At 39.9% G+C, this 57,671-nt stretch carries 52 protein-coding genes and 1 other annotated feature (2 of these 53 cut by a window edge); of the genes, 39 read left to right on the plus strand and 13 right to left on the minus strand.

Translation table 11 applies throughout. From position 1 onward, the window contains the following. A protein-coding gene (locus AC1F25_RS11095) for a hypothetical protein (RefSeq protein ID WP_025478031.1) crosses the window boundary here: on the plus strand, positions 1 to 758 show its 3' portion. The gene continues 616 nt to the left of window position 1, outside the view; only the last 758 of its 1,374 coding nucleotides appear in the window; its start codon lies beyond the left edge, outside the window; its stop codon occupies positions 756 to 758. Then, positions 742 to 1,209 (plus strand): YaiI/YqxD family protein, encoded by a 468-nt coding sequence (locus AC1F25_RS11100; protein WP_002312437.1) that lies wholly within the window; start codon positions 742 to 744, stop codon positions 1,207 to 1,209. The genes AC1F25_RS11095 and AC1F25_RS11100 overlap by 17 nt, the downstream gene beginning before the upstream one ends. A 181-nt stretch (positions 1,210 to 1,390) precedes the next feature. Here AC1F25_RS11100 and AC1F25_RS11105 read toward each other — a convergent pair whose 3' ends face one another. Continuing rightward, a complete protein-coding gene (locus AC1F25_RS11105) occupies positions 1,391 to 3,136 on the minus strand; it encodes an ABC1 kinase family protein (RefSeq protein WP_479994110.1) in 1,746 nt (581 codons plus the stop codon). A 195-nt stretch (positions 3,137 to 3,331) separates the two neighbouring features. Between AC1F25_RS11105 and AC1F25_RS11110 the strand changes: the two genes are divergently transcribed. From AC1F25_RS11110 to AC1F25_RS11135, 6 genes are all read left to right on the plus strand, one after another. Beyond that, entirely contained in the window at positions 3,332 to 4,408 is a 1,077-nt protein-coding gene (locus AC1F25_RS11110) for a D-alanine--D-alanine ligase (protein WP_002309755.1), read from the plus strand. Positions 4,409 to 4,560: 152 nt separating this feature from the next. Beyond that, positions 4,561 to 5,913: a UDP-N-acetylmuramoyl-tripeptide--D-alanyl-D-alanine ligase gene (locus AC1F25_RS11115; RefSeq protein ID WP_002312441.1), complete on the plus strand. Its 1,353-nt coding sequence runs from the start codon at positions 4,561 to 4,563 to the stop codon at positions 5,911 to 5,913. 321 nt (positions 5,914 to 6,234) lie between these two features. After that, complete coding sequence (gene cshA / locus AC1F25_RS11120; RefSeq protein ID WP_002309752.1) at positions 6,235 to 7,746, plus strand: degradosome RNA helicase CshA; 1,512 nt, start codon at positions 6,235 to 6,237, stop codon at positions 7,744 to 7,746. A gap of 129 nt (positions 7,747 to 7,875) precedes the next feature. Further along, positions 7,876 to 8,226 (plus strand): holo-ACP synthase, encoded by a 351-nt coding sequence (gene acpS, locus AC1F25_RS11125; protein WP_002293418.1) that lies wholly within the window; start codon positions 7,876 to 7,878, stop codon positions 8,224 to 8,226. 15 nt (positions 8,227 to 8,241) lie between these two features. Next, positions 8,242 to 9,363, plus strand: a complete 1,122-nt coding sequence (alr, locus tag AC1F25_RS11130) for an alanine racemase (RefSeq protein ID WP_002313979.1) — start codon at positions 8,242 to 8,244, stop codon at positions 9,361 to 9,363. Positions 9,364 to 9,373: 10 nt separating this feature from the next. Further along, complete coding sequence (locus tag AC1F25_RS11135) at positions 9,374 to 9,736, plus strand: type II toxin-antitoxin system PemK/MazF family toxin (protein WP_002289874.1); 363 nt, start codon at positions 9,374 to 9,376, stop codon at positions 9,734 to 9,736. Positions 9,737 to 9,907: 171 nt separating this feature from the next. Here AC1F25_RS11135 and rpsN read toward each other — a convergent pair whose 3' ends face one another. After that, positions 9,908 to 10,177: a 30S ribosomal protein S14 gene (gene rpsN, locus AC1F25_RS11140; protein ID WP_002293413.1), complete on the minus strand. Its 270-nt coding sequence runs from the start codon at positions 10,175 to 10,177 to the stop codon at positions 9,908 to 9,910. A 186-nt stretch (positions 10,178 to 10,363) separates the two neighbouring features. Here rpsN and AC1F25_RS11145 point away from each other — a divergent pair, with 186 nt between their 5' ends. From AC1F25_RS11145 to AC1F25_RS11155, 3 genes are all read left to right on the plus strand, one after another. Next, positions 10,364 to 11,311 carry an NADP-dependent oxidoreductase gene (locus AC1F25_RS11145; protein ID WP_002313980.1) on the plus strand — a complete coding sequence of 316 codons (948 nt, stop codon included), beginning with the start codon at positions 10,364 to 10,366 and terminating at the stop codon, positions 11,309 to 11,311. Positions 11,312 to 11,618: 307 nt separating this feature from the next. Then, positions 11,619 to 14,324 (plus strand): YhgE/Pip domain-containing protein, encoded by a 2,706-nt coding sequence (locus AC1F25_RS11150; RefSeq protein WP_104841458.1) that lies wholly within the window; start codon positions 11,619 to 11,621, stop codon positions 14,322 to 14,324. 351 nt (positions 14,325 to 14,675) lie between these two features. Beyond that, positions 14,676 to 16,499, plus strand: coding sequence for an APC family permease (locus AC1F25_RS11155; RefSeq protein WP_002309748.1), 1,824 nt, complete (start codon positions 14,676 to 14,678; stop codon positions 16,497 to 16,499). 97 nt (positions 16,500 to 16,596) lie between these two features. Here the strand turns inward: AC1F25_RS11155 and AC1F25_RS11160 are convergent, their stop codons facing one another. From AC1F25_RS11160 to AC1F25_RS11175, 4 genes are read right to left on the minus strand one after another with little or no spacing between them, the layout of a single operon-like run. Continuing rightward, entirely contained in the window at positions 16,597 to 17,274 is a 678-nt protein-coding gene (locus AC1F25_RS11160) for an ABC transporter permease (protein WP_002316601.1), read from the minus strand. Then, positions 17,271 to 18,188, minus strand: a complete 918-nt coding sequence (locus AC1F25_RS11165; RefSeq protein ID WP_479994111.1) for an osmoprotectant ABC transporter substrate-binding protein — start codon at positions 18,186 to 18,188, stop codon at positions 17,271 to 17,273. Before AC1F25_RS11165 ends, AC1F25_RS11160 begins: the two co-directional genes overlap by 4 nt. Continuing rightward, the gene (locus AC1F25_RS11170; RefSeq protein ID WP_002313982.1) at positions 18,185 to 18,826 is read right to left on the minus strand and encodes an ABC transporter permease; all 642 of its coding nucleotides are present in this window, start codon (positions 18,824 to 18,826) and stop codon (positions 18,185 to 18,187) included. Before AC1F25_RS11170 ends, AC1F25_RS11165 begins: the two co-directional genes overlap by 4 nt. Positions 18,827 to 18,829: 3 nt before the next feature. Beyond that, entirely contained in the window at positions 18,830 to 20,005 is a 1,176-nt protein-coding gene (locus AC1F25_RS11175; RefSeq protein WP_002309744.1) for a betaine/proline/choline family ABC transporter ATP-binding protein, read from the minus strand. A 192-nt stretch (positions 20,006 to 20,197) separates the two neighbouring features. Between AC1F25_RS11175 and queA the strand changes: the two genes are divergently transcribed. Together queA and AC1F25_RS11185 are read left to right on the plus strand one after the other, a co-directional pair. Further along, the gene (gene queA, locus AC1F25_RS11180; protein ID WP_002293403.1) at positions 20,198 to 21,229 is read left to right on the plus strand and encodes a tRNA preQ1(34) S-adenosylmethionine ribosyltransferase-isomerase QueA; all 1,032 of its coding nucleotides are present in this window, start codon (positions 20,198 to 20,200) and stop codon (positions 21,227 to 21,229) included. A gap of 864 nt (positions 21,230 to 22,093) precedes the next feature. After that, positions 22,094 to 24,733, plus strand: a complete 2,640-nt coding sequence (locus tag AC1F25_RS11185; protein WP_002309742.1) for a cation-translocating P-type ATPase — start codon at positions 22,094 to 22,096, stop codon at positions 24,731 to 24,733. Between the two features lie 228 nt (positions 24,734 to 24,961). On the opposite strand, the gene AC1F25_RS11190 is transcribed toward AC1F25_RS11185, so the two are convergent. Then, on the minus strand, positions 24,962 to 25,660 hold the full coding sequence (locus tag AC1F25_RS11190; protein WP_002293400.1) for a DUF975 family protein: 699 nt from the start codon (positions 25,658 to 25,660) through the stop codon (positions 24,962 to 24,964). A 216-nt stretch (positions 25,661 to 25,876) separates the two neighbouring features. Between AC1F25_RS11190 and tgt the strand changes: the two genes are divergently transcribed. The 9 genes from tgt to AC1F25_RS11235 all read left to right on the plus strand — a co-directional run bounded on the left by tgt (position 25,877) and on the right by AC1F25_RS11235 (position 36,475). Continuing rightward, entirely contained in the window at positions 25,877 to 27,022 is a 1,146-nt protein-coding gene (tgt, locus tag AC1F25_RS11195) for a tRNA guanosine(34) transglycosylase Tgt (protein ID WP_002294183.1), read from the plus strand. Between the two features lie 96 nt (positions 27,023 to 27,118). Then, complete coding sequence (yajC, locus tag AC1F25_RS11200; RefSeq protein WP_002320627.1) at positions 27,119 to 27,499, plus strand: preprotein translocase subunit YajC; 381 nt, start codon at positions 27,119 to 27,121, stop codon at positions 27,497 to 27,499. A gap of 304 nt (positions 27,500 to 27,803) precedes the next feature. Continuing rightward, complete coding sequence (gene adhE, locus AC1F25_RS11205; protein ID WP_002344714.1) at positions 27,804 to 30,401, plus strand: bifunctional acetaldehyde-CoA/alcohol dehydrogenase; 2,598 nt, start codon at positions 27,804 to 27,806, stop codon at positions 30,399 to 30,401. A gap of 228 nt (positions 30,402 to 30,629) precedes the next feature. Further along, entirely contained in the window at positions 30,630 to 31,736 is a 1,107-nt protein-coding gene (bglB, locus tag AC1F25_RS11210; protein ID WP_002309738.1) for a beta-galactosidase BglB, read from the plus strand. A gap of 16 nt (positions 31,737 to 31,752) precedes the next feature. After that, positions 31,753 to 32,781 carry a TRAP transporter substrate-binding protein gene (locus AC1F25_RS11215; protein WP_151668852.1) on the plus strand — a complete coding sequence of 343 codons (1,029 nt, stop codon included), beginning with the start codon at positions 31,753 to 31,755 and terminating at the stop codon, positions 32,779 to 32,781. Between the two features lie 5 nt (positions 32,782 to 32,786). Beyond that, positions 32,787 to 33,266 carry a TRAP transporter small permease gene (locus AC1F25_RS11220; RefSeq protein ID WP_151668851.1) on the plus strand — a complete coding sequence of 160 codons (480 nt, stop codon included), beginning with the start codon at positions 32,787 to 32,789 and terminating at the stop codon, positions 33,264 to 33,266. Between the two features lie 15 nt (positions 33,267 to 33,281). Continuing rightward, positions 33,282 to 34,577: a TRAP transporter large permease gene (locus tag AC1F25_RS11225; RefSeq protein WP_002313984.1), complete on the plus strand. Its 1,296-nt coding sequence runs from the start codon at positions 33,282 to 33,284 to the stop codon at positions 34,575 to 34,577. A 10-nt stretch (positions 34,578 to 34,587) separates the two neighbouring features. Continuing rightward, complete coding sequence (locus AC1F25_RS11230) at positions 34,588 to 35,412, plus strand: sugar phosphate isomerase/epimerase family protein (RefSeq protein ID WP_151668849.1); 825 nt, start codon at positions 34,588 to 34,590, stop codon at positions 35,410 to 35,412. Between the two features lie 163 nt (positions 35,413 to 35,575). Next, positions 35,576 to 36,475, plus strand: a complete 900-nt coding sequence (locus tag AC1F25_RS11235) for an AraC family transcriptional regulator (protein WP_002309733.1) — start codon at positions 35,576 to 35,578, stop codon at positions 36,473 to 36,475. A gap of 115 nt (positions 36,476 to 36,590) precedes the next feature. Here AC1F25_RS11235 and AC1F25_RS11240 read toward each other — a convergent pair whose 3' ends face one another. Beyond that, positions 36,591 to 37,460 carry an AraC family transcriptional regulator gene (locus AC1F25_RS11240; RefSeq protein WP_002309732.1) on the minus strand — a complete coding sequence of 290 codons (870 nt, stop codon included), beginning with the start codon at positions 37,458 to 37,460 and terminating at the stop codon, positions 36,591 to 36,593. A gap of 152 nt (positions 37,461 to 37,612) precedes the next feature. On the opposite strand from AC1F25_RS11240, the gene rhaB reads away from it, so the two are divergent. From rhaB to AC1F25_RS11290, 10 genes are all read left to right on the plus strand, one after another. Continuing rightward, positions 37,613 to 39,073: a rhamnulokinase gene (rhaB, locus tag AC1F25_RS11245; protein WP_151668847.1), complete on the plus strand. Its 1,461-nt coding sequence runs from the start codon at positions 37,613 to 37,615 to the stop codon at positions 39,071 to 39,073. Next, positions 39,070 to 40,326 (plus strand): L-rhamnose isomerase, encoded by a 1,257-nt coding sequence (rhaA, locus tag AC1F25_RS11250; protein WP_479994112.1) that lies wholly within the window; start codon positions 39,070 to 39,072, stop codon positions 40,324 to 40,326. The genes rhaB and rhaA overlap by 4 nt, the downstream gene beginning before the upstream one ends. 13 nt (positions 40,327 to 40,339) lie before the next feature. Then, positions 40,340 to 41,185 carry a rhamnulose-1-phosphate aldolase gene (gene rhaD / locus AC1F25_RS11255; RefSeq protein WP_002309729.1) on the plus strand — a complete coding sequence of 282 codons (846 nt, stop codon included), beginning with the start codon at positions 40,340 to 40,342 and terminating at the stop codon, positions 41,183 to 41,185. Between the two features lies 1 nt (position 41,186). Next, positions 41,187 to 41,498: an L-rhamnose mutarotase gene (gene rhaM / locus AC1F25_RS11260; protein WP_002293379.1), complete on the plus strand. Its 312-nt coding sequence runs from the start codon at positions 41,187 to 41,189 to the stop codon at positions 41,496 to 41,498. Positions 41,499 to 41,579: 81 nt separating this feature from the next. Then, positions 41,580 to 42,731, plus strand: coding sequence for a lactaldehyde reductase (fucO, locus tag AC1F25_RS11265; protein ID WP_002312462.1), 1,152 nt, complete (start codon positions 41,580 to 41,582; stop codon positions 42,729 to 42,731). Between the two features lie 126 nt (positions 42,732 to 42,857). After that, on the plus strand, positions 42,858 to 43,616 hold the full coding sequence (locus tag AC1F25_RS11270) for an IclR family transcriptional regulator (protein WP_002293373.1): 759 nt from the start codon (positions 42,858 to 42,860) through the stop codon (positions 43,614 to 43,616). Between the two features lie 99 nt (positions 43,617 to 43,715). Then, positions 43,716 to 44,360 carry a bifunctional 4-hydroxy-2-oxoglutarate aldolase/2-dehydro-3-deoxy-phosphogluconate aldolase gene (locus tag AC1F25_RS11275; RefSeq protein WP_151668846.1) on the plus strand — a complete coding sequence of 215 codons (645 nt, stop codon included), beginning with the start codon at positions 43,716 to 43,718 and terminating at the stop codon, positions 44,358 to 44,360. A 6-nt stretch (positions 44,361 to 44,366) separates the two neighbouring features. After that, positions 44,367 to 45,374, plus strand: coding sequence for a sugar kinase (locus AC1F25_RS11280; RefSeq protein WP_002309726.1), 1,008 nt, complete (start codon positions 44,367 to 44,369; stop codon positions 45,372 to 45,374). 15 nt (positions 45,375 to 45,389) lie between these two features. Further along, entirely contained in the window at positions 45,390 to 46,232 is an 843-nt protein-coding gene (gene kduI, locus AC1F25_RS11285) for a 5-dehydro-4-deoxy-D-glucuronate isomerase (RefSeq protein ID WP_002288239.1), read from the plus strand. Positions 46,233 to 46,251: 19 nt separating this feature from the next. Beyond that, the gene (locus AC1F25_RS11290) at positions 46,252 to 47,055 is read left to right on the plus strand and encodes a gluconate 5-dehydrogenase (protein ID WP_002320630.1); all 804 of its coding nucleotides are present in this window, start codon (positions 46,252 to 46,254) and stop codon (positions 47,053 to 47,055) included. A 116-nt stretch (positions 47,056 to 47,171) separates the two neighbouring features. On the opposite strand, the gene fni is transcribed toward AC1F25_RS11290, so the two are convergent. Genes fni through mvk form a run of 4 tightly spaced genes read right to left on the minus strand, consistent with a single transcriptional unit; the run spans position 47,172 to position 51,236 of the window. Further along, positions 47,172 to 48,227 carry a type 2 isopentenyl-diphosphate Delta-isomerase gene (fni, locus tag AC1F25_RS11295; RefSeq protein ID WP_002313987.1) on the minus strand — a complete coding sequence of 352 codons (1,056 nt, stop codon included), beginning with the start codon at positions 48,225 to 48,227 and terminating at the stop codon, positions 47,172 to 47,174. After that, on the minus strand, positions 48,224 to 49,309 hold the full coding sequence (locus AC1F25_RS11300; protein WP_002309723.1) for a phosphomevalonate kinase: 1,086 nt from the start codon (positions 49,307 to 49,309) through the stop codon (positions 48,224 to 48,226). Before AC1F25_RS11300 ends, fni begins: the two co-directional genes overlap by 4 nt. 12 nt (positions 49,310 to 49,321) lie before the next feature. Further along, positions 49,322 to 50,299 carry a diphosphomevalonate decarboxylase gene (mvaD, locus tag AC1F25_RS11305; RefSeq protein ID WP_104832714.1) on the minus strand — a complete coding sequence of 326 codons (978 nt, stop codon included), beginning with the start codon at positions 50,297 to 50,299 and terminating at the stop codon, positions 49,322 to 49,324. Further along, complete coding sequence (gene mvk, locus AC1F25_RS11310) at positions 50,292 to 51,236, minus strand: mevalonate kinase (RefSeq protein WP_002309722.1); 945 nt, start codon at positions 51,234 to 51,236, stop codon at positions 50,292 to 50,294. The genes mvaD and mvk overlap by 8 nt, the downstream gene beginning before the upstream one ends. A gap of 315 nt (positions 51,237 to 51,551) precedes the next feature. On the opposite strand from mvk, the gene AC1F25_RS11315 reads away from it, so the two are divergent. Both AC1F25_RS11315 and AC1F25_RS11320 read left to right on the plus strand, forming a co-directional pair. Beyond that, positions 51,552 to 52,211, plus strand: coding sequence for a deoxynucleoside kinase (locus tag AC1F25_RS11315; protein WP_002316609.1), 660 nt, complete (start codon positions 51,552 to 51,554; stop codon positions 52,209 to 52,211). 83 nt (positions 52,212 to 52,294) lie between these two features. Next, entirely contained in the window at positions 52,295 to 53,200 is a 906-nt protein-coding gene (locus AC1F25_RS11320; RefSeq protein ID WP_002313988.1) for a magnesium transporter CorA family protein, read from the plus strand. A gap of 1 nt (position 53,201) precedes the next feature. Here the strand turns inward: AC1F25_RS11320 and AC1F25_RS11325 are convergent, their stop codons facing one another. Continuing rightward, entirely contained in the window at positions 53,202 to 53,834 is a 633-nt protein-coding gene (locus AC1F25_RS11325; RefSeq protein ID WP_151668844.1) for a pentapeptide repeat-containing protein, read from the minus strand. A 150-nt stretch (positions 53,835 to 53,984) separates the two neighbouring features. After that, positions 53,985 to 54,110 (plus strand) — a sequence feature (ribosomal protein L20 leader region). A 43-nt stretch (positions 54,111 to 54,153) separates the two neighbouring features. Here AC1F25_RS11325 and infC point away from each other — a divergent pair. From infC to AC1F25_RS11350, 5 genes are all read left to right on the plus strand, one after another. Then, the gene (gene infC, locus AC1F25_RS11330) at positions 54,154 to 54,678 is read left to right on the plus strand and encodes a translation initiation factor IF-3 (protein ID WP_002293357.1); all 525 of its coding nucleotides are present in this window, start codon (positions 54,154 to 54,156) and stop codon (positions 54,676 to 54,678) included. A gap of 71 nt (positions 54,679 to 54,749) precedes the next feature. After that, on the plus strand, positions 54,750 to 54,950 hold the full coding sequence (gene rpmI, locus AC1F25_RS11335) for a 50S ribosomal protein L35 (protein ID WP_002289309.1): 201 nt from the start codon (positions 54,750 to 54,752) through the stop codon (positions 54,948 to 54,950). Between the two features lie 52 nt (positions 54,951 to 55,002). Beyond that, positions 55,003 to 55,362, plus strand: coding sequence for a 50S ribosomal protein L20 (rplT, locus tag AC1F25_RS11340; protein WP_002293355.1), 360 nt, complete (start codon positions 55,003 to 55,005; stop codon positions 55,360 to 55,362). 251 nt (positions 55,363 to 55,613) lie between these two features. Continuing rightward, positions 55,614 to 56,951 carry a citrate transporter gene (locus AC1F25_RS11345; RefSeq protein WP_479994113.1) on the plus strand — a complete coding sequence of 446 codons (1,338 nt, stop codon included), beginning with the start codon at positions 55,614 to 55,616 and terminating at the stop codon, positions 56,949 to 56,951. A 47-nt stretch (positions 56,952 to 56,998) separates the two neighbouring features. After that, positions 56,999 to 57,671: the 5' portion of a hydantoinase/oxoprolinase family protein gene (locus tag AC1F25_RS11350; protein WP_479994114.1), read on the plus strand. 1,457 nt of this gene lie beyond the right edge of the window; only the first 673 of its 2,130 coding nucleotides appear in the window; its start codon is at positions 56,999 to 57,001; its stop codon lies beyond the right edge, outside the window.

Raw genomic sequence — 57,671 nt, forward strand, 5'->3', positions numbered from 1 at the left:
TTGGCTTATTGTTTCTTTTGAGAAATGCCCGATTGTTATTCGATGAAAGGCTTTTTGATCTTGCTGTTTATGGTTTCTTGGTGTTGTTCATTGTGTTCGTGTTCGTCTTAGGCCACCAGAAGAAGGAATGGAAGTTGCCAAGTTGGCTGAATCTGTTTACTTTTCTAAATGGAATGTTAGGGAATTTTCTTTTTTTGTTTAGCAGTTTTTATGTTGGCATACTGTACGGATTAGAGAAACTTCCGTTTTATATGTATTTTCCTTATGCTGCCGGTTTGATTGCAGCAAAAATAGTCGGACCATTGATTTTGAAACGTTTATCATGGTCTCCATTGGCTACGCAATTGCTTGGACTGAGTTCTTCTTTGTTGGTCCTCTTGATTCCAAATGGTTTTGCGATAGGTGTCTTTTTGCTTAGTTTCTGGCACGTAGTAACAGGCAGTTGGCTAAATAAGGAATACTATCAAACCGATGTAGCTATTCCAATGGATCGTCGGATTATTGCCAAGTACACTACTCAAAATAAAGGAAGTGTGATCCACCAGTTTTTATTGATGACGCTTTTGTTTATTTTATCAAAAGAAATGGGAGAGCCAATCCATCTACTACTGATCATGCTGAACCATGGAGCAGTGCCGATAGCAAGTGCGCAACTGCTTATTTTAGCCAAATGGATCAATGTCGGTCTCTTAATGAGCGGATTGGTGACTGTATATCATTTATGGAAGAAGGCGAAAAAGAATGAGGCTATTCATTGATGGGGATGGTTCTCCAGTAAAAGACGATGTCATAAAGTTAGGAGAATCTTATGGTCTCGACGTGATTATCGTAACCAGTGTAGATCATTATACGACCAAAGAATACGCTAATCATGTCCAAATCGTCTACGTAGACCGTGGAGCTGATAGTGCAGATTATAAAATCGTCGGTATGGTTAAGAAGAATGACTTTTTGATCACGCAAGATTATGGTTTAGCTTCACTTGTATTGCCGAAGGGTGTGCGAGTGTTCCATCACTCTGGAAAAGAATTTGATGAAGCGAATATCGGCACGCTTCTCGAACAACGTTACCATAGTGGGAAGTTAAGAAAAGCTGGCATAAGGACAAAGGGTCCAAAACCCTTTACAGATAAAGATCATACGGCTTTTCGTCAAGCGTTGAAAAAGGCAATTGACCAAGGTTTACCAAGTACAGAAGATAGTAGGTAACGAAGGTAGTTTACTTGTGCGCGAATACACCAAAAAAGGAACAGGGAAACAGGATAAATGGATTCCTTGTTCCTTTTTTTGTTGTTCGGTACTAGCTCAAAAACCGGTAAAATAGGAGGAGTTATTTTTATTTGGTCATTCTTATTGCTTAAGACAGAACAGCTTTCTCCCAACTTTTTTTCTACTTTTTCCTCTTCTTATACATTTGGATCAATGCATCGATTGCTAAAAAAATAATGACAAATGCTGCAATAGCATACGTAAATATCCCTAATAAGGAAACGACCTCTGCGTTTTCTACAGGTGCAGCTTGGACAAGCAGGGAAGATCCTACGATCAATGCAGCTAAAATCATACCGAAAACAAGTCGATTGATCATACTTTCGATCCTGTTCAATAATTTGTCTTGCTTTTTTAATTCCAAATTGACTTTTCCTTGTCCCGAAGTCCACATTTCTAATAGATGATGAAGTTGTTGTGGAATCTTAGGCACAGCCTTCATTCCTTCTAATAGGTCTAATCCACTTTGTTTCAATGTATCTTCTACATCCAAATGGGTGAGAAAGTAATGTTGGGCAAAAGGCGAAGCAATTTCCATGAGGGAAACTTCAGGGTCAAGGACACGGATCACCCCTTCTAATGTCCCGAATGCTTTCAGCAAAAGCGTGATATCACGGTCGAACTGCAGATTATTTTGATGACAGATCATCACGACTTGTGCGAATACTTCTTGCAAGTTGATTTCATCAATAGGGGAATCATAATATTGTTCAAGAAAACTTGTCAGTTCTTGGTGAAACCGACTTTCATCAAATAAGCCTTCTTGCTGACAAAGTCGAAGGACCGCTTTTTCGATTCGATAAGCATCTTTCGTATACAGCTCTAAAACGGCTTGTGTGAGCTTTTGCCTAAGACCTGCAGAAAGATGCCCCATCATGCCAAAATCAATGTAGTTGACTGTATATGGCGCAACAGGGTTTTCTATAGAAGTAGAGGCTCGAAAAGCAAAGGGACCGAACTCTTTTTCATGAACTGTTTCAGTTGTTCGGCGAGCTCGTGTCTGTTCTTCTTTTGTTAGCACATGGAACAGCAAATTCCCCGGATGAGGATCAGCATGGAAAAAACCATCATCAAACACCTGCTTCATAAAGTTCTCAACTAAAAGCTTTGCAACTTCTTGTTTCAGCTGCTTGTTTTGAATACCGGTGATAAAAGTTTCTGTTCCGTTTTCGGCATTCATCAAATGATTCAAGTTTTTACCAGACATTTCTTCCATCACGATCACTTTTTTCGAACAAAAAGCGTCATAAATTTTGGGGCTGCGGATCTCTTTCCAGCCATTGTTCTTTTGATAGAATTGTTCGCCATTTTGACTTTCTTTTAAGAAGTCCATTTCATTGATCAAGGAACGTTTTACTTCTTGGAGTACCCCTTTTAGATCAACTACGCTAGTTTCAGGAATGTATTTGATCAAAGGGATTGCACGTTCAAATAGTTGAAGATCAAGGCGAATCTCTTCGGCAATGTTAGGGTGTTGGATCTTAACAACTACCGCGTCACCGCTTTTCAGCTTGGCACGGTGAGCCTGTCCCATAGAAGCGGAGGCAAAAGGCGATTTGGAAAAATCATCGAATATATCTGATACCGAAAGAGAAAGTTCCGTTTCGATCGTCTTTTTGACCGTTGAAAATGTGTCGCTAGGTACACTGTCTTGTAATGTTTTAAATGTCTGAGTGAAGGCAGAGGAAAGCAAGTCCTCTCGAACAGAAAGCATCTGTCCTATCTTGATGAAGGTGGGGCCTAATTCTTCAAAGGCTTTTTTTACCTGTTCGGGATTTTTTTGCTGTACAAAGTTTGGCACTACATTGTAGTTGATGAACACTCGAATGATTTCTGCCAAGCGGCTGCGTGGATTTGTTTGCGCCATCATCATCCCTCCTTTTCTTTATCATAACTTTTTATAAAAAATGGGACAAATAATCTAGCTGGCAAAAAATAAATGACGTTTGTTCTTTTAGAAACCAACTCGTTTTTTTATAAATAAGTTATTCGTTTATTTTTGTTTTGTGCTAAAATATGAGAGTAAATCACTGAACGATTTAGAATACAGGAGGACAATCTTTTGAAGATTACTTTACTATATGGCGGACGCAGCGCAGAGCATGAAGTGTCCATTCTTTCCGCATTTTCAGTTTTAAATGCCATTTATTATAATTATTACCAAGTTCAACTCGTATTTATTACCAAAGAAGGACAATGGGTCAAAGGTCCATTACTAACAGAAAAACCTGCAAGCAAAGATGTCTTGCACCTTTCATGGGACCCAAGTGGACAGACAGAGGAAGGCTTTACAGGAAAAGTGATCAATCCGGGCGAAATCAAAGAAGAAGGAGCCATCGTTTTTCCAGTTTTACATGGGCCAAACGGGGAAGATGGAACGATCCAAGGCTTCTTAGAGACATTGAATATGCCTTATGTCGGCGCAGGCGTATTGACCAGTGCATGTGCCATGGATAAAATCATGACCAAATATATTTTACAAGCTGCTGGTGTGCCACAAGTTCCTTATGTACCAGTACTTAAGAATCAATGGAAAGAAAATCCTAAAAAAGTATTTGATCAATGTGAAGGTTCTTTGCTTTATCCGATGTTTGTCAAACCGGCGAATATGGGTTCTAGTGTCGGCATTACAAAAGCAGAAAACCGAGAAGAATTGCAAAATGCTTTAGCAACAGCCTATCAGTATGATTCTCGAGCAATCGTTGAACAAGGAATTGAAGCTCGCGAAATCGAAGTTGCTGTATTAGGAAATGAAGATGTTCGGACGACTTTGCCTGGCGAAGTCGTAAAAGACGTAGCATTCTATGACTATGAAGCCAAATATATCAATAATAAAATCGAAATGCAGATTCCAGCCGAAGTGCCGGAAGAAGTTTATCAAAAAGCGCAAGAGTACGCGAAGTTAGCTTACACGATGTTAGGCGGAAGCGGATTGAGCCGGTGTGATTTCTTTTTGACAAATAAAAATGAATTATTCCTGAATGAATTAAACTCTATGCCAGGATTTACGGAGTTCAGTATGTACCCGCTCTTATGGGAAAACATGGGCTTGAAATACGGTGATTTGATTGAAGAACTGATTCAATTAGGAATGAATCGATACCGTCAGCGTCAATCTTTTTTTGAAAAAAATGAATAAAGAGAAATAAAGAAGAAGCTGGAGTGATTGCGTAACCGCGTTCATTCTAGCTTCTAAATACGAATAGAGAAATTTACTTGGAAGTGAGAGTCATGCGAACCCGCCGTTTAGGCCAAACGCTTTTTTCACAACCTTTTTTAGGAGAGATCTCAATGAATCTAACAATACAAGAAATTGCACAAGCCGTGGGCAGCGAATGCTCTGAACTGACAAAGATTACCAATGTCGAATTTGACAGCCGGAAGATAACCGAAGGAAGTTTATTCGTTCCTCTTGCTGGTACGCGAGATGGACATGAATTTATCCAGCAAGCAATCACAAACGGCGCATCTGCTTCATTTTGGAGCTTGCCTGTTGAACAAGCACCAAAAGATTTTCCAGTTATCCCTGTAGCAGATCCTTTGAAAGCCATGCAGCAATTGGCAACCTATTACTTGGAAAAAGTAGGTGCAGAAGTCGTTGCAATTACAGGAAGCAATGGTAAAACCACCACGAAAGATCTAACCGCGTCTGTCTTGTCTGAAAAATACAAAACATATAAGACGCAAGGAAATTACAACAATAATATTGGTCTTCCTTACACGATTTTGCACATGCCGCAAGATACAGAAAAGATCGTCTTGGAAATGGGCATGGATCACGCCAATGAAATCACGGAACTTTCACTTATGGCTCAACCAAAAGCTGCAGCAATCACAATGATCGGTGAAGCACACATAGAAAATCTTGGGTCGCGAGAAGGAATCGCTAAAGCCAAAATGGAAATCACTGACGGACTTGTACCAGACGGATTACTCGTTGTGCCCGCAGATGAACCGTTGTTGACACCTTTAACGGCAACATTAGTACAAACAGTCACAACATTCGGTATTGGAAATGGCGATGTTCATGCGGAAGTGACAGCAGAAGGAAAAGCACAAACCGATTTTGTAGTAGAAGGAGAAACATTTACGATCCCGCTGCCTGGAAGTTATAATGTAACGAATGCTTTGATTGCGTATACGATTGGGCGCTTCTTTGGACTGTCTATACCTGAGATACGCCAAGGGCTCGCTCATGTTTCTATCACACAAAACAGAACTGAATGGCTAACGGCAGGAAATGGTGCAGCTATTTTGAGCGATGTCTACAATGCAAATCCAACAGCCATGGGACTGGTATTAGATACTTTTAAAAATCTGCCAACAAAAGGGCGTAGAATCGCTGTGTTAGCAGATATGCTGGAATTAGGGAAAGATTCTTTAAACATGCATGCGCAAATGAGTGAACATATCGATCCTGAGAAATTTGCCATGATTTTCTTGTACGGGGAACAAATGCATGCATTAAAAGAAGACTTGAATCAAAAATATCCGCAACTACCTGTGTTCTATTTTGAAAAAGAAAAGAATAAATTGATTGAGGCTGTCAAACAAAATCTTGAATCAACAGATAGTATTATGCTGAAAGGCAGCAACAGCATGGGCTTATTCGAAGTAGTAGAACAGCTTCAGCAAATGAAATGAAAATCTGTAAACTTGCAGAAAATGAAAAGCTATGTTAGAATAACCTATTGCCGAAAGATGAAGAGAAATTGGACTGGTTTTGCCATGGAAGCAACTTGTCGAAACCAGATGTCATAATCATGATAAAGCTGAACGCGACCCGTTTGGCTTTTCTAATGCCTAAACTTCGCAAAGTGATTTTTCGGTGGTGCCACAGGGGCTAAGAATGGGTAAAAACGTGCGTGGCCACTGTCAAAAAGAAACAATACACTTTGACCGAACAAATCGACGGGGTAGCAAAAAAGCTACATCCTCAGTTAACAACCATATAGGAGGATTCATTTGAAATTTAAAGAACTAGAATTATCACCAGAATTGTTGAAATCAGTCGAACGCGCTGGTTTTGAAGAAGCAACACCTATCCAAGCAGAAACGATTCCGCTAGCATTAGTTGGAAAAGACGTTATTGGACAAGCACAGACAGGTACAGGGAAAACAGCTGCATTTGGATTACCAATGTTAGAAAAAATCGATCCAGATCGTCACGAATTACAAGGTCTGGTTATCGCACCAACACGTGAATTAGCTATCCAAACACAAGAAGAACTATATCGTTTAGGGCGCGACAAAAAAGTGCGTGTACAAGCTGTCTACGGTGGAGCAGATATTGGCCGTCAGATCCGTGGCTTGAAAGATCGTCCACATATCGTTGTGGGTACACCAGGACGTATGCTTGACCACATCAACCGCCATACATTGAAACTTGGAACTGTTCAAACATTAGTCTTGGATGAAGCAGATGAAATGTTGAATATGGGCTTCTTGGAAGATATCGAAAAAATTATTTCCCAAGTTCCTGATCAAAGACAAACATTACTTTTCTCAGCAACAATGCCGCCAGCCATCAAGAACATCGGCGTTAAATTCATGAAAAGTCCACATCATGTGAAGATCAAAGCGAAAGAAATGACAGCTGACTTGATCGATCAATACTATGTCCGCGCAAAAGAATACGAAAAATTTGATATCATGACTCGCTTGTTTGATGTTCAAACACCGGAACTAACAATCGTCTTCGGACGTACAAAACGCCGTGTAGATGAATTAGCACGCGGATTGGAAGCACGTGGTTATCGTGCAGAAGGAATCCATGGCGATTTGTCTCAACAAAAACGGATGAGCGTATTGCGTTCATTCAAGAGCGGTCACTTAGATATCCTTGTAGCGACAGACGTTGCCGCACGTGGATTAGATATCTCAGGTGTCACTCATGTGTACAACTATGATATCCCTCAAGATCCAGAAAGCTACGTTCACCGTATCGGACGTACAGGCCGTGCCGGAAAAGGCGGTATGTCTGTGACTTTCGTTACACCAAATGAAATGGACTACTTGCATGTGATCGAAAACTTGACGAAAAAACGGATGACGACTTTACGTCCGCCAACCGAAAAAGAAGCATTCAAAGGTCAATTAGGTGCTGCAGTTGAACAAATCGAAACAAAACTTGCAGAAAACGGTCTAGATAAATATCTGCAAACAGCAGATAAATTATTAGAAGAATATTCTGCACAAGATTTGGTTGCATTACTGCTGAAAACGACAGCAAAAGATCCAGCTGATGCAGTACCAGTGAAGATCACACCAGAACGCCCATTGCCAATGCAGAAAAAAGGATACAACAAAAATGGCAAACGTGGCGGCGGAAACAACCGTAATCGTCGTGACGGCGGGAATTATCGTGGAAACAAATCAAAAGGCGGTTATAGCAAAAACAATAACAGCCAAAAAGATGGCGGTAAACGTCACAATGATAAAAAACGCGGATTTGTGATCCGTTCAAATAACGATTAAACCTAAAATGAAAGTTTCTCTGTTTTAAGAGAAACTTTCATTTTTGTTATTTGTGGACTTATTTGTGGCAAAATGGTTATAATTTGGTAGAATGAGAGTGTTCTAAATTTATTGAAAAGAGAAAAGCATATGATAAAAGGAATTGGGATCGATGCAGTCGAATTGTCTAGGATCACTCGGCTGATCGAAGAAAAACCAAAATTCATTGCACGAATCTTGACCTCTGAAGAAACGAAACTGTTCCAATCCTTGCCTTTTCATCGCCAAGTAGAATTTTTAGGCGGACGTTACGCTTGTAAAGAAGCTTTCTCTAAAGCTTGGGGAACGGGAATCGGGAAAGTTACCTTTCAAGATATCGAGATTTTAAAAAATGAAAACGGTCAGCCCGTTGTTACGCGCTCACCCCATGAAGGCAATGTATGGGTCAGTATTACTCACACAAATGAAACAGCTTTTGCACAAATTATTTTGGAAGACTAGAAAGAAGGAAAAATGATGGTTGTCGCTTGGCACCGCCCAACGAAAGCAGTGATACATAAAAAAGCTATAACTGAAAATGTAGCAAATGAAGTGGCAAGACTTCCGCAAGGGAAAGAATTGTTTGCAGTAGTAAAAGCAAACGGATACGGTCATGGAGCTGTAGAGACAGCTGAAGCAGCAGTTGCTGGTGGAGCTTCGGGCTTTTGTGTTTCAAATTTAGATGAAGGAGTCGAGTTGAGAGAAGCTGGATTTACTCAGCCTATCCTTATCTTGAACATGGTTCCTTACGACGCACTGGCTTTAGCTGTTGCTCATGATTTGTCAGTAACTGCAGGTACACGGGAATGGTTGCAGGTAGCAGCTGCTATTTTAGAGGAAGGTAAGCTAGAAATGCCTCTTTCGATCCATTTAAAAGCAGATACTGGGATGGGACGTATCGGTTTTTGTACACCTGAAGAAGTAAAAGAGGCAGCTGCATTCATCAGAGAAAGTCGTGTATTAGAATGGGAAGGATTATTTACCCATTTTTCTACAGCAGATCAACCAGATGATACGTATTGGAACCTGCAAAAAGAACGCTTTATGGAAGTGCTAAAAAAACTTCCTGAACTTCCTCGATATGTACATGTCAGTAACAGTGCAACGGCTTTATGGCATGATGAAACAATCGGCAATATGATTCGTTATGGTGTAGCAATGTATGGACTGAACCCATCTGGACATGCACTTCCGGAAGTTTATCCGTTACAGCCAGCACTTGAACTGGTTTCTGAATTGATCCAAGTCAAAAAACTCCCAGCAGGTGAAGGAATCGGCTATGGGGAAACATATATCACTCCTGAAGCAGAATGGATCGGAACGATACCGATCGGTTATGCAGATGGCTGGTTACGAAAGATGCAAGGTTTTTCTTTATTGGTAGAAGGAAACTATTGTGAAACGATTGGACGTGTATGTATGGATCAACTGATGATCCGATTGCCTCAAGAATTTCCGGTCGGAACAAAAGTGACGCTTATCGGCAAAAATGCAGACAAAGAAATCACTATGCAAGACGTAGCAGATCAATTAGGTACGATCCACTATGAAGTGGCATGCGGATTAGGACAGCGGATACCAAGAGAATATCAAGAATAAGGAGGATCCTATGGTAAAAAGAGGAGATATTTATTTTGCTGATCTTTCTCCAGTCGTGGGATCGGAGCAAGGCGGAACACGCCCAGTTTTGGTTATTCAAAATAATCTAGGTAACCATTTCAGCCCGACGATCATTGTTGCGGCCATAACGGCAAAAATGGCTAAGCCTAAGCTTCCGACTCACATTGGGATCAAAGCTACTGGAACAGGAATAGAAAGAGACTCCGTTATCCTGTTGGAGCAGATCAGAACGATCGATAAATCAAGATTGAAAGAAAAAGTCTGTCATTTGGATCGACCAATTATGGCAGAAGTTGACCGAGCATTAAAAATTAGTGTGGGCATTGAGGCACTGACTCCTGTTACTAAATAAGTATAGCGAAGTAACCATGCAGCCTTTACATATAAAAAAAGGACCAACTGTGCGTAAAAAAAGATACGTCCGCTTCTAGTACCAGCATTTCTGCTAGAAGAAGCGAACGTATCTTTTTTGATGATCCAAGGAGTGGTCCATGCGCCCTCCTCCTTTACAGCCAGACTTGGACTACCAGCTGGCTTTTTTTACTCCTGGAATCAAACCTTTATGTGCTAACTCACGGAATTTTATACGGGACATCCCGAATTTACGCATGTATCCGCGAGGTCGTCCATCGATTAGATCGCGATTTTTCAACCGTTCTGGACGAGCATCTAAAGGAAGTTTACGCAAGCCTTCATAATCTTTTTGCGCTTTTAATTCCTGACGTAAAGCAGCATAGCGTTCAATCGTTTCTTGCTGTTTTTTTGCTTTGGCAATCTTTGATTTTTTAGCCATCAACAAATTCCTCCAATTTTTTTATTAGCGTAAATCGTAATCTTTACGCTTTTAGATGAATAATTTAACACGATACGCGAAAAAAACAACTATTTTGTTTTGGATTATGTTCCAAATTGAAAAGACATTTTTTTTGTCAAAATAAAGGCATAAACGTAAACTTAAAGAAAAAGGGAGATGGTAACTATGCGAAGATTTGCAATTAATGGTTACGGAGAAGCGCAAGATGTTTTTGAAGAAATCAATGCTCATCCCAGAGAAGTCGATTCTGGACATATTCGTGTAGAAATAAAAACATTCAGCGTGAATCCGTATGATGTTGCCTTGCGTTCAGGAGAGATGAAAGAGATACGAACATTGAAATTCCCTTATGTACTAGGTAATGATGGCGCTGGTATCGTGACAGAGATTGGTTCAGATGTCACAACTGTTCATGTAGGTGATCGAGTAGCTGTCCATGCAGTCGGCGGAACTTACGGAGAAGAAGTCGTACTGCCATCAACAAAAGCAGCAAAAATTCCAGATGAAATGAGTTGGGAAGAAGCAGCCGGAATGGTCACACCAGGGATTACGGCGTATAATCTAATCAATCATTTGACGGAAATCCAGCCGACAGATACAGTGATGATTCTAGGTGCATCAGGTGCGGTCGGGTCTAGTCTGATCCAGCTTCTCCACGAAAAGGGTATCCGAGTCTTAACCAGTGCCTCTAGTAAAAACGAAGAAAAAGTAAGGAAACTAGGAGTTTCAGCATTTGCTGCTTATGATAAAACAGACCCAGGTATGCAATTTGCTGATCAAGCAGACCTTGTGATTGATGCCACGAAAGGAAGCATCAAAGGAGAAACCGGCATCCAGATCCTGAAACCAGGTGGGAGATATGTTGCATTAAATGACCTCCCAGACCTAAATTTGCGGCAAAAAAAGGAAGGCTTTTATGAATCATTTGTTCCAAGAAAGGAATATCAAGATGCAGAAGCCTTTGCTGGCATAATCAAATCCTATCAAAAAGGTGCCTTTCATATTTTTATTTCAATGAATCTGTCTGCTTCACTTGCACATGTTATCCAAGCACATCAGCAAGTTGAAGGGCATCCTCCTGCCGGGAAAATCATTTTGTCATTCGAAAAGTAAGAAACATAGGAATAAAAAATGAAAAAAGCTGAAACATTTTTGTAGGGGCAAAGACCAAAAAAGTGTTTTAGCTTTTTTGCGTATACGTATAATAGATAAAAACTTTGGCATAAAATTATCTTTCCCTTTTATTTCATGATAAAGTAAAGGCTGTAATCCTTAATTATTTCTCAATATGTAAGAGATTACAATGAGACAATTGCCGTGATATGTCCAAAAATTCGACTTTTTTGAAAAAAGCCGATTGAAAAAAGTATGAAATACATGGTAAAGTAATTCAGCTGAAAAAAGAAGAAGGGGGAGAACTATGCAGTCAATCAAAAATACACTTCGTTTATATTTGCTTGACTGGAAACGGATTTTCAAAAACCCGATTGCTACACTTTTGATCATTGCGATCATGATCATCCCTTCGCTATATGCGTGGTTTAACATTAAAGCACTATGGGATCCATATGGAAATACTGGAGAGCTGCCAATTGCTGTTTACAGTGCAGACAAGCCAGCAGAGTTTCAAGGTAAAGAAGTGGCCATTGGGAAGCAAGTCATCGAATCGCTTCATAAAAATAAACAATTAGGATGGCAATTCGTTGATTCAAAAGAGCAATTAGAAGACGGAGTCCGTTCCGGAAAGTATTACGCAGGTATTTACCTGCCAAAGGATTTCTCAGAAGATCTGCTGAGTTTTACTAGTGGTGACATCAAGAAACCGAAAATCGAATATACGGTAAATGAAAAAATCAATGCGATTGCACCGAAAATCACCGATAAAGGAGCAAGTTCGATCCAATCGCAAATCACAAATGAATTTATCAAAACAGCCAGTTCGACTTTATTGAAAGTATTCAATGAAATAGGTTACGACATCGATACGAACCTAGTAAGTATCAATAAAGTCAAAGAGATGATTTTATCAACAGATGAAAATCTGGACACGATCGACGGCTACACAAAGCAAGTCCTCGAATTACAAAGTCAATTACCTGACATCAAGGAAAAATTGAATAAAGCAAATGAATTCGTGGATTACATCCCTAAAGTAGATGAGATGGGCGAAAAAGTCGTTGCATTGAATGACAAAATGCCTGAATTGAAAGACCAAGCAAAAATCATCCTTGATTTGCAAGAAAAAATCCCAGAGATCCAAAATGCTGGTAAACAACTAGCAGAGATCGACGGCGATTTTGCTTCGATCCAAGAGACAATGAATCAAGGAATCGATGAAGCAAAACAAGGCTTGACGATCATCCAACAAGTACAAGATATCTTGCCAGATGTGAAAAATTTAGAAAACCAGGCAAGTGATCTAGCAAACCAAACAAAATCAGGTGCCTCTCAGCTGAAAGATGCGATACCAAGCATCACAAACAGTGTAGATGTTACATTGAAGTCAATTGGACAAGTGGCAACAACGACTAGTTCGTTAATAGATACTGTAAGAATAGCTATTGAAGATGGTAAGCTGACTGATGATGAAAAGAAAAACATCAGCAATGTATTGAACGGCTTTATTGACGGAATATCTCAACAACAAAATGCAATCGATAAACTGGTCGAGTTCCTGACTAAATTGCAAACAAGTGCTGGAAATACGAAATTGCAGCCAATCATTGATCAGCTAAATCAATTAAAACCCTTGCTAAGCAATCTGCAAAACCGCCTATCTGCTTTGAACACAGCTGTTCAAAATGAAGACACGAAGGCTATTGATGAATTGCTAGATCAAATTGATGCCGTTGCTAATAATATCAATGGCATCATTGCTGGTATCAATACAGGTCAAATCAGCTCAACCGTCACTTCTCTACTAGACCAAGTCATCGATACGATTGGGACTGCACAAGGCGCACTGAGCAAAGCGGACCAGATCGACTTTGATTCGCTTCTCAGCTCAACGAAAGCAACTGTAACAAATGCAGTGGCAATCTTAGAAAAATATCAAAAAGAAATGCCTGCAATTGGACAAGAAATCCACGATGCCAATACAATGTTGAATGGCAATATGGAGACCATCGTCAATGGCATCAATGAAGGGGCAGACCTATACAACAATGAATTACCGATCCTTCAGCAAAAATTAGGGTTGGCCGCTGATTTTATCCAAAATGATTGGCCCACACTAAAAAATGAAATCACCGGTACATTGACAACAGTAAATGAAAAAATGCCAGAAGTCGAAACAGCTGTGAACGCTGCTGCGGACTTGATCAACAATGACTGGCCAAATATCAAAGCTGGTATCCAAAAAGCAGCAGATGCGATCCGAAAAGGCGAACAGGAAGTCGATCTAGGAGAAGTCATCAAATTATTGAAACTAGATGCAACAAAAGAAAGTGACTTCTTTACACAACCTGTTGAGCTGCAAACCAATGCGCTTTATCCAATCGCAAATAACGGTTCAGCTAGCACTCCATTTTATACTGCACTATGTCTGTGGGTCGGCGCTGTTCTTCTTTCAAGTGTTGCTACGACAGAATACTATTTAGGAAAGAAAGACCGAAACAATTTTACGAAACGAGAACAATTCGTTGCTCGTATGCTGACATTCTTGACAATGGCAATCGCGCAAAGCTTGATTGTTACATTAGGGAATATTTTCTTACTAGGAGTAGATGTCCAAAATCCAGTCTACAGCGTGTCATTTGCTGTCTTGATTGCCTTAGCATTTATGATGATCGTTTACGTCCTGGCTGCATTATTCGATAATGTCGGTAAAGGGATCGCTATCATCATTTTAGTACTGTCAATCTCTGGTGGAGGCGGGAACTATCCGATCCAAGTCTCAGGGAAATTCTTCCAAATGATCAATCCGTTCTTGCCATTTACTCATGCGGTAAACTTGTTACGGGAATCTGCAGGAGGAATTTATTGGCCAAATGCTACGAAAGCAATCTGGATCATGATCGGTTTGTTTGTTGTCTTTGGAGTCGTAGGAACGGCAGTCTATCCGTTCATCGAAGAAAAAATGACGAAATTCAAAGAAGCGGCGCATGAGAGCCATATTTTTCATTAAAGAAAAGAGGTTGTGAAAAAGCTGTTCTGCAGTAATAAGAATGACCAAACAAAAAAACAGCTTCACATTTCTCTTTTAAAAGTTAAGATATAAAAAAGGATAGAACCTGATTTTCTAAGTCAAGTTCTATCCTTTTATTATAGAATTCAAAGAAAAAGCCCATAAAAAAATGTTAGATTTTTGCTGTATTAAAGCGTTTGAAAAAGCGCTTGATATTTTTCTGTTTTTTTTCAATTATTTTCTTAAAGTTTATTGACTTTTAAGGTCAGTGAGCGTACTATAACATCTTGTTTACTATAAATTTTCGACTATCATACTTGAAGTAAAATTGCGTGTAAAGGAGTTTAAAAATTGGATTACTTAAAAAGGTTGTTAGTAGGTAAGCCTTTAAAATCTGCTGAAAATGATGAGCACAAATTAACCCGTTTTGCTGCTTTGGCATTATTGTCGTCTGATGCGTTATCATCTATTGCATATGGTACGGAACAAATCGTTGTTGTTTTAGTCGCTTTGTCTGCTGCAGCTATCTGGTATTCGCTGCCCATTGCCGCTTTTGTTATTATTTTATTGATTTCCTTAACGCTATCATATCGTCAAATCATCCATGCTTATCCTCATGGCGGTGGAGCATATGTCGTCAGCAGTGAGAATCTTGGGAAGAATGCGGGCTTGATTTCCGGTGGCTCTTTATTGATCGACTACATGTTGACGGTAGCAGTATCTGTCTCAGCAGGTGCTGAAGCAATCACATCAGCGGTCCCAGCATTATACGGGCATCAAGTTGCTATTTCTGTGACAATCGTTTTACTACTGATGATGCTGAATCTTCGTGGTCTGAGAGAATCTGCATCGTTCCTGTTATTTCCGGTGTACACATTTATCCTTGTAATCTCGTTGCTAATCGTTGTTGGGTTATATAATATCGTGACAGGTGCTGTGCCATTGCAAGCTACTGCGTTGCCAGGGGCGGTTGTTCCAGGGGTTTCTATCGCCTTGATTTTACGAGCATTTTCTTCTGGTTCCTCCTCTTTGACTGGGGTTGAGGCTATCAGTAATGCCGTACCATTCTTCAAAAAGCCAAGAGCCAAAAATGCCGCTGCTACATTGACGATGATGGCCTTGATCTTAGGTTTCTTCTTCGTTGGAATCACATTTATCAATTATTGGTATGGAATCGTTCCAGAAAAAGAAGTCACTGTTTTGTCTCAAATCGGTAAAGCTGTCTTTGGACATGGTATTTTGTATTACGTCCTTCAATTTGCTACAGCGCTGATTTTAGCCGTTGCTGCCAATACCGGTTTTTCTGCTTTTCCAGTTCTTGCATACAATTTGGCAAAAGATAAATTCATGCCCCACATGTATCAAGATCGTGGGGATCGACTAGGCTATTCCAATGGGATTATCACACTAGCGCTAGGTTCAATCGTGTTGCTGTTTATTTTCCATGGCTCAACAGAACGCTTGATTCCGTTATACTCTATCGGCGTGTTCATTCCATTTGCTTTATCTCAAACAGGGATGGTCGTCAAATGGAAAAAAGAAGGAAAAAGATGGTTAAGCAAATCGATTGCCAATATTACAGGTGCGTTCATCTCATATGCAATCATTGCGATTTTGTTCGTCTATCGGTTAGGGGACATTTGGCCTTTCTTCATCATCATGCCAATCGTTATGTTCATTTTTTATAAGATCCATGATCATTATAAAAAAGTGGCAGAACAGCTTCGTTTAGAAAATGATGCAAAACTACATGACTATGACGGAAATACCGTTCTTGTATTAGTTGGGAATGTGACACGGGTGAATATCGGTGCGTTGAATTACGCACGTTCGATCGGTGATTATGTCGTTGCAATGCATGTTTCGCTAGACGAAGATGTCGAAAAAGAAAAAGAAATCGAAGCAGAATTTAAAAAGCATTTCCCAGATGTCCGTTTCTCAATCGTCCATTCTTCTTATCGCTCGATTGAAAATCCGATTATCCGGTATGTAGATATCGTAAGTAAAAATGCAGCGAAACAAAACTATACAACTACTGTGCTGATTCCTCAATTTGTACCAAACAGACGTTGGCAGAATATTCTCCATAACCAAACAAGTTTGCGGTTAAGATTGCGGTTGTCTTGGCGTGAAAATATCGTTATCAGCACCTATAGTTACCATTTGAAGAAATAAGTCCATCAAGAATCTGGGACACAAAGTAGTTTATTGAATATCATTTAAATAAAAAAGGTCGTAGCGCTCAAGCGCTACGACCTTTTTTTGTCTTGATTCATTCTGTCTGCGATTTTTTTGAAGCAGGATCTAGCCGTTTTTCCAAAATGCCTAAAAGCCAGTCTGTGATGATCGCCATTAATGCAGTTGGCAATGCACCGGCTAAAATAATCGATGTGCCATCTGTTGCATTGGTTCCTCGGATAATGATATCTCCAAGACCACCAGCACCGACGAATGCACCAATCGCGGTTATCCCGATGGCAACAACTAGCGCGTTTCTTATGCCTGCCATGATAACAGAAACAGAGAGTGGTAACTCTACCATGAACAGCCGTTGTCTAGCAGTCATCCCCATGCCTTTGCCGACATCCAGGATATTTTTGTCTACTTGGATCATCCCGGTGTACGTATTCTTGATAATGGGTAATAGGGAATATAAAAATACAGTAACAATCACGACATTGACTCCTAGACCTAATCCAATAATCAGAATGGAGATCATGGCTAAGGAAGGAATCGTCTGGATGATATTCGCCAAACGAATCACCCAGTTTGCTAATTTACGTCTCCTAGAAATCATGATCCCGACCGGAATCCCGACAACTGCTGCAAAGAGGACACCATAGATAGAAATCAGGAAGTGACGGATAAATTGTGCAAAGATATAGGAGCCATTTTCCTGGAAATAATAGAAAAATTGTTGAAAGACATTCATTTTATCCAATTGCTTCACTTCCCTTCAAAATAGTGGTTTTCTTGTAAGAAACGTTGTGCTACTACTGATGGTTCCACTAGATTATTATCTGCTTCGTAGTTCAATTCCTGCATTTTTTCCGTACTGATGGTATGACCTAACTTATTTAAGGCTTCTTTTAAATGAGGCGTATCAGCTAATACCTTGTTGTCTACAACTGGAGCAGCATCATATGGTGGGAAGAATTGACGATCATCTTCCAACATGACTAGATCATAACTGGCGATCCGTCCATCCGTAGAGTAGCCAAGAACAATATCCATTTTACCTGCTTCGACTGCATCGTAAACAAGTCCAATCTGCATAGGTAAGATCGAATTAAAAGAGAAACCATAAGTTTCCTGGAAGCCGTCGTAACCGTCTCCTTTACGATTGATCCAAGAAGTATCTACACCAGTTACTAATTCATCCGCTACATTTTTCAGATCGCTGACTTTAGATAGATGGTATTTTTGTGCGGTGTCTTTTCGAACAAGAAAGACATACGTATTTTCAAAACCATAGGATGGGAACCACGTTTGGTTATATCTTTTCTCAAATTCATCTTTCACGATTTCAAAAGCTTTTTTCGGATCTTTTTCAGGAGGAAGATTCAATGTAGTGGTTAAATCTGTTCCTGTGTAGCGAGCTGCTGAAATCGAAGCATCTCCGTTCATCATCGCTTGGTGGTTGATAGTTGTAGTAGCGAGATTGTTGATGATCGCTGTGTTTTTATCTGTATAGTGTTCAACCATCCCGGCAACTAGGCTTGCTAAGATCTGAGATTCAGAAGTGATCCCACCTGTGATCGAGATGGTGTCTTCATCTGTATTGCTGGCAAGTCCAGGGAAGGAACAACTTGCAAGTATAAGAAGAGAGAAAAGAACCATAGTCATTTTTAGTATACGTTTCATTCGTCATTCTCCTCTCTAAGTGCAATCGGTGTCAGCCGGTGTTCCAAGAGACCTAGAAGCCAATCAGCCAACAGAGCTAAAATCGTTACAGGGATCGTACCTGCCAAAATGAGATCTGGTTGGTAATTATTCAGTCCACTAAAAATCAAATCACCTAAACCACCAGCCCCGATATAAGAGGCAAGGGTAGCCCATGCAATCACGTAAACAGCAGCTAAACGAATGCCGGCCATGATCGTTGGCATAGCAATAGGCAGTTCGACGGAAAAAATGGATTGGAACTCAGTCATTCCCATCCCTTTTGCCACATCCCGATAATTCCAATCGACATTTTTCATCCCGATATACGTATTTCGTAGAATTGGCAATAATGAATAAATAAAGAGAGCGATGATCGCAGGTAATTTACCTACGCCAAATAGCGGGATCATCAATGCCAATAAAGCAAGAGAAGGGATTGTTTGCAAGGCGCTGGTTAAACCAATCACAATCGTAGCAGCTTTCGGAAAACGTGTCAGTAAGACACCAAGCGGTACAGCAATGATGATACCAATGATCAAAGCAAGTCCTGAAATATAAAGATGTTCAAAACCTTTTGAGAGAATTTCTGAACCGTGCTGATGAAAAAACTGCTGCATAGGTCAGACCTCCTTAGATTCTTCAGGAGTAGCTGACTCTGCAACATCAGTAGTTGCGGGGTCTTCTCCCCAAATCACATCGTAGACGATATCCACTAATGATGCGCGAGTCAAGATACCTACGACTTTGTTCTGTTCATCAACGACCGGCACGTATTTCAGCCCGCGTTTTAAAATGCGTTGCAAGGTATCACGAAGATAAGCGGATTTTTTTACGTAAAAAACATGTTTATTCAAAATGTCGCCTACACTGGATACTTTTCCTCGTTTTTTATTCAACGTTTCTACATCGATAAATCCTTTTAATACATTCGAATTATCGGTAACTAACAACGTATCTACACGTTTTTCCCTCATCAGTTTGATTGCTTCTTGTAATGATTTTTCCGGTGTAATCGTGATTGCTGTATTTAGCATAACTTCTCCGACTCTTGTCGCATTTGGTTTTGCTTGTAGTAAGCGATCTTCTCCAATCAATTCTTCTACAAAATCGTTTGCAGGATGACGTAAAATATTTTCTGGTGTATCGAATTGGATCACACGACCTTCACTCATGATGGCGATACGGCTTGCTAGTTTAATCGCTTCGTCCATGTCATGGGTTACAAATACGATCGTTTTTCCCAAGCGCTCTTGTAAATCTTTGACAAGGTCTTGCAAAGAATCGCGAGTGATGGGGTCAAGCGCACCGAATGGTTCGTCCATCAAGATGATATCTTGATTCGCTGCAAGGGCACGAACGACTCCAATACGCTGCTGCTGACCACCAGATAATTCATGTGGGTAGCGATCTAACATCTCACGGGGCAATTCCACAAGATCAATCATTTTTTCAGCTGTTTTATTTCGTTCTTCTTGACTGACTTTCAACAATTTTTGGACAAGAGTGATATTTTCACGGATCGTCATGTGAGGCATCAATCCAATACTTTGGATAACATAGCCTATCTGACGTCGCAATTCCACTGGATCAATTTCTTGGATGGATTTTCCATCAATCAAAATTTTCCCTTGTGTTGGATCAGTCATTCGGTTGATCATCCGCATTGTCGTCGTTTTTCCGCTCCCGCTCGTACCGATAAAACAAATGAACTCACCCTTTTCAAATGAAAGATTGACGTCCTCTACAGCAACTTTCCCACCTTTATAAATCTTTGACACATTTTGAAATTCAATCATGGTGCCACCTCTTTTTCTATTTTCAATGAAGAACTATCTATTACTAGTATGCCTAAAACAATAAAAAAATACAAATAGGGTAGTTTTTTTATTTAGGGAAATAAAAAGCTAGGATAAAAATGTGCTGATTTTGCCAACAGAACGAAAAACATGATAGAATGATGAAGCACATGATAGAAAGTGAGTGACGATATGTTAACAACAGAAGATTTTGATTTTGACTTGCCGGAAGAGTTGATCGCACAAACACCATTAAAAGACCGCGATCATTCTCGTTTACTTGTTTTGGATCGGAAAACTGGAGAAATGAAAGACAAGCATTTCCATGAAATCATTGAAGAATTACATCCTGGTGATGCGCTAGTCATGAATAATACACGAGTTCTGCCTGCTCGTTTATATGGAGAAAAACCAGATACTGGTGCTCATTTAGAAGTCCTTCTTCTAACGAATACAGAAGGAGATACGTGGGAGACATTGATCAAACCTGCGAAACGTGCCAAAGTTGGGACAAGAATCTCTTTTGGTGATGGCAGATTGCAAGCAGTAGTGAAAGAAGAATTGGAACACGGCGGACGGATCATTGACTTTGAGTATGAAGGAATTTTTCTAGAGATTCTTGAATCGTTGGGAGAAATGCCATTGCCTCCATATATCAAAGAACGTCTGGAAGACCCAGATCGCTATCAAACTGTCTATGCGAAAGAAAATGGTTCTGCTGCAGCGCCAACAGCGGGTTTGCATTTTACGAAAGAACTGCTTGATGAGATCGAAGCAAAGGGTGTTGAATTAGTCTATCTGACACTACACGTAGGGTTAGGCACATTCCGTCCTGTCAGCGTAGATAAGATCGAAGAACACCATATGCATAGTGAATTCTACCGTTTGACGGAAGAAGCAGCTGAGCGATTGAACCAAGTACGTAAAAACGGCGGGAAAATCGTGGCTGTCGGAACGACTTCGATTCGAACATTAGAAACGATTGGAACGAAATTCAATGGAGAAATCAAAGCAGACAGTGGATGGACCGATATTTTCATCACACCTGGCTATGAATTCAAAGTGGTGGAAGCTTTTTCAACCAATTTTCATTTGCCAAAATCAACTTTAGTCATGTTAGTAAGTGCTTTTGCCGGAAGAGAATTGACATTATCTGCTTATCAGCACGCGATTGACGAGCGCTATCGTTTCTTTAGTTTCGGAGATGCGATGTTCGTGAAATAAGACTGGTTAGAACGATCGTACTCTGAGTATGAAAAAGTCAAGAATATCTCCGTAAAAACAAAAAAAAGCTGCCGATTTTTTAACTGGCAGCTTTTTTCGATGCTTCTATTCGCAGATAATTATACAGTTGCGTTTCTGCTTTGAAACACGTGTTATTACTAGAAACTTCATTAACGAGTAATAACATTGAAGAAGTTAAGAACTATCTTTATGATACACCAACTTTTCAGCGACAATCGATCAATTTTTGTATGAAAAATGTAGTAAGATGCAAGTTAAAAGATAAGAAAAATGCGTACAAATAAGAAAAAGCCGAGCTCTCGATAAGCTCGGCTTTCTTGTATCTCGGAAGGATTCAAATAAACAGAAATGATTGTAACTTTCCATCATACATGCAAAGCACGGTGTTGAATTTCTTCATGTTAAACAAAAATTTTGTTTTCGTTACATCTTCAACATTTGAAACATCTCTTGTTCCTATTCAATTTTCAGACGTTTACGTTATTCAATTGTTACGTATCGCATTACTTCTTGTTTCGGATACTTCGTGATCCAAACATCCATACGCATTCACTATTTATAGGTTTGTACTCTACACGCATGTCTGGGTGAAACCTGTACTTCTAACAACTTTGTTTGCTTAGACTGTTCTATCGAGAAATTCTTCTGTTTATTTGATGGTATCCTCCTTCCTTACATCTATATAATAGCATCTTTTGGTAGCGTTTGCAAATATAAGTGCTTTGGATTTTATGCTTTCTTAACAAATAATCAATAAGCCCTTTGGTTGAAGTAATTAAAAAAAGGATGTTATAGTAAAATTAGTACCTTTTTTTGTACGAAGATTTTAAAGGAGGAAATAGGATGGAAGAATACAAGCAGACAATAGAAGAAGTAAGGAAGGTAACGGAAACAGATCCAGATACTGGGTTGTCTTCACAAGAAGTGGATGAACGACGAAAAAAGCAGGGATTGAATAAATTCGATGAGGTACCAAAAGAATCAATGATCAAAAAATTCTTTCGAAGCTTGTCGGATTTTACAACGATCGTACTTCTTATAGCAGCGATGATTTCCTTTTATACTGCATTTGCTACAGAGCATGGAGATTTATTTGAAGGACTGCTGATCATCGCTATCGTTGTGATCAACTCGGTATTGTCAATCGTCCAAGAAGGAAACGCAGAAAAAGCACTGGAATCCTTGCAAGATATGAATAAACAAACGGCAACTGTCATACGTGATGGCAAAGTGACCACTGTTGAGTCAGAGCAACTGGTGGTTGGTGATATTCTTGTTTTAGAGTCCGGTGATGCTATTTCTGCCGATGCCCGTTTGATCGAAGCATCCCAATTACGTGTAGAAGAATCGGTGCTGACTGGAGAAAGTGAAGCAGTCGAAAAAGATGCAGCATTCGTCGCAAAAGAAGATGAGTCATTAGGTGACCAACTTAATATGGTATTTAAAGGGTGTACGGTTGTTGCAGGTCGTGGGAAAGCCATCGTCACGGCTATTGGTATGGCTACTGAAATGGGTAAGATCGCGGATCTTTTGAACGAAAACACCATGCAAAAGACACCTTTACAGGTCCGGTTGAATCAGCTAGGCAAACGAATCAGTATGATCGCTTTAGCGGCTGCGGCTTTAGTATTTGTGATTGGTGAATTACAAGGAGAACCACTCCTTGAAATGTTCATGACTTCGATTTCCTTGGCTGTTGCAGCTGTACCGGAAACCTTGACTGTTATTGTTACGTTGACACTTGCATACGGTGTGCAGAAGATGGCGAGGAAACATGCGATTATCCGGCAGCTACCAGCAGTAGAGACTCTAGGAACTGCTAATGTTATCTGCTCAGACAAAACAGGAACGCTGACACAAAATGAAATGCGCGTCCGCCGAGTCTGGAGCAAAGACGATGAAGTAACGAATATCGAAGACTCAATGACGAACAGCGCGATGGAAATATTGAAAATGGCCGCACTATGTACAGATGTGACGGTCGAACAAGAAGATGACGACCTTGTTATCAAAGGTAATCCAACAGAGGTAGCCATCGTCAGGGCTGTTGAAGAGAATTATCATACAAAAGCAGAATTAGAAGAAAAATATCCACGAGTAAACGAGCTTCCTTTTGATTCTGAACGAAAAATGATGACAACGGTTCATCAAATGGGCGAAAAATACATCTCAATCACCAAGGGAGCATTCGATGTTCTGGCTCCGCGCTTTAGTTCAGGCGATGTAGAACAAGCAGCAATTGTTAATGATCGCTTTGGTAAACGGGCACTGAGAGTGATTGCTGTTGGTTATGCTACTTATGACGAAGAACCGCAAGATATTTCTTCTGAAGCATTGGAAAAAGACTTACGTTTGATTGGCCTGATCGGAATGATCGATCCACCACGTCCAGAAAGTAAAGGAGCAATCAAGCGAGCGAAAAAGGCCGGCATCAAAACAGTCATGATCACTGGAGATCATGTGGTAACTGCCAGTGCCATAGCGAAAGAATTAGGTATCTTGAATGATCCGTCAGAAGCACTCTCAGGATCAGAACTGCATCAATTATCAGACGAAGAATTAGATGCGCGTGTCAAAGCTCTCTCTGTCTATGCTCGGGTAACGCCAGAAGACAAGATCCGGATCGTCAAATCTTGGCAACGTACGGGTGCAGTCGTAGCGATGACTGGTGATGGTGTGAATGATGCACCAGCGTTGAAAGCAAGTAACGTCGGATGTGCTATGGGGATCACAGGGACAGACGTGGCGCAAAGTGCCGCAGATATGATTCTGACGGATGACAACTTTGCGACGATCGTCGATGCTGTCAGTCAAGGACGCTCGGTTTATCAGAATATTCGTAAAGCAATCAACTTTTTGCTAAGTTGCAACATTTCGGAGATTTTTATTGTTTTGATTGCGATGCTGTTAGGTTGGGGCGCACCATTCACAGCTGTACAGTTACTGTTTGTCAATGTAGTTGCCGATGGACTTCCAGGATTTGCTTTAGGAAGAGAACCAGCAGAACACGGCATCATGGATCAGCCTCCTATTCCGAAAAACGAAGGGATCTTTGCTCGAGGCTTATTGCAAAAAATCGCCATAAACGCAGGGGTCTTCACCATCGTAACTTTGTTTGGTTATTATTTAGGTAGTTATGTCGATACTATCAGCCCATGGGTAGACGCAAGTCAACATGTCGGTCAAACAGTTGCATTCTTGATCTTAGCTTACTCATCAATTTTGCATGTGTTCAATGTACGCAGCAGTCAATCGATCTTCAAAGTCAATTTAGCAACAAATAAAGCGTTGTTTGAAATGGCGTTACTGGCATTAGCTATTACAACGGCTGTTGCTTTGCTGCCGTTTACGCAAGAACTATTCGGCCTAGTACACATCAGTTTGAATCACTGGTTCTTGGTAGGGATTTTGTCTATCGTACCAATCGCGGTCAATGAACTGATCAAGTTCCACCGATTGCCGGAAGCAGAAGAAGAGGAATGATCAACTGTTTCTAAGTTGATTTTCTTTTTACTGGAACTATACAAAAAAGGAGGCGTGACATGAATGTTGTCACACCTCCTTTTTTGCTAATAGGCTGAATGTTTCTTTTACTGCCTCTTGATAAACGGTGTTCTCCTGCCAACCCTTCGGTCACAAGTCACGATATTCATCAAACATGAGAAACTGTTTTTTGTGACTCGGAATTAAACGGCAGGCTCACACTCTCTTTTAAATATCTTTTGGCAATTGTTCATAAAATGCTGCTTTTGTTGCAGAAATGTATGGGCTGAGCCATAGATAACCGATACCAGCAGTTGCTAATGCTAAGATATGCCAGCCGATAAATGAAAGATCTAACCAGAAAAGTTTTCCTTTGTAACCATCCATCAATTTTCGACTTGCGGTGATTGTATCCAGTACTTTAGGCGTTTGGCCTGTTTCTTGGACGATATCATAATAGATAAAATAGCTTTGAGAATAAGAATAGCTTTTAATGATTCCAGGAATAACTAATAACAAACCCCATAATGTTGTAAAGATTGAAATCAACACAGCTAAACCGATCACTCCGCCGATAAACAAACCTTTGAATCCACGAAATGCATCTTTGAATGGTTCAATCTGATCTTTTTGACCACGTAAAACATCAAGATAAGTCCAAGAAATACCACTCATGAACAAAGCGCTGATAATGCTAGAAATAATTCCACCACCACCTCCTGAACTACCGCTTCCTGATGCCATCGCATCTGAGACGTTCGCTGATCCATCATATGTGGCAATAGCAAACAAGATAATAGGAATCATAATAAGAAGAATAGCAACAATACCAATCAATGTAGGGATTAGATTTAATAAAACAGCTTGACCCCACCGACCTTTTAAACTCTCTTTTGCTTGGCGTTTTAATTCTGCAGAAGATTGCATGATTTTCCCCTCCTTTCTTTCATAAAACCAATATACCATGTATCAAAAAATATTTCTGTCATAATGTTTTTTTCTTTTTTGTTATTCATGAAAAAAAGATAAAAAAAAGAATATTAAATAAAGTAGAAGGAAGCCGAGGGAACTTGCAAAAAGTACTTGAAACGATTATGATGGTGGGAGTTGTCAAGATATTTTATATAGAAAGTAGGGAAATGAATGACGCAACCTGCCATTCGCTATCGTTTAATCAAGAAAGAAAAACATACTGGCGCGCGTTTAGGGGAATTGATCACGCCGCACGGAACTTTTCCCACACCAATGTTCATGCCAGTAGGAACATTAGCTACAGTAAAAACAATGTCCCCAGAAGAGTTGAAAGAAATGGGTGCTGGCGTTATTTTAAGTAATACATATCATTTATGGCTACGCCCTGGTGAAGACTTAGTAGAAGAAGCTGGCGGACTGCATAAATTTATGAACTGGGATCAACCGATTTTAACAGATTCAGGCGGCTTTCAAGTTTTTTCATTAAGTGATATGCGGAATATCGAAGAAGAAGGCGTGCATTTCAAAAACCACTTGAACGGTTCGCGTATGTTTTTATCACCAGAAAAAGCAATCAACATACAAAATAAATTGGGCTCTGATATCATGATGAGTTTTGACGAATGTCCACCATTCGATGAAAGTTACGACTACGTGAAAAAATCAGTAGAACGTACGTCTCGATGGGCAGAACGAGGATTGAAAGCTCATGCTAACCCAGACCGTCAAGGATTATTTGGAATCATCCAAGGCGCAGGATTTGAAGATCTTCGTCGTCAAAGCGCGAAAGATCTAGTCGGCATGGATTTCCCTGGTTACTCAATCGGCGGGTTATCTGTCGGGGAACCTAAATCAGAAATGAATCGTGTGTTAGAATTCACTACACCGTTGATTCCCGAAAACAAACCACGTTACTTGATGGGTGTCGGTGCTGCTGATTCATTGATCGATGGTGTTATCCGTGGAGTAGACATGTTTGACTGTGTCTTGCCTACTCGAATCGCTCGAAATGGCACATGCATGACTTCTCAAGGCCGTCTAGTAGTGAAAAATGCGAAATATGCCCATGATTTCCGTCCAATTGATGAGAAATGTGATTGTTACACATGTAAAAACTATACACGTGCATATATCCGCCATTTGATCAAATGTGATGAAACATTTGGTATTCGTTTGACTTCTTACCATAATTTATACTTCTTGTTGAATTTAATGAAACAAGTACGTCAAGCGATCATGGATGATAATTTGCTTGAATTTAGAGAAGCCTTTTTTGAAGAATACGGGTTCAATAAAGAAAACGCAAAAAGTTTCTAAAGGAAAATCTTTTAAAAATTAAGTAAAAAACTAGTGTTAGCAGCATTTTTCTGCTAAAGTGTTTTTTGTAGATACAGAATTAGTGAGGTGAAAAAAATGGGATCATTACCAATGCTTGTGATGTTTATCGCGCTATTAGCAATGTGGTTTTTTATGTCACGTTCGCAAAAGAAACAACAGCAAGAACGTCAAAACTTGTTAGATAGCATGAAACCAGGTGATTCAGTCGTAACGATTGGCGGATTACACGGAGTTGTTTCAGAAATCGACAATGATAAACGGACAGTCGTTTTAGACTGCGAAGGGATCTTCCTTGAGTACGATCGTGCAGCAATCAAAACGGTCAAACCAGGGACTGTCGTAACAAATGATGCAACAACGACTGTTGAAACAACAGAAGAACCAGCTGATACAGTTGAAGTAAAAACTGAAACAACAGAAACGCTGGAAGAGACAGAAGAGAAGAAAGAAAAATAAGTATCAAAGCTTATTTAAAGACGAGGTAGGGCAGAAAGATGTCCTACCTCGTTTTTTGTTCAAAAAAGAAAGAGATAAGAGCATGGGATACATTGCTCAATATTGAATAATCGGGTGTGTCATATAAATAATAATAAATAACTTTATATATTTTTCTATACAAATACTTGTAAATAAAGCAATTTTGTATTTAAAAATAACTGTGAAAAAAATCACAAAAAAGTGTTTACATAGAAAAACAAATATTGTATGATATACATGTGAATGATTTAACAAATAACCATGACCCATTAGGAGGATAATGATGGCTAAAGTAATGGAAAAAGAAAAAACGAAGACAATTGACGTACAAGCAATGATTGATGGTTTGGCAGAAAAAGCAAATGTAGCATTGAAAGAAATGGAAAGCTTTGATCAAGAAAAAGTAGACCATATCGTGCATGAAATGGCAATGGCAGCTTTAGATCAACATATGCCATTAGCAAAGATGGCTGTGGAAGAAACAGGTCGCGGTGTTTACGAAGATAAAGCAATCAAAAATATGTATGCGTCCGAATATATTTGGCATAATATCAAACATGATAAAACAGTTGGTGTAATCAACGAAGATGTCCAAAAAGGATTGATTGAAATTGCTGAACCAGTCGGTGTGGTTTGCGGAGTAACTCCAACAACGAATCCGACTTCCACAACGATTTTCAAATCAATGATCGCGTTGAAAACAAGAAATCCAATCGTTTTTGCTTTCCATCCAAGTGCCCAAAAATCTTCTGCAGAAGCAGCACGAGTGGTACGTGATGCTGCTATCGCTGCCGGAGCTCCTGAAAATTGTATCCAATGGATCGAACATCCTTCGATCGAAGCGACTTCTATGCTAATGAACCATCCAGGTATCGCGATCGTCCTAGCGACAGGTGGAGCTGGAATGGTCAAGTCTGCTTACTCTACAGGAAAACCAGCTTTAGGTGTAGGTCCAGGTAACGTACCAGCTTATATTGAAAAAACAGCAAAAATCAAACGTGCAGTGAACGATTTGATCGTTTCGAAAACATTTGATAATGGGATGATCTGTGCTTCTGAACAAGCTGTGATCGTGGACAAAGAAATCTATGCAGCAGTAAAAGCGGAATTCCAAGCACACCAAGTTTATATCGTAAAACAAGATGAATTGCAAAAATTGGAAGATGCAGTGATGAACGAAGGAAAATATGCGGTCAATCCATCGATCGTTGGACATTCTGCGATGGAAATCGCCAAATTAGCAGGAATCAGTGTACCAAAAGGAACGAAAATGCTGATTGCTGAATTGGAAGGCGTAGGACCAGATTATCCGCTATCAAGAGAAAAACTTTCTCCAGTTCTTGCCATGATCAAAGCTAACAACACGGACCATGCGTTTGATTTGTGTGAAGGTATGTTGAATCTTGGAGGATTAGGACATACAGCAGTTATCCATTCAGAAAACGAAGAGTTGCATGTCAAATTCGGTCTTCGAATGAAAGCTTGTCGTATTTTAGTGAATACACCATCTGCAGAAGGCGGTATCGGTGATATCTATAACGAAATGATTCCGTCATTGACTTTGGGATGCGGTTCTTATGGTAAGAACTCTGTTTCTCGTAACGTCTCTGCTGTAAACTTAATCAATGTCAAAACTGTAGCGAAACGGAGAAATAACATGCAATGGTTCAAATTACCGCCAAAAATCTTCTTTGAAAAGAATTCTCTATTGTACTTAGAGAAAATGGAAAATGTTGAACGTGTCATGATCGTTTGTGACCCAGGTATGGTCCAATTTGGTTACTGCGATACAGTTCGTGAAGTATTGTCACGACGCAAAAATGATGTGAAAATCGAAGTCTTCTCAGAGGTTGAACCGAATCCATCGACAAATACCGTATACGCAGGAACGAAATTGATGGCAGACTTCAAGCCGGATACAGTAATTGCTCTGGGAGGCGGTTCTGCAATGGACGCAGCTAAGGGAATGTGGATGTTCTATGAACACCCAGACACATCTTTCTTCGGTGCAAAACAAAAATTCTTGGATATCCGTAAACGGACATACAAGATCGATAAACCAGAAAAGACACAATTCGTGTGTATCCCGACAACATCAGGAACTGGTTCTGAAGTAACACCATTTGCGGTCATCACTGACAGTGAAACACATGTGAAATATCCGTTGGCAGATTATGCATTGACACCGGATGTCGCAATCGTCGATCCTCAATTCGTCATGTCAGTTCCAGCATCTGTCACAGCAGATACAGGAATGGATGTGTTGACACATGCAATTGAATCTTATGTTTCAGTCATGGCTTCAGACTATACACGCGGATTGAGTCTGCAAGCAATCAAATTAGTCTTTGACTATTTAGAAAAATCAGTGAAAACACCTGATATGGAATCACGTGAAAAAATGCACAACGCTTCTACAATGGCTGGTATGGCGTTTGCTAACGCATTCCTAGGTATTTGTCACTCAGTCGCACATAAAATCGGTGGGGAATACGGGATCCCTCATGGACGGACAAATGCGATTCTTTTACCGCATATTATCCGCTACAATGCAAAAGATCCACAAAAACATGCGATGTTCCCTAAATATGACTATTTCCGTGCAGATACAGATTACGCAGATATTGCAAAATTCTTAGGTCTGAAAGGCGAAACAACAGAGGAATTAGTCGAAGCTTTAGCAACTGCTGTTTATGAATTAGGAAAATCTGTCGGCATCAACATGAGTCTAAAAGCTCAAGGAGTCACACAAGAAACACTAGATACAACCGTAGACCGTATGGCTGAATTAGCTTACGAAGACCAATGTACGACAGCTAATCCGAAAGAACCATTGATCTCTGAATTGAAACAGATCATCATTGATGCTTACAATGGATAAGCAAAAGAAAGCATAGAAAAGAGATAAAAAAATAGATGAAAAAGAACTTGGAAAACGTTGTTTCTCCAAGTTCTTTTTTTGTTTTCTAAGTATTTGAAAGTTACTTTTGTTATTTAACGTTTAGGTCAATTTTAGACAGTTTTTGTTCAAAAAGCGATATTTATAGTGAACGGTATTACTGCTATATTAAGGATATAAAATGAAAGCGTTTAAAAAGGTGGCATAAAGATGATTATTAAAGAAGAGATTTTTGTACCTAAAGAATTAGTGAAAGAAAAAATTGACCTGCTCGTTGAAAACCTGACAACGATCAAAGACGATAACGGTGAATTTTTATTGGACTTTGATGGATTGAAAGTAGATGACAAAAGCTGGACAGTATGGAATTGGCCACAAGGTGTCGGATTATACGGTATTTATAAAAATTACCAGATGACAAAAAATCCTCGCGCTTATCAAGTAGTCAATGAATGGTTTGAAGATCGGATGGAAGAAGGCGCTCCGCCAAAAAATGTCAATACAATGGCCCCATTGTTGACGATGGCTTACTTGTATGAAGACACGAAAGATTCACGCTATTTGCCTTATTTAGAACAATGGGCAGAATGGGTCATGAATGACATGCCTCGGACAAATGAAGAGGGGTTGCAACATGCCACATATGGACCGGAAAATAAGAATCAGTTGTGGGACGATACATTGATGATGACAGTGCTTCCTTTGGCAAAAATCGGGAAACTGTTGAATCGCCCAGAATATTTAGAAGAAGCTCGTTACCAGTTTATGATCCATATCAAATACTTGATGGATAAACGAACAGGGTTGTGGTATCACGGCTGGACGTTTGAAGGAAATCATAACTATGCCGAAGCATTTTGGGCTCGTGGAAACTGCTGGTTGACGATTGCTATTCCAGAGATCATTGAAATCTTAGAACTATCGAAAGAAGATGCATTGCGCAAGTTGTTGATTGAAACACTTGAAGCACAAGTGCGCGCATTAAAAACTTATCAATCTGAAAGCGGTTTATGGCATACGTTGTTGGATGATCCTTCTTCTTACGTAGAATCTTCTGCAACTGCAGGATTTGCTTACGGTATTTTGAAAGCGGTCCATAAACGTTATTTGCCGCAAGAATATAAAGAAGTCGCTTATCGTGCTATCCAAGGATTACTTGAACAAATTGATGAAAAAGGAGAAGTCCAAAACGTTTCAATCGGGACAGGAATGGGGGATAGTTTAGATTTTTATCGGAATATCGGAATCACAGCAATGCCTTATGGACAGTCGTTAACGGTGCTTTGTTTGACAGAATTGCTCGTCTCTTATTGTTAAAAGAAAGGAAACCCATATGAAAAAAACATCACTGCTGTTTGCAGCAAGTTCGCTTAGCCTAGGTCTGCTAGGTCTAAGCGGCTGCGGAAATAATTCTAGTGTGGCAACTGTCGCAGATGCAGACGTAAATGAGACAGTTACCTTGCGCTTTGCTTATGCAAGCAACAGCCAGCCGGTAATTGATGCAATGAATGAATTTGGGCGTTTAGTAAAAGAAAAAACAGATGGTTCCGTACAGATCCAGTATTTCCCAGATGGACAACTGGGTGGAGAACGTGAACTAATCGAATTGACACAGTCAGGAGCAGTAGATTTCACAAAAGTAAGTGCCTCAGCGTTGGAAAGTTTCTCTAAAGATTATTCGATTTTTTCAGTTACTTATCTATTCAATGATGAAGAACATTTCTTTAAGGTGATGGATAATGAAGAAATAATGGAACCAATCTACCAATCGACCAAAAATTTAGGGTTTACCGGATTGACCTATTATGATTCTGGTCAGCGCAGCTTTTATATGGTAGACGGTCCGATCCATACGCCGGAAGATTTGAAGGGAAAGAAGATCCGTGTGATGCAAAGTGAAACAGCTATTAAAATGGTCGAGCTTTTAGGTGGTTCGCCAGTTCCTATGGGAAGTGATGAAGTGTACACGTCTCTTCAATCCAATTTGATCAACGGATCAGAAAACAATGAATTTGTCTTGTATACAGCTGGACATGGTGGGGTAGCTAAATACTATTCTTATGATGAGCATACACGTGTGCCCGATATCATCATCATGAATGATGCTATCAAAGAACAGCTAACTGCTGAACAGGAAAAAGCGATTGAAGAAGCAGCAAAAGAATCGACGGTTTTTGAAATCGAAGCTTTTGCCAGAGCAATTGAAGAAGAGAAAGCTTTAGCACAAGAAGAACATGGAGTTCAATTCAATGATGTAGATAATACACCGTTTCGAGAGGCAGTCGCACCGCTTCATGATACATTCAAAAACGATCCTGCCTACAAAGACCTTTATCAAAAGATCCAAGAGCAAGGAGCGTAGCTGTAATGAAAATGATTTTAAATAAGGTGTTAGAGATCCTAGGAGCTATTTTGCTTGTTGGGATGGTCGCTGTCGTTTTATGGCAAGTATTTTCCAGAACGGTTTTAGGAAATCCGAATACGGTGACAGAAGAGCTTGTCCGATTCGGACTTGTCTGGTTTGCTATATTGTCTTCTGCGTATGTTGTGGGACAAAAAGCACATCTAGCCGTAACGGTTTTAAGTGAAAAATTATCTGGTAAAAAAAGTAAAATTTTAGAAGTCGTTGTTCAAAGTTTGTTTCTGGTATTTGCTACGATGATCATGGTGTATGGCGGATGGAATGCTGTCACGTTGACAATGGGGCAGATCTCGCCTTCTTTAAGCATTCCGATGGGGTACGTCTATTTGTCAGTACCTGTCTCAGGGATACTCATCATTATCTATAGTCTGATCAATCTAATCGATACATTAAGCAACAAGCCAGCAATTCAAGAAAAAATATAAAAATGGAGGAATAAAATGGCAATAGAAGCCGGATTAGTGTTATTTTTTGTATTTGTCGTGTTGCTTGTATTAGGGATGCCGATTGCTATAAGTATTGCATTCTCATCAATGATGACTTTATTGTTAGTTATACCGTTTGATGTTTCTGCTTTTAGTTCAGCTCAAAAAATGGTGGGAAGTATCAACAGTTTTTCGCTCATCGCTATTCCGTTTTTTGTTCTTTCAGGTATTATCATGAATAATGGAGGGATAGCCAAGAAACTAGTGGATTTTGCGATGTTGTTCGTCGGACGTGTACCGGGGGCTTTGGCTCATACGAATGTGTTAGGGAATGCTTTATTTGGTTCCATCTCTAGCTCAGCCATTGCCGCTTCTACCGCGATTGGCGGAGTCTTGATCCCTCAGCAAGTGGAAGAAGGATATGACCGGAAGTTTGCGACAGCAGTCAACATCGCGTCAGCTCCGACAGGTATGGTCATTCCTCCAAGTACTGCTTTTATCATGTATTCACTTGTTGCTGGTGGTACTTCGATTTCTGCTTTGTTTATGGGAGGGTATCTCGTAGGTATTTTTTGGTCATTAGGGATCATGCTAGTAGCATTCATCGTTGCTAAAAAGAATAAATACCCTGTTGTTGAAAAAGGGCAGATGGCTCATGCTGGAAAAATAATAAAAGAGGCGATTCCTAGTCTTCTATTGATTGTCATCATTATCGGTGGTATCTTGACCGGGATATTTACAGCAGTAGAAGCTTCAGCGATAGCTGTCATTTACTCCCTGTTGATTGCTATGTTCTACTATAAGACGGTAAAACTCAAAGATATACCTAATATGTTGTTTCAATCGGTAGCGATGTCAGGGACAATCATGTTCTTATTAGCTACTTCTTCCATGATGTCTTTTGCCATGGCATTTACTGGTATTCCTCAGGCAATCAGTTCGTTGATTATGGGGGTAACGGATAATAAACTAGTTATTCTGCTGTTAGTCAATCTCGTTTTGTTACTTGTGGGGATGTTTATGGATGTAGCGCCTGCTATCTTAATTTTTACACCAATATTTTTACCAATCGTCACAAGTGCAGGGGTTGATCCTGTACATTACGGGTTGTTTTCAATCATGAATCTGTGTGTAGGCTCAATTACACCTCCTGTGGGTACAGGGCTATATGTCGGTGCAAGTGTAGGAGGCGTAAAAGCAGAGGCAATGCTGAAACCACTTCTTCCGTTTTATGGGATTATCCTAGTCGTCTTGTTTTTGATTACCTATTTCCCGCAAATCGTCATGTGGCTACCCAATATGCTGAGTTAGGAGAATAATTATGTTGAACATTACAATTAGAGGACATGATCTTTCCCAAGTCCAAACGATAGAAGATCTTGCAGAAAAAACAAAAGAACAAGGAATCCATACACTGCAGCTCGCCTTAGGTCTTTCGTTTCCTGAAATGTCTTCTGGCGCAAACGAAATCAATTCTGGGATGGGAAATTATGTCAAACGAGTCTTAGAAAAGCAAGAAGTGTCCGTAGGAATTTTAAGCTGCTATATCAATATGATTCATCCAGATTTAACGATACGAGAAGAGTTGCTGACAAAGTTCGAGCAGTATCTTCACTATGCTTCTTCCTTTGGTGCGTCGATGGTTGCTTCGGAAACGGGATGTGTCTTGCCGGAAATTCAATATACGGAAGAAAATTTCACAGATGAAGCATTTGCTGAAGCAGTGTCCGTTATCCGTCGCTTGGTAAAAGCTGGAGAAAAATACCAAATGATGGTGGGGATAGAACCAGGTTTGAATCATCCGATGTATTCTTTAGCAAGAGTAGAGCAGCTGATCCAAGCAGTGGATTCGGACTATCTAGGAATCATTTTAGATCCGACAAATTTGATTACAAGCACTAATTATCAAGAACAAGTCCAATTGGTAGAAGAAGCTTTTGAGCGTTTTGGTGAAAAGATATGTGCGGTTCATTTGAAAGATTTTCGTGTCGAACAGGAAAAAATCGTGCCGGTAAATTTGGGAGACGGTGTGATCGAGTACACAAAAATCAAAGAAATCATCAAGAAGAACCGTCCGTATCTGTATGTGGTTCTTGAAGAAACAAAAAATGATGGGATTCGTTATGGAAGAAGTCTTCTTGAATAATGTAAAGAAGACATTGATTAACTAATATTTAGAATGGAGGGGGCGCGGCTAGAAGATGTCACGTCTCTTCTTTTTTATAAGAGTATATAAAAGCAGCTCTTTTTGATTACAAAAAACGTGATATAATATAATTGTGCAAAACTGAACAAAGGAGGTGCAGCACATGCTCCAAAAGAAAATAAGCGGTGAGCAAGTCAATACGATGGTTTCTGATCAGTATGAAATCTATCATGTCAAAGATGTCGTCAGCCAAAATAAAACAATCTACCATCACCATGATTTTTATGAAATCCATGCTACATTAAAGGGTGAAGCGACTTTTTATTTGAATGGACGGCAATTTACGATCAAAGCAGGAAGTGTGCTGCTCATCCATTCCAACGATTTGCATCGTATCGTCCGCCAGTCTTCAGATGTATTCGAGCGTGTCTATATCTTTGTTACCCCTTCTTTTCTGGAAAGTCGTTCCACGCCATGGTCTAATCTATCGGCTTGTTTTCAACCAATGGGAGAGAAAAGGAGTCGTGTATTGCAAGTCGAACAGGAAGTATTGAAGCAAAAATTATCATTTATCGACCACCCTCCTGATAAAAAAATTTACGGTGAAGACATAAAATATGAACAAGCTCTAGTAGAATACTTGATTTTTCTCAATCAAGTAGTACAAAAAGAAGAGAGTGCGCAAGAACAGAATGCTGTAGTTCCAAATGAGCGTGTGGAACAAATGTTACAATATATCTCAAAAAATTTATCTCATCCGCTTTCTTTAGAGGAAATGGAGAAGCAATTTTTTGTCAGCAAATACCATATCACCCGAGAATTCAAAAAGTACACTGGATTTACGTTTCATCAGTATGTAATGAAGAAAAAGCTGATCTATGCCAAGCACTTGTTGCGAGAGTACCGTAGTTCTAGTGCTGTATATAGTAAAAGTGGTTTTTCGTCTTATCCACATTTTCTGAAAGCATTCAAGAGAGAGTTTGGTATAACGCCTAAAGAATTTTTGAAACGCGATACGCAAAACCAGCTTATTCATTATGAACATTTTGAAGATGAAAAATGAGAATAACCACTCCCGAATAACCGAAGTAGCTGCTGTTGTTTATATAGAAGCAGAAACTGCGGTTATTTTATTATTCTACTATATCTTTTAAAAAAGTGCGTACATATTATATGAATCAGCTAAATTTACGAAAATCTCTCGGTGATAATCCAGTTTTTGCTTTGAACAAGCGACTAAAGTAAGCAAAATTCTCGATTCCGATTTCTTCGGAAATCATTCGAATAGTAAATTCTGTATACCGAAGAAGGTCTTTAGCGTAAGAGAGTTTTTTGCTGATTAAATAATCAATTGGCGGAGAACCGATGAATTTGGAAAAATCTTTGCTCAGCTGATATTTATTCAGTAAAAATTGCTGTTCTAATTGATCAAGTGTGATCGTTTCTTTGAAGTGTTCGTCCAAGTATTGCTTAAGCTTATAAACGTAAGGGGGAATATCTTCTTCTTCGAAATCCAGTTGATACTTCTGCAAAATCAGTTCATTCAACAGCTCGTGGATAGCTACAGAGGACTGGAAATCGGTACGGGCATTCGCACCTTGCTGCATGTGGATCAATTCTGTGATCAGATGATGGATCTTGTTTTCTGATGGATCGCCTGTCGAATGGAAGGTGTTATGCCCGTCTTTTGTGAACTCTTGATAAAATGATTGGACGCTCTGACCATTCAAATGAATCCAATCCATTTCCCATGGTTCTTCGCTAATTGTTTGATAACGCTGATATTCTTGGCAGTCAATAAAAAAGAGGTCTCCAGCTTTTAGCTGGTGCTGATTATCTTTATATGTAAGCAAACCTTCGCCAGACAAAGTAAATTTTATCAAATAAGAAGGTAAATATGCTCGTTCAGTATAGTAAGGGACCGGCGCTTTAAAGTAACCGATTTCTTGGATATAAAAAAATAAATTCCTACTTCTTTGCGTAGGTGTCAAGATCACTCTTTTTGAGTCTTCCGACCATGAGTGATTGGCTTTTTCCCAGTAATCCATGTAAACACTCCCAACTTGTCAAGATAATGCAATTATATACCAAAATAGTGTGAAGCAAAATATAAGTTTATGTAATATGATAGCATTGTTAATAAATGATAACGATTTATTAATGGAGTGTTAATCAACAATAAAGTAAAAGAGGTGGAGAAATGAATCCGACATTTGTTGCCATCGATATCGGTGCGTCAAGCGGACGACTAATGAAAAGTACGAGGAATGATGAAGGTTCTTTAGTCTTGGAAAAAGTACACCGATTCAAGAACGGCTTTCGGAAAAAAGACGGTCATGACCGCTGGAAGATCGATTATCTTATCGAAGAGATTTTGATTGGATTTGAAAAATTAAAGAAAACAGGAATCGAGTGTTGTTTTGCAGGGATCGATACATGGGCAGTCGATTACTGTTTGATTGACGAACAAGGGGAACGGATGAATGATCCGATCGCTTATCGGGACGATCGTACCGATGAAGCAGTAAAACAGTTTTCTGAAATCTATTCTCTAGATAAGTTGTATGAGCAAACAGGGATTCAGATCCAGCCTTTCAATACCTTATTTCAATTGTTTGTCGAAGAAAAAGACCATTTGGCAAAAGCACATAAATTATTATTGATTCCTGATTATTTAGGCTACGTCTTTACTGGCAATATGGTGACGGAGAAAACCAATGCGTCTACTATGCAGCTGCTGAATGCAGGAACAAAAGAGTGGGAAACAGAACTTCTTGAAAAAGTTGGTGTCGCGAAAGAATTATTTCCTCCATTGACAGAGCCGGGAACGATACTAGGAGATTTGCAAAAAGAAAAATTCTCAAAATATGATTTGCCAGATGTGACCTTTATCACAGTAGCAAGTCATGATACGGCGTCAGCTGTATTAGGCACACCAGGGCAAGGAGAACAGTGGGGCTATATCAGCAGCGGGACATGGTCGCTTTTAGGGATGGAAACAAAGATCGCCAATGTTTCTCGCGCCGCTTTTTCTGAGAATTACACGAATGAATGGGGCGCTCATAATACGGTGCGTTTCTTGAAAAACATCATGGGGATGTGGTTGATCCAGGAAGTTGCTCGAATGCAGGAGTACGAATACAGTTACGCGGAATTGGCAGAACTTGCTGCAAAAGAAAAGCCGCTGCAACAAGTGATGGAAATCAATGACCCTCGATTTTTGAATCCTAAAAATATGATAGAAGAGATTCAGCAATACTGTTTTGAAACAGAGCAACCAGTCCCTGTCTCACCGGGAGCTATCGCTCGTTGTGTGTATGATAATCTTGCTCTTTGTTACGCACAAGAGCTAATCAAAGTAGAACACTTGACTGGAACGAAATTGGAAAAACTGCACATCGTAGGGGGCGGATCGAATAATCGCTTACTGAATCAATTGACAGCAGATTATGCCGGAATCATTGTAGAAGCAGGTCCTAGTGAAGCCACAGCAATCGGGAATATTGCCATGCAAATGCTCAGTACAGGTCAGTTTTCGAATATAGAACAAGCAAGAAATGTAATCAAACAGTCGTTTCCATGTGAAACTTTTTACCCAGATGAAAATAAGCAAAACACGAATGAATGGTACGTGAATAAAATCAAAGGAGTAATCGTATGAACACGATTGAAAGAAATTACGAACAAGCAAAAGAAAAATATGCAACTATCGGTGTAGATACAGATGCTGTACTAGAAAAGATGCAGAACATCAAAATTTCTATGCATTGTTGGCAAGGAGACGATGTCAAAGGTTTCTTGACACCGAATGGCGAATTGACTGGTGGAATCATGGCAACAGGAAATTTCCCAGGAGCTGCACGGACACCCGAAGAGCTTAGACAAGATTTGGAGAAGGCATATTCGTTGATACCGGGCAAACATAAATTGAATCTTCATGCTATCTATTTGGACACAGAAGAAGCGGTCGATCTCAATGAAATTGAGCCGAAACATTTTGAAAAATGGGCAGAGTGGGCAAAAAAAGAAGAAATCGGTCTTGATTTCAACCCGACTTTCTTTTCGCATCCAATGATGAAAGACGGCTTTACATTGGCTCATCCAGATAAAGAAGTTCGTGGATACTGGATCGAACACGGGAAAAGAAGCCGTAAAATCGCAGAATACTTTGGAAAAGAAACTGGACAAACATGTATCAATAACTTTTGGGTACCTGATGGGATGAAAGACAATCCAATCGACCGTTTTACCCCACGGAAACGTTTGATGGAATCGCTCGATGAAATTTTTACAGAAGAGCTAGATGAACGGTATGTACAAGATGCAGTAGAAAGCAAACTATTTGGTTTAGGCGCTGAAGCTTATACAGTCGGTTCCCATGAATTTTATATGGGTTATGGGTTGACTCGTGACAAACTTGTTTGTCTAGATGCTGGACATTTTCATCCAACAGAAGTGATTTCCAATAAATTGTCTTCCTTAGCTTTATTTAGCAAAGGAATCATGTTGCACGTTTCTCGTCCAGTTCGTTGGGATTCAGATCATGTCGTTTTGATGGATGATGAATTGCAGGAAATTGCTAAAGAATTAGTCCGTAACGAATTATTGGAAAAAACGAATATCGGTCTGGATTTCTTTGATGCAACGATCAATCGTATCGCTGCTTGGGTCATTGGTACGAGAAATACACAAAAAGCATTGATGAAAGCTATGCTGGAACCAGTTGAGCGATTGAAAGAAATGGAGCTGGCTTTTGACTTTACTTCAAGAATGGCTTACACGGAAGAATTGAAAGATTTCCCGTATGCCGATGTATGGAATTATTTCTGTTACAAAAATCAAGTTCCAGTTGGTTTGGATTGGCTGGAAGAAGTCCAAGAATATCAAAAAGACGTGTTGGGATTAAGAAAATAGGAGTGTGGCTATATTGAAAAAAATAGATATTTTACAAGCGCCTTATGTGAAAGAAATGATTGAAACGACATCGAATCTTTATCGCTTGGGTTGGGATGAACGAAATGGCGGGAATATTTCTTATTTACTCAAAGAAGAAGAAATCACACCGTTCTTGGATCCTGAAAAAGTGACCCGTCGCATCTCGATGATTTTTGATGCCAGCCGTTTAGCAGGATGTTATTTTATTGTAACTGGTTCAGGAAGATATTTTAAAAATGTAGCGAGCGAACCTGCCGAAAACCTTGGAATCGTTCGAGTTGCCGAAGATGGCAAAACATTAGAGCTTTTGTGGGGGTTAGAAAATGGCTGCCTTCCTACAAGCGAGTTGCCAAGTCATTTTATGAGTCATATCGCCCGTTTAGAAGTAGACCCAGATAATCGGATCGTTATGCATTGCCATGCTAGCCATTTATTAGCGATGAGCTTTACGCATGAATTAGACGAACGTTCCTTTAGTCGTACGCTGTGGCAAATGTGTACGGAATGTTTAGTTGTTTTTCCAGAAGGGATTTCCATCATTCCGTGGATGGTTCCGGGAACAAATGAGATTGGAGAAGCAACAGCTGAAAAAATGAAAGAAACTCGATTGGTTTTATGGCCGCAACATGGAATCTACGGGTCAGGAAAAGACATGGATGAAGTCTTTGGTTTGATCGAGACAGCAGAAAAGGCAGCAGAAGTTTATACGTACGTCAAAGCGCAAGGACCAATCTTGCAAACAATCACAGATGAGAATTTGTGGCGTTTAGCAGATGCGTTTGGTGTTACTCCGAAAGCAGGTTATTTGGAGGAAGTTCATACGAAAGTAGGGGTCTGACATGGTGAAAAAAGCCTTTTGCATGAAAGTTTACCCAGAAAAACAAGAAGAATACAAAAAAAGACATGATGAACTTTGGCCAGAGATGCGCACAGCACTTCGTGAACATGGGGTCATCGACTATTCGATCTATCTTGATCCGAGTACAAGTTTATTATTTGGTTACTTAGTGGTCGAGGATGAAGAGTTATGGGGAAAAATGGCAAATACACCGATCAATCAAAAATGGTGGAAATACATGGAAGATATCATGGAAACAAATCCAGATGCCTCCCCAGTCAGCCGTGAATTGACACCAGTCTTTGAACTGTAGAAACAAGCAACTGGGCAACCGGTTGCTTGAGATTCTTTCGTTTTCATTGTGAAAAATAACACAAATTAGGAGGAATAGAAAATGAGTAATCGAATGATTTTAAATGAAACATCGTATTTTGGAAAAGGAGCGATTGAGTCAATCGTTCCCGAATTTCAGCAGCGAGGATTCAGCAAAGCAGCTGTCATTACTGATAAAGGATTGATCGAACATGGCATAGCGACAAAAGTAACAAAGCTTTTGGATAATGCAGCAATCGATTATGCTTTATACGACGGGATCGTACCTAACCCAACAATCCAAAATGTAAAAGACGGAGTGGCTTTTGTTAAAGAGGCAGAGGCAGACTGTTTGATCGCAATCGGTGGAGGTTCGCCAATCGATACGGCAAAAGCCATTGGGATTATTTTGACGAATCCAGAGTTTTCAGATGTTATCAGCTTAGAAGGTGTTGCTGATACAAAAAATCCATGTTTACCTATCTTAGCTGTACCAACGACTTCTGGGACAGCAGCAGAGGTAACGATCAACTACGTCATCACAGATGAAGCAAATCACCGAAAATTCGTCTGTGTCGATCCTCATGATATCCCAATCGTTGCGTTCATCGACAGTGACATGATGATGGGAATGCCAAAAAAATTGGCTGCGTCAACAGGGATGGATGCTATGACGCATGCTATCGAAGGGTTGATCACAAAAGGCGCTTGGGAAATGACTGATATGCTGCATTTGAAAGCAATTGAAATCATTGGTCATTCTTTGGAAGCTTCTGTAGAGGGTGATCAAAATGGACGAGAAAAAATGGCATTAGGACAATATATTGCAGGAATGGGCTTCTCAAATGTAGGTTTAGGACTGGTACATGGGATGGCTCATCCGTTAAGTGCATGGTACAACATCCCGCATGGTGTAGCGTGTGCAGCGCTCTTGCCAACGGTCATGAAATATAACAAAGAATATACTGGAGAAAAATACCGTGAAATCGCTCTTGTGCTAGGGATCAAAGGAGCAGCTGAAATGTCTTTAGAAGATGTAAGAGATGCAGCTTGCGGTGAGATCGATCGATTGAGCAAAGCGGTTGGAATCCCAGCGACCATTTCTGAGTTAGGTGTAAAAGAAACGGATATCCCAGCAATTGCAGAAGATGCTTTGCGAGATGTATGTACACCAGGAAATCCAAGAGAAACGACAGTAGAAGAAATCATTGCCTTATATCAAAGCTTGATGTAAAAACGAAGCGGATCTTTAACTTTGAGTTGCCTATAAAGAGAAATAGCAGTTTGTATCCGGTTCTCTCTTTTAAATTGATGATATTTCCGCTATAATTTTTCTTATAAAGAAATAGGAGAATATTATATGGAAAATAAAAAACCTTATGGAACTGTATTGATCAAAGCTTCTAAAATACTAGACTATTTAGCAGAAAATCCAGACATCTCTTTGCAGACAATCGCAAAGGGTGTGGGAATGACTTCTTCTACAGTCTTGAAAATACTAGATACTTTACTGATGATCGGCTATGTAAATAAAAATTCAGAGAAAAATTATCGTTTAGGTGCAAAGCTTATTCGCTACGCGAATAAAAACATTGAACAAATCGATTTGGTAGAACTGACTTTACCATTTTTAGAACAGTTGCAGCAAAAGATCGATGAGACTATCCACTTAGGGGTATTGGACAACAATGAGATTTTGTACGTGAACAAACTAGATCCAAAACATCAAACGATCCGTATGTCTTCAAAAATCGGAATCACCCGACCATTATACAATTCTGCGATGGGTAAAGCCGTATTAGCAGAATTCAGTGAAGAGCAGTACACTGATTATCTTGAAAAACATCCGTTGATTCCTTACACGGAGTACACGATTACCAATGCCTTGCGTTTGAAAAAGGAAATCCAAACGGTAAAAGAAACCCACGTCGCATTTGACGATGAAGAAATCGAACGTGATATTTTTTGTATAGGAGCTTCAATCGTGAAAAACGAACAAATCATTGGTGCATTTAGTGTAAGTATGCCGAAATATCGTTTAACAGATGAGACAAAAGAACAAATAATCAGTGCCCTCAAGCAAACAAAAAGCGAAATCGAGCAAAGAATTCAAAAATAACGAAAAAAGCGTTTGCATTTTTTCTTTTCTGCCGTATAATATGGGTATAGATTTCCAAGTTATAAAATAAAATTTCTAAATAGGAAATAGGTGGAGAAGATGAAAAAAATTGATATTTTATCTCGATTGAAAAACGCCGGAGTGATTGCGGTGGTACGCGGAAAAAGTAAAGAAGAAGCTTTGAATGCTTGCCACGCAATCATCAAAGGTGGTCTAACTGGTATTGAGTTGACTTTTACAGTCCCTCAAGCGGATCAAGTAATCAAAGAACTTTTGTCATTCTACAAAAATCAACCAGAAATAGTGATTGGCGCAGGTACAGTATTAGACGCTGTCACAGCTCGCTTGGCTATCTTAGCTGGCGCAGAGTATATTGTTAGCCCTTCCTTTGATCAAGAAACAGCAGAGATGTGCCATCTGTATCAAATCCCTTACTTACCAGGATGTATGACGATTACCGAAATCAAAACAGCGCTGAAAAGCGGGGTAGATATCGTCAAACTATTTCCTGGAAGCGCTTATGGACCAAGTATCATTTCTGCCTTCAAGGCACCGATGCCTCAAGTCAATATCATGCCAACTGGTGGTGTGAGTCTGGACAATATGAAAGAGTGGTTCGATGCGGGTGTCGTAACAGTCGGAGTAGGTGGGAACCTTTTAGCACCTGCAGCTACAGGAGATTTTGACAAAGTAACGGAAGTCGCGCAACAGTATGCAGCAAAAATGAAAGAAATCAAGAGGTAGCTGCTTATGGGAAAAGTAGTGACACTCGGAGAAATCATGTTGCGATTGTCCACAGAACAGGGAACCCGCATCGATTCAAGTGAACGATTCGCTGCCCATTATGGCGGAGGGGAAGCAAACGTAGCAATTTCTTTAGCTAATTACGGACATGACGCGGTTTTTGCTACCAAAGTACCTGATAACGCATTGGGAAAAGCAGTCAAAAAGCACTTGCAATGCTATGGAGTAGATACGAAACAAGTATTATCTGGCGGGCCAAGACTAGGTACTTATTATATGGAAACTGGTAGTGGCGAACGCGCCGCCTCAGTGATCTATGATCGTGCCGGATCAAGCTTTGCTGAAATGGATCATTTGGAATGGTCGCTAGAGGAGTTATTCCAAGGAATAGATATATTTCATGTTTCAGGGATCACCCCAGCTTTGTCTAAAAAATGGCAAAAAATGACGAAACAAGTGATAGAAGTTGCAAAAAAAGCTGGCTGCCTGATCAGCTTCGATATCAATTATCGCGGGAAATTATGGACACAGAAAGAAGCCAGCGAAGTAATCCATCAGCTTTTACCTTTAGTAGATATCTGTTCAGCTGGAAAAATGGATGCTCTTTATTTGTTAGGTATCGAGAAAGCACCAGAAGCAGAAGAACAACCGCTGATTTATTATTATCAAAAAATGCAGGAAAAGTTCCCGAATATTCAGGTGTTTTATTCGACCAAACGTACCGTTCATTCAGCAAGTGAAAATGAATTGAAGGGGACATTGTGGATGAACCATGAATATGTGGAATCCCAAGTCCATAGAATCACCCCAATCGTGGATCGAGTAGGTGGCGGAGATGCTTTTGCAGGTGGCGTGCTCCATGGGATTTTATCCAATATGCCCCCGCAAGAAATCATTGATTTTGCTACGGCAGCTTCTGCCTTGAAGCATACGATCCATGGGGACTGCAACCAATTCAGTCAAGAAGAAGTCGCACAATTTTTAGCATGCGGCTCTGGAAAAATCATTCGATAGAAGGAGTAGAAGAAAATGCAAGAAATGGAAACACGTTATACACACAGTCCAGAAGATATCCGTCATTATTCAACGGAACAATTGAGAAAAGAGTTTTTAGTAGAAAAGGTATTCGAACCAGGAAAAATCAGTTTGACTTATACACACAACGATCGAATGATCTTTGGTGGCGTGACACCTACTGAAAAAGAATTAGAAATCACATTAGACAAAGAACTAGGTGTCGATTACTTCTTAGAACGTCGCGAACTAGGTGTGATCAATATCGGTGGACCAGGATTCATCGAAATCGATGGGCAAAAAGAAGAAATGAAAAAACAAGACGGCTATTATATCGGAAAAGAAACACGACATGTCGTATTTTCTTCTCAAGATGCTGAAAACCCAGCTAAATTCTATATTAGTTCTGTTCCAGCACATCATAAATATCCAAATGTAAAAATCAGTATTGACCAAGTAAAACCAATGGAAACTGGTGAAGGTCTGACATTGAATGAACGTAAAATCTATCAATACATCCATCCAAATGTATGTGAAAGCTGTCAATTACAAATGGGTTATACGATTTTAGAACCAGGAAGTGCTTGGAATACGATGCCTTGTCATACACATGAACGTCGTATGGAAGCTTATGTCTACTTTGATTATGCCAATGAAGATACACGTGTGTTCCACATGATGGGCAAACCAGATGAAACAAAACATTTAGTCGTAGACAATGAACAAGCTATTATTTCACCAAGCTGGTCGATCCATTCAGGTGTAGGTACAAGCAATTACTCATTCATCTGGGCAATGTGCGGAGAAAACATCACCTATACAGACATGGATATGGTGCAAATGGATCAATTAAAATAAGCATAAGGGAGAGAAAATGATGGAATTTAATATGGATATGTTTCGTTTAGATGGAAAAGTAGCATTAGTCACCGGTGCCGTCTATGGTATTGGATTTGAGATTGCACGCTCTTTAGCTACAGCAGGGGCAAAAATCGTATTTAATAACTTGAATCAAGAATCAGTTGATGAAGGTATAGCGCATTATAAAGAAGCGGGCATCGATGCAAAAGGTTATGTCTGCGATGTAACTGATGAAGAAGCGGTTCAAGCGATGGTTCAGCAAATCAAAGAAGATGTAGGTTCAGTTGATATTTTAGTCAATAATGCAGGGATCATCAAACGGACACCGATGATCGAAATGGATGCGGCTGACTTCCGTCAAGTGATCGACGTGGATTTAAATGCTCCATTTATCGTTTCAAAAGCAGTTATTCCAGATATGATCGAAAAAGGCGGCGGTAAAATCATCAATATCTGTTCTATGATGAGTGAATTAGGACGCGAAACGGTCAGTGCTTATGCTGCGGCAAAAGGCGGATTAAAAATGCTAACGAAAAACATCGCTTCTGAATACGGTCAATACAATATCCAATGTAATGGAATTGGACCAGGTTATATTGCTACACCACAAACTGCCCCATTACGCGAAACACAAGAAAACGGTGAACGTCATCCATTCGATCAATTTATCGTTGGACGTACGCCAGCAGCACGTTGGGGCGAGCCAATCGATTTGGCTGGACCATCTGTCTTCTTGGCTTCTAGCGCATCGGATTTCGTTAACGGTCATGTCTTGTATGTAGACGGCGGCATACTTGCCTATATCGGAAAACAACCTTAAACGAGGTTTAGTACACTATTTAGTGGAGAGGTTATGAAATCAGCAGCTTGAACGAATACCGAAGGACAGCTGATTAAATATCATTTATCCAAAAAAAGGAGTATGACGTAAATCAGTCATACTCCTTTTTCTGTGCGTCTTCCATACTTCACTAAGTGGATCCCTCTTGCTTCACACCAATCCTTCACTGGACCGGAAAAGATGAGAGATTGTTGGTGGAGGGACGCGGTATTCGTTGCGCCGACCATGGTATAAAGCAGACGAAGTTCCTCTTGCCATTGTTTCATCAGCATAATGGTTTCTTCCACGCCATGATTCATCAGATGAGTCAATACAGTTCCTGAAGTGCCCACTGCTTTTGCGCCGAGACAAAGGGCTTTAAATATATCATAGGCATTGCGGATACCTCCGGAGGCTAGGATTTCCATAGAAGTGTCTGCTTCATTTGCTTCAAGCAATGAGGCGACTGTCGATTGCCCCCAATCAGCTAGATAATTCAGTTCTCGCTTGGAGCGACGGGCGTTTTCAATCTGGGTGAAACTTGTCCCACTTCGACCGCTGATATCAACTGTATGAACCCCTAAAGAAGCTAAATCATTGATTGTTTCTCTTGTCATGCCAAACCCGACTTCTTTTACGATAAGGGGAACGTCAATGGCTGTTTGAATCTCTTGGATAAGTGCTTTCCAGTTAGTAAAATCACGGTCTCCCTCAGGCATGACCAACTCTTGAGGTGCATTCAAATGAATCTGTAAGGCATCTGCGTGAAACAATCGGATAGCTTCTTGGGCTCTTTCGACAGAAGTTCCTGCACCGATGTTGGCAATGATTTTCCCGTGAGGATATTCTTGTCGCATAATTGTATAAGTATCGGCTAAAGAAGGGTCCTTCAAGGCAGCGCTGACTGAACCAGTGGCAATCATCAAATCTGCTTCTCTTGCGATGATTGCAAGGTCTTGATTGATTTTTTTTGTTTTTTCGCTTCCGCCAGTCATCGCATTGATATAAAACGGGCTGCTTAGTGTAAACCCAGCTGCTTGTGTACTTAGATCGACATCAGCAACTGCTGTTTGCGGCAAAGGGTTATGAATGACCCGTACGAAATCAAATTCATTTTTTTGCTTATCATGAAAGGCTTTAGCTAGTGAAACATGTTCATCTTTTCGATTCATCGGTTTTCCTTTCTTTGATCGCTATAGACATGTAACGGTAGGGGGGTGATTTCTGCTTTTTCCCATGCACTCATTAAAGGAAGGATGCCAGATTTCTGATCAACGATTACGATGCCGCAATCCCCACCACCTGCACCGGAAGACTTTGCAGCCCCTTCATACTGTTCAGCTAAATTACATAATTTATTCAAAGCAGGTGTTTCGATAACAACCCCGGTGATAGCCGATAAATCATGCAGTAATTGTCGGTTTTTTCGAATCATCTGTTGGATCAACGTAACATTATCTTCTTTAAACCCTTTGATCATTTCGTTGACGCATTCTGTACTGTTTTTTAAGAAAAGCTGATAAGCCACCATTTTATCTTCTCTCGAACGGTGAACTTGATCGACCAAATCAGAGGTAGAGGCAGGGCTACCCGTCCAACCAATCAATAAACGTAGATCTTCAGGAGCAATCAATGGCTCAATTGAGAGACCTGGCCAATCCATGGCAAGTAACTGACTGATGGAATGCTGAGTTTCTTGTTCTTGGAGCCAAGGATGGTCGAAGGTCGAGAAGGCGATCCAGCCACCATAACAGCTAGCAGCGATGTCGCCGCAAGAACCATTATCTTGAACTGCTAAATTAGCGAGTGCTGCGATCTTGAAAATCTCTAGCTGAGATAAATTCAATGCGTAAAAAACATTCAAGGCTTTGACCGTTGCAACAGTAACGGCGCCGCTAGAACCTAATCCGTATTTCCGACCATTTGAACTGTCTAGCTCGCTTGTTACTTTCAGATCATAAAAGGATAAAAGAATGTTTTTTTCTTGTGCATACTTTTCAGTCAATCGAATAGCAGCAAGGATATAATGAAAAGGATTTTCCCGAATATCTAAAACTAATTCCCCGTTACGTCTTGTCCAACGTACAGGCATCCCGCTATATTGTGCAGATTGGATACTTCCGACTTTTCGTGCGGACTCTACAGTGACTGTCACGAATTGATCGACTGCAGCGATAACTGCCGGATGACCTGTTTCAACAACTGCATATTCTCCGGCAATATAGAGTTTGCCTGGTGCAGATACTTCAATCATAAAAATCTCCCTTTATTCAATAATCGCAATTCCTGGACCAGCGTGGGCAGTAATTACTTGTTCTTTGCTAAATAATTTAGTAAATGTTTCTTGTACCTCAGATAAATGGCTGTTTTCCACTAAAACTTTGACATTAGGGCCAGCATCCATCGTAAAGTAGCATGGAATGCCTTGGTTTCTCAATTGCCGCACCGCATCCATCGCTTTTAAGCTGTCAGGAGACCAGTAAGTGAAAGGTGGTTGGGCAGCTAAAGTCGTTCCGTGCATTTTTAGTCCGTTTCTTTCCATCGTTTCTCCGAGAAGTTGGAAATCTTTTGTTTTGATTGCTTGTTTCAATTGATATAGATCCCCTTCAACGGAATCTAACCAGCCTTGATAAAAACTGGATGTTTCGACTGTCCGACGCATCCCATTTCTGCTAGACACTTCTTTTTTCTGATCGTTGATCAAAATGAAAACCATTGCTAGATCGTCTTCGAAAGAATCAGAAGGGACTGGTTTGGCATAAGAGCTTAAGTCATCATGACCTTTTTCCCATTCGACGAAACCACCAAAAATACTTCGGCAAGCTGAACCAGACCCGCGTCGAGCAAATCTTGAAAGAGAAAGATCGTCTAATCCAAGCTTAAGGGCAGTATTACAAGCGCCTGCTAAAGCAGCTAGCCCGCTAGCAGAGGATGCTAATCCGGCTGCGGTAGGAACGAAATTCTGACTGATTACTGAAGCTTTTAGTGAGATGCCGGCTTCTTTACGAAAAAGGTCAAGAAACTGACTAACTTTTTTTGTTGCTTTTTCGTCTTGCAAGGTGTCATCTAGATAGAATTCATCTGCTATATAGCTATCAGAAAAGATAACTTCTGTTTCGGTATAAAATGCATCCAATGTCAACGAAAGACTGTTGTTCATCGGAAGGATGAGTGCTTCATTTTTCTTACCCCAATATTTGATTAGGGCAATGTTGGTATATGCGCGTGCTTTGCCTTTAAACATAGGTATGTACTCCTAATCCTTGTATCCAAGTTTCAGCCGCACCCACATCTTCAAGTGCTTGACTGATTTCTTGGGCTTTTGTTTTTGTTTGTGCTAATGCAATCATGCAGCCACCGCGTCCGCCGCCAGTTAATTTAGCCCCTAATGCACCGGTATCTTTAGCTGTTTGGATCAGTAAATCAAGGAAATCGTTGCTGATCGTCAGTTTTTCCAGAAGTGATTGTGATTCATCCATTGTTTGAGCTAACATTCCTGGTGAATTTTCAATGATTGCTTGTTTCGCTTGCTTTGTCAAGTATCCTAATTTTTGAATCATTTGTCCAGTTTCATGTGGTTGTCTTTCAAACAGGTGAGCGACATCTTTGACGGCTTCTCTTGTTTGTCCTTTGATTCCTGTATCAGCGACAATCAAAAAAGCATCAATATTCAAAGAAAAATAATCAAAAGGATGCCCTTTTGTAAAATAAATTGGCTGCAAGCTGCTAGTAGCGGCTGCATCGATCCCACTAGGATTACCATGTGCGATTTTTTCCGAAAGTTGTACATTCTCTAATAGTATTTCACGAGACAAAGGGAGTGCTAAGTAATCATAAAAAGCACGAGTGACTGCTGTGGCGACCGCAGCACTTGATCCCATTCCACGTTCAGCAGGAATCGTGCTTTCGATGGTTAGTTGCAAGTTTTTATGGATATCATGCTCTTTTTTTAAATGGATGAATAATTTTTTGATATTTTTTAATGTATGAGGAGCTTCGGCTAAATTTCCTGAATAGTAGGAAGAAACCAATTGATCGTCCATTGCATCCAGCTCTTCAAGGAATGCGGTGACTTTTGTTGCATAAAAAGGAAAGGCAATCGCCGGTTCTCCATAAACAACCGCGTGCTCGCCCATCAAGATAATCTTTCCGCTTGATTCTCCTTGGCCATAGTTTGCCATAATCTAACTCCTTCTCACGTAAAAGTGATTTTTAAGCAAAAAATAAAGCGCCCAAAACGAGTTGCGCTGCTTCACGAAATTTTTTGTCCGCTAAGGGTCTCAAAAAACATTCCTTCTTTATTTTACTAAAATCATCCCAGAAGTAAAACTAAGAATACGTTTTCTAAAGGAAAAACCCTTTTTTCTTAAGAATTTTTTGACCTTTTTACTTTTTTGACTAGAAAAAAATACGATTGACACTACTAGATATTGGGGGTATATTTAAAAAGGTTGGAGTTAAACACAATATTTAGTGATGAAGTGAGCTGGAGGTAAATGAGCGTGATCGTTTTAGCAGGTACAATTGGTGCCGGAAAATCAAGTTTGACAGAAATGATGGCTGAACACTTTGATAGTCAGGCATTTTATGAATCAATTGATGATAATGAAGTCTTGCCCTTATTTTATGCAAACCCTGAACAGTATGCTTTTTTGCTGCAAATTTATTTTTTGAATAAACGTTTTGCAAGCATCAAACAAGCAATGAAAGATGACAATAATGTATTGGACCGTTCGATTTATGAAGATTCGCTGCTTTTCCATCTAAATGCAGATCTAGGAAGAGCGACGGAAACGGAAGTTCGTGTGTATGATGAACTTCTGGAAAACATGATGGAAGAGCTGCCCTATGCTGCCCATAAAAAACACCCGGATTTATTAGTTCATATTCGTGTATCATTTGATACGATGCTAGAACGGATCGAGAAACGTGGTCGTTCATATGAACAATTGTCCTTTGACCCAAGTCTGTACGATTATTACAAAGAATTGAACAGACGGTATGATCAATGGTATGAAGAATACAAAGAAAGTCCAAAAATCCAAATCGATGGAGATCGCTATAATTTTGTGGAAGATTCTCAAGCAAAAGAAGAAGTCTTGAAAATGATCGAAGAAAAATTAGCAGAAATCCGCCAAACTGAATTAGCCATTTGATATAAAGCTACTCAAAAAAAGGATGCTCCTTTATTTGAGTAGCTTTTTCCTTATACTAGAAACAAATATCAGGAGGATGGAGTATGCGGGAAAAACACTATTTTAATCAAGAACGTAATTTTTGGATCAATATACAGCAAGATGATGTGCTAGCTGTTAAAAATTTAAAAGAAGAATATGGCATCAGCGATGAGATGCTGACTTATTCTCTAGATAAAAATGAGCGGGCGCGCGTAGAATATGACTCTTTTGATGAAGCGTTACTACTTGTATCAAATGTCCCACACCAACAAAAAGTCGATAATCATTACGAAACTAGCCCTATCGCTTTTATTTTAAAAGAAGATGGTTTGTTTACATTTACCACGCCGAATACCGAGTATGTGATTCGACTGATTCGATCACTTTTGGAGCGAATGCCAGACATGAGTGTATACAGTTTATTGTTTCGTACATTATTTTTAATTTCTGATTCCTTTTTTCCTTTAATCGAGGAAGTAAATAGCGAACGTCAACGGCTCAACCTAAAGTTAAGGGAAAAAACAACAAACAAGAATCTACTGCAACTTTCAGATTTAGAGATTGGTTTGGTTTACTTAGTTACAGGAACAAAACAAAATGTAGTACTTTTGGAACAAATCAAGGCATTGGCCATTTATCGCAAGTTGTCAGAAAAGGAAAAGGAAGAGTTGGACGATGCACTGATCGAAGCACGACAAGCAGTTGAAATGACGAACTTAGCTTCGCAGATTTTAGATCAGCTTTCTGGCACTTATAATAATTTGCTGAATAATAATTTGAATGACACGATGAAGTTTTTGACTGTCTGGTCGCTGATCTTGACTGTACCGACTATTGTGACAGGATTTTTCGGCATGAATCTTAAGCTACCATTTACCCATTCCGTTTTCGGATGGGGAATCGCCTTGATCATCAGTCTGGTTTTATCTGTTTGGATGCTCATTGCACTATGGAGGCGGATTCGTTGATCTAGTCTTTGACCTGCAAACCAAGGGCTTGAGCAATCACAAGTGCTTGCTCCTGGTTGACAATCAGTCCTGCCAAATAATCTTGAGATAAAGCAATGGTAGTGAAGAAATTAGTCGTAAAGTCTAATCCCTTCAGAGAAGTTCGGAACCAATTCGAACCAGTTAACTGATTGTCAGACAAAAAAAGATTTTTCCAAGTGACCTCATAAAATTCGCTGTCTTCTAACTGGCAATGATCGAAGGATACGGCTTTCAAGTTTGTGCTGCTAAAGGAAGACATCGAAGCAATGCAGTCAGTGAAAGTGCAGTCTCTAAGATAACTTTCGGCAAAATTCGTACCTGTTAATTTACATTGATGAAACACGACTTGGTGGAAACTGCCACCAATCCACTCCAGATTGGAAAAATCACACTTTTCAAAAATGACATTACTGCATTCAAAATGACGTAAAACTGTTTTTTGCATGGTCAGTTTTTGGACATGACTCTCTCTTAATACCATATTTTTAGCATCAAGATAGCTTTGATCACCTCCATTGATCAGAAGACCAGAGAGGATTTCTTCATCTTCTAAATAAAAATCTCCTTTTGTCAGAGGAGGAAGAGAAGGTGGGATAGGTTCGATTTTTTTCATGTGGGTTCACCTCGTTTTTCTTTAGTATAGCAAAGAAGTGGGAGTCACTGCTAGAAAGTCTGCTAGACCAATCATTTTCAGAAAAGGAAGAAAAACTGTATGAAAAACATTGACAGAAGGATTGGTTTTTGCTATACTATGATGGTTGAGAAATAAAAGCAGAAGCACCCGCTTCTCGCCTTAGTTGATAATGTCACTGGGCTAGATAGTTTTCACTGGTTCTATTAGGTGAAGTACGCGCGGGTTCTGTAAGAGAACTCGTTTTTTTATTGCCGTTTATTCGGTAAGCTTTTCTTTCTCTCATAATATTTGGAGGTGAATGACCATAGCAAAGGATATGATGGTTAACGACGGCATTCGTGCACGAGAGTTACGATTGATCGGTTCAGATGGTGAGCAATTAGGAGTTAAGACAAAAGCAGAAGCATTGAATATTGCAGAACAAGCAAACTTGGATCTTGTGTTAGTTGCCCCTGGTGCGAAACCACCAGTTGCGCGAATCATGGACTACGGTAAATACCGTTTCGAACAACAAAAGAAAGACCGCGAAGCGCGTAAAAAACAAAAAGTGATCAATGTAAAAGAAGTTCGCTTAAGTCCTACGATCGACTTGAATGACTTCAATACAAAACTTCGTAATGCACGTAAGTTCTTGGAAAAGGGCGATAAAGTGAAAGCTTCTATCCGTTTCAAAGGCCGTGCCATTACCCATAAAGAAATTGGTCAAAAAGTCTTGAATCGCTTAGCTGAAGAAACTGCTGATATTGCAACAGTGGAACAAAAAGCGAAAATGGACGGACGCAGCATGTTCTTGACGCTGGCACCGAAAAACGACAGTAAGTAATTTGAATGACTAACTGGCTGTTGGACAGCCGATAGTCGGATAACGAAAGATTTTGAGGAGGAAATATAGTCATGCCAAAACAAAAAACACACCGCGGATCAGCAAAACGTTTCAAACGTACTGGTAAAGGCGGATTGAAACGCTTCCGCGCGTTTACAAGTCACCGTTTCCACGGCAAAACAAAAAAACAACGCCGTCAATTGCGTAAAGCAAGCATGGTTTCTAGTGGCGACTTCAAGCGTATTCGCCAACAACTAGCAAAAATGAAATAAGAAGTACAAATAACAGAATCTGAAGATTTATTTTTATTAGGAGGAATTATACATGGCACGTGTTAAAGGTGGAACAGTAACTCGTAAACGTCGTAAAAGAGTGCTAAAATTAGCAAAAGGTTACTACGGTTCAAAACACACTTTATTTAAAACAGCAAAAGAACAAGTAATGAATTCATACAACTACGCATATCGTGATCGTCGTCAAAAGAAACGCGACTTCCGTAAATTGTGGATTGCTCGTATCAACGCAGCAGCTCGTATGAATGGCTTGAGCTACTCAAAATTAATGCACGGTTTGAAAGTTGCTGAAATCGACATCAACCGTAAAATGTTAGCTGACTTGGCTGTAAACGATGCAGCAGCATTTACTGCATTGGCTGACCAAGCAAAAGACGCTTTGGCTAAATAAGCTAAACAATTATAAAGAGGAAAGAAGATAACGAAAAGTTATGTTCTTTCCTCTTTTTTTGTTTCCAATTCTTCACCATAGAAAACGGGATAACAACGTATAAGTCTAAAATAGCATAATTAAGGTTTTTTAATTGAAATCCGAACATTTATGGTCATCCTCTAATGAAAGCGCTAACTACATAAGCTAGAATGAACTTGACTGATATATTAGTTTGTTTATCAGAAAAATAAAATGGACGGAGGAATAACATGAGTGATATTATTATTGGTATTTTGTTAGTTATCTCATTCTTTTTCATGGTCTGGTACTGTGTAAAGGGATACAACTTGATGGTCGGTTTTGCCATCATGGCGACTGTATGGATGGGATTAGCACTAGTGGGAAACACGCTTTCGCCGAACCCGGCAATGGAAGGACAAGGAGTAATTGATGTATTGACGCATATCTATACGACTGGACCTGCTGAGTACGCCAAATCGATCTTGGTAAATGTCTTCTTTGGTGCCTTTTTTGGGCGTGTTCTAGTAGATAGCGGGATAGCAGCCACACTGATTCGTAAAGTAGTCGAACTTGGAGGGGACAAACCAAGAATCACGATGAGTTTGCTGTGTGTTGTAACCGCTGTTATATTCATGTCGATGACAGGAATTGGACCAGTGATTTCTATCGCAGTCATTGTTTTACCGATCTTGATGTCTTTAGGAATCTCAGTACCAGTTGCGCTGTTCTCATTTATGGGCTCGATCATGGCTGGGATCTTTGCTAATATTGTCAACTTCAAACAGTATCAAACGATTTACGCTGGTTTCAACCCAGCAGCTGAAAGCTACACTTATAATGACTATTTCCAAATCGGTATGATTGGGATGGTTGTAAGTTTAGTTGTTGTACTAACGGTGGCTAATATATCAATGAATAAAAAGAAACGCTATGCAATGGCAGCAAACGTACCGGCTGAAGGCGGCGACGCACCAATGATCTCATGGTTAGCCGTATTATTACCAGTTTTAGGGGTCGTTTTGTTAGATCTTCCAATCATCTTAGGTTTTATTCTAGCAGGTATTTGGGCATTGCTGTTTACTGGAAAATTGCGCGGAGGTTATAAAGAAATCTGTCGTCAATTTGCGAAATTATTTACAGATGGCGCAGTCGATGTCGCACCAATGGTCGGTTTCTTGATGACCTTAGCGATGTTCAATAACTCAGCTGCGTACGCTTCTCCTTATTTTTCAGCTATTTTCGGAGACTTGATACCGCAATCACCATTAGTCTTGGCAATCGTATTTGCTATATTGACACCACTAGGATTTTTCCGCGGTCCAATGAATCTAGTCGGTTCAGGATCAGCTATTTTAGCTGTTTTATTAGCTGTAAACCCAACAATGTCGCCAGCCTTTTTGTTCCCATTGTTTGAAATCACAACGATTGCCCCTCAGCATTTAGATATTACACAATCTTGGGTCGCTTGGGGATTAGGGTATACAAAAGTAACGTCTCGAGAGTACATGAAGAAATCCATCCCAACTGGTTGGATCATCGGTGCGATCTTATGTTTGATTACATTCTTCTTGTACGGGAACGCCTAGTAAACAAAACGTCGATAGAAATGATTAGATGAATGGAGGAAAAGAAAATGAAACGTTTTGTGCGAATGGGAATTGATGTCGGTGGTACGCATACGAAAGCAGTGGCAATTGATAATGCGACACATGAAATCATCGGAAAGTCTTCAGTGAAAACGACCCACGATGATGTTCGTGGGGTAGCTGCAGGAGTCGTTCAATCTTTTCAAAATTGTTTGCGGGAAAATAATATTAGTCCAGAAGACGTTGTTTTTGTTGCACATTCTACTACGCAAGCGACGAATGCGCTGATTGAAGGGGACGTAGCAAAAGTCGGTGTAATCGGTATGGCAAAAGGGGGATTAGAAGGCTTTTTAGCAAAACGACAAACTAGATTGAACGATATCGATTTAGGGAATAAGAAAAAAATAGAGATCGTCAATGCATTCTTACCTGTCAAACACTTAAATGTAGACCGTGTTTCAGAAACGATTTCTTCTCTAGAAAGAGAAAGAGCGGAAGTTTTGGTTTCTTCTATGGCATTTGGAGTAGATAATGGGGAACCAGAACGGGTCGTTTATGAAGCAGCATCGGTAAAATCGATTCCTACAACGATGGCTTCTGATATCACAAAATTATATGGATTGACAAGAAGAACTCGGACAGCAGCGATCAATGCGTCTATTTTACCCAAAATGCTAGATACGGCAACATCGACAGAAGACTCCGTACGAGAAGCAGGGG

The sequence above is a fragment of the Enterococcus sp. M-BR2 genome (assembly GCF_056612775.1).

Bases quoted from the DNA above. Each gene is read 5' to 3' on its own strand.
- AC1F25_RS11100 (WP_002312437.1), top strand. From the start codon at position 742: ATGAGGCTATTCATTGATGGGGATGGTTCTCCAGTAAAAGACGATGTC.
- AC1F25_RS11105 (WP_479994110.1), bottom strand. From the start codon at position 3,136: ATGGCGCAAACAAATCCACGCAGCCGCTTGGCAGAAATCATTCGAGTG.
- AC1F25_RS11115 (WP_002312441.1), top strand. From the start codon at position 4,561: ATGAATCTAACAATACAAGAAATTGCACAAGCCGTGGGCAGCGAATGC.
- acpS (WP_002293418.1), top strand. From the start codon at position 7,876: ATGATAAAAGGAATTGGGATCGATGCAGTCGAATTGTCTAGGATCACT.
- alr (WP_002313979.1), top strand. From the start codon at position 8,242: ATGGTTGTCGCTTGGCACCGCCCAACGAAAGCAGTGATACATAAAAAA.
- AC1F25_RS11135 (WP_002289874.1), top strand. From the start codon at position 9,374: ATGGTAAAAAGAGGAGATATTTATTTTGCTGATCTTTCTCCAGTCGTG.
- rpsN (WP_002293413.1), bottom strand. From the start codon at position 10,177: ATGGCTAAAAAATCAAAGATTGCCAAAGCAAAAAAACAGCAAGAAACG.
- AC1F25_RS11145 (WP_002313980.1), top strand. From the start codon at position 10,364: ATGCGAAGATTTGCAATTAATGGTTACGGAGAAGCGCAAGATGTTTTT.
- AC1F25_RS11150 (WP_104841458.1), top strand. From the start codon at position 11,619: ATGCAGTCAATCAAAAATACACTTCGTTTATATTTGCTTGACTGGAAA.
- AC1F25_RS11165 (WP_479994111.1), bottom strand. From the start codon at position 18,188: ATGAAACGTATACTAAAAATGACTATGGTTCTTTTCTCTCTTCTTATA.
- AC1F25_RS11170 (WP_002313982.1), bottom strand. From the start codon at position 18,826: ATGCAGCAGTTTTTTCATCAGCACGGTTCAGAAATTCTCTCAAAAGGT.
- AC1F25_RS11175 (WP_002309744.1), bottom strand. From the start codon at position 20,005: ATGATTGAATTTCAAAATGTGTCAAAGATTTATAAAGGTGGGAAAGTT.
- queA (WP_002293403.1), top strand. From the start codon at position 20,198: ATGTTAACAACAGAAGATTTTGATTTTGACTTGCCGGAAGAGTTGATC.
- AC1F25_RS11185 (WP_002309742.1), top strand. From the start codon at position 22,094: ATGGAAGAATACAAGCAGACAATAGAAGAAGTAAGGAAGGTAACGGAA.
- AC1F25_RS11190 (WP_002293400.1), bottom strand. From the start codon at position 25,660: ATGCAATCTTCTGCAGAATTAAAACGCCAAGCAAAAGAGAGTTTAAAA.
- tgt (WP_002294183.1), top strand. From the start codon at position 25,877: ATGACGCAACCTGCCATTCGCTATCGTTTAATCAAGAAAGAAAAACAT.
- yajC (WP_002320627.1), top strand. From the start codon at position 27,119: ATGGGATCATTACCAATGCTTGTGATGTTTATCGCGCTATTAGCAATG.
- adhE (WP_002344714.1), top strand. From the start codon at position 27,804: ATGGCTAAAGTAATGGAAAAAGAAAAAACGAAGACAATTGACGTACAA.
- bglB (WP_002309738.1), top strand. From the start codon at position 30,630: ATGATTATTAAAGAAGAGATTTTTGTACCTAAAGAATTAGTGAAAGAA.
- AC1F25_RS11215 (WP_151668852.1), top strand. From the start codon at position 31,753: ATGAAAAAAACATCACTGCTGTTTGCAGCAAGTTCGCTTAGCCTAGGT.
- AC1F25_RS11220 (WP_151668851.1), top strand. From the start codon at position 32,787: ATGAAAATGATTTTAAATAAGGTGTTAGAGATCCTAGGAGCTATTTTG.
- AC1F25_RS11225 (WP_002313984.1), top strand. From the start codon at position 33,282: ATGGCAATAGAAGCCGGATTAGTGTTATTTTTTGTATTTGTCGTGTTG.
- AC1F25_RS11230 (WP_151668849.1), top strand. From the start codon at position 34,588: ATGTTGAACATTACAATTAGAGGACATGATCTTTCCCAAGTCCAAACG.
- AC1F25_RS11235 (WP_002309733.1), top strand. From the start codon at position 35,576: ATGCTCCAAAAGAAAATAAGCGGTGAGCAAGTCAATACGATGGTTTCT.
- AC1F25_RS11240 (WP_002309732.1), bottom strand. From the start codon at position 37,460: ATGGATTACTGGGAAAAAGCCAATCACTCATGGTCGGAAGACTCAAAA.
- rhaB (WP_151668847.1), top strand. From the start codon at position 37,613: ATGAATCCGACATTTGTTGCCATCGATATCGGTGCGTCAAGCGGACGA.
- rhaA (WP_479994112.1), top strand. From the start codon at position 39,070: ATGAACACGATTGAAAGAAATTACGAACAAGCAAAAGAAAAATATGCA.
- rhaM (WP_002293379.1), top strand. From the start codon at position 41,187: ATGGTGAAAAAAGCCTTTTGCATGAAAGTTTACCCAGAAAAACAAGAA.
- fucO (WP_002312462.1), top strand. From the start codon at position 41,580: ATGAGTAATCGAATGATTTTAAATGAAACATCGTATTTTGGAAAAGGA.
- AC1F25_RS11270 (WP_002293373.1), top strand. From the start codon at position 42,858: ATGGAAAATAAAAAACCTTATGGAACTGTATTGATCAAAGCTTCTAAA.
- AC1F25_RS11275 (WP_151668846.1), top strand. From the start codon at position 43,716: ATGAAAAAAATTGATATTTTATCTCGATTGAAAAACGCCGGAGTGATT.
- AC1F25_RS11280 (WP_002309726.1), top strand. From the start codon at position 44,367: ATGGGAAAAGTAGTGACACTCGGAGAAATCATGTTGCGATTGTCCACA.
- kduI (WP_002288239.1), top strand. From the start codon at position 45,390: ATGCAAGAAATGGAAACACGTTATACACACAGTCCAGAAGATATCCGT.
- AC1F25_RS11290 (WP_002320630.1), top strand. From the start codon at position 46,252: ATGGAATTTAATATGGATATGTTTCGTTTAGATGGAAAAGTAGCATTA.
- fni (WP_002313987.1), bottom strand. From the start codon at position 48,227: ATGAATCGAAAAGATGAACATGTTTCACTAGCTAAAGCCTTTCATGAT.
- AC1F25_RS11300 (WP_002309723.1), bottom strand. From the start codon at position 49,309: ATGATTGAAGTATCTGCACCAGGCAAACTCTATATTGCCGGAGAATAT.
- mvaD (WP_104832714.1), bottom strand. From the start codon at position 50,299: ATGTTTAAAGGCAAAGCACGCGCATATACCAACATTGCCCTAATCAAA.
- mvk (WP_002309722.1), bottom strand. From the start codon at position 51,236: ATGGCAAACTATGGCCAAGGAGAATCAAGCGGAAAGATTATCTTGATG.
- AC1F25_RS11315 (WP_002316609.1), top strand. From the start codon at position 51,552: ATGAGCGTGATCGTTTTAGCAGGTACAATTGGTGCCGGAAAATCAAGT.
- AC1F25_RS11320 (WP_002313988.1), top strand. From the start codon at position 52,295: ATGCGGGAAAAACACTATTTTAATCAAGAACGTAATTTTTGGATCAAT.
- AC1F25_RS11325 (WP_151668844.1), bottom strand. From the start codon at position 53,834: ATGAAAAAAATCGAACCTATCCCACCTTCTCTTCCTCCTCTGACAAAA.
- infC (WP_002293357.1), top strand. From the start codon at position 54,154: ATGACCATAGCAAAGGATATGATGGTTAACGACGGCATTCGTGCACGA.
- rpmI (WP_002289309.1), top strand. From the start codon at position 54,750: ATGCCAAAACAAAAAACACACCGCGGATCAGCAAAACGTTTCAAACGT.
- rplT (WP_002293355.1), top strand. From the start codon at position 55,003: ATGGCACGTGTTAAAGGTGGAACAGTAACTCGTAAACGTCGTAAAAGA.
- AC1F25_RS11345 (WP_479994113.1), top strand. From the start codon at position 55,614: ATGAGTGATATTATTATTGGTATTTTGTTAGTTATCTCATTCTTTTTC.